The sequence below is a fragment of the Nocardiopsis sp. NRRL B-16309 genome, assembly GCF_001279585.1.
Taxonomy (GTDB): domain Bacteria; phylum Actinomycetota; class Actinomycetes; order Streptosporangiales; family Streptosporangiaceae; genus Nocardiopsis.
Window position 1 is genome coordinate 1 of sequence record NZ_LGEC01000016.1, and the last position, 57,671, is coordinate 57,671.

Annotated in this window: 41 protein-coding genes and 1 pseudogene (1 of these 42 running past the window's edge); 15 read left to right on the forward strand and 27 right to left on the reverse strand. The window is 70.2% G+C overall.

Features of this window, described 5'->3' with window-relative positions; genetic code table 11:
- The 3 genes and pseudogenes from ADL05_RS03085 to ADL05_RS32230 form a co-directional block, all read right to left on the reverse strand.
- Positions 1–388 (reverse strand): annotated as a pseudogene (locus ADL05_RS03085) (transposase); the annotation flags it as partial.
- A gap of 65 nt (positions 389–453) precedes the next feature.
- Positions 454–900, reverse strand: a complete 447-nt coding sequence (locus ADL05_RS30240) for a hypothetical protein (protein ID WP_156365697.1) — start codon at positions 898–900, stop codon at positions 454–456.
- A 49-nt stretch (positions 901–949) separates the two neighbouring features.
- On the reverse strand, positions 950–10,387 hold the full coding sequence (locus ADL05_RS32230) for a DNRLRE domain-containing protein (RefSeq protein WP_053615320.1): 9,438 nt from the start codon (positions 10,385–10,387) through the stop codon (positions 950–952).
- A 426-nt stretch (positions 10,388–10,813) separates the two neighbouring features.
- Here ADL05_RS32230 and ADL05_RS03095 point away from each other — a divergent pair, with 426 nt between their 5' ends.
- Positions 10,814–12,370: an FG-GAP-like repeat-containing protein gene (locus ADL05_RS03095; protein WP_082376069.1), complete on the forward strand. Its 1,557-nt coding sequence runs from the start codon at positions 10,814–10,816 to the stop codon at positions 12,368–12,370.
- A 692-nt stretch (positions 12,371–13,062) separates the two neighbouring features.
- On the opposite strand, the gene ADL05_RS30245 is transcribed toward ADL05_RS03095, so the two are convergent.
- The 10 genes from ADL05_RS30245 to ADL05_RS29280 form a co-directional block, all read right to left on the reverse strand.
- Positions 13,063–13,644 carry a hypothetical protein gene (locus tag ADL05_RS30245; protein ID WP_156365698.1) on the reverse strand — a complete coding sequence of 194 codons (582 nt, stop codon included), beginning with the start codon at positions 13,642–13,644 and terminating at the stop codon, positions 13,063–13,065.
- Positions 13,645–14,698: 1,054 nt separating this feature from the next.
- On the reverse strand, positions 14,699–15,796 hold the full coding sequence (locus tag ADL05_RS03100) for an ISAs1 family transposase (RefSeq protein WP_053615322.1): 1,098 nt from the start codon (positions 15,794–15,796) through the stop codon (positions 14,699–14,701).
- A 438-nt stretch (positions 15,797–16,234) separates the two neighbouring features.
- Positions 16,235–16,564 (reverse strand): hypothetical protein, encoded by a 330-nt coding sequence (locus tag ADL05_RS31490; protein ID WP_231640582.1) that lies wholly within the window; start codon positions 16,562–16,564, stop codon positions 16,235–16,237.
- Between the two features lie 67 nt (positions 16,565–16,631).
- Entirely contained in the window at positions 16,632–18,170 is a 1,539-nt protein-coding gene (locus tag ADL05_RS31495; RefSeq protein ID WP_231640593.1) for a polymorphic toxin-type HINT domain-containing protein, read from the reverse strand.
- A complete protein-coding gene (locus ADL05_RS32235) occupies positions 18,167–23,776 on the reverse strand; it encodes a type IV secretion protein Rhs (protein WP_156365700.1) in 5,610 nt (1,869 codons plus the stop codon). Before ADL05_RS32235 ends, ADL05_RS31495 begins: the two co-directional genes overlap by 4 nt.
- A 59-nt stretch (positions 23,777–23,835) precedes the next feature.
- A complete protein-coding gene (locus tag ADL05_RS03110; protein ID WP_053615323.1) occupies positions 23,836–27,366 on the reverse strand; it encodes a LamG-like jellyroll fold domain-containing protein in 3,531 nt (1,176 codons plus the stop codon).
- A gap of 421 nt (positions 27,367–27,787) precedes the next feature.
- Positions 27,788–29,914 (reverse strand): SMI1/KNR4 family protein, encoded by a 2,127-nt coding sequence (locus ADL05_RS03115; protein WP_053615324.1) that lies wholly within the window; start codon positions 29,912–29,914, stop codon positions 27,788–27,790.
- Between the two features lie 183 nt (positions 29,915–30,097).
- The gene (locus ADL05_RS03120) at positions 30,098–30,484 is read right to left on the reverse strand and encodes a VOC family protein (RefSeq protein ID WP_053615325.1); all 387 of its coding nucleotides are present in this window, start codon (positions 30,482–30,484) and stop codon (positions 30,098–30,100) included.
- Positions 30,481–30,774 (reverse strand): helix-turn-helix transcriptional regulator, encoded by a 294-nt coding sequence (locus tag ADL05_RS03125; RefSeq protein ID WP_053615326.1) that lies wholly within the window; start codon positions 30,772–30,774, stop codon positions 30,481–30,483. Before ADL05_RS03125 ends, ADL05_RS03120 begins: the two co-directional genes overlap by 4 nt.
- Before the next feature lie 186 nt (positions 30,775–30,960).
- Positions 30,961–31,092, reverse strand: a complete 132-nt coding sequence (locus ADL05_RS29280; protein ID WP_369800881.1) for a hypothetical protein — start codon at positions 31,090–31,092, stop codon at positions 30,961–30,963.
- Positions 31,093–31,283: 191 nt separating this feature from the next.
- On the opposite strand from ADL05_RS29280, the gene ADL05_RS03130 reads away from it, so the two are divergent.
- Positions 31,284–33,011 (forward strand): hypothetical protein, encoded by a 1,728-nt coding sequence (locus tag ADL05_RS03130; RefSeq protein WP_053615327.1) that lies wholly within the window; start codon positions 31,284–31,286, stop codon positions 33,009–33,011.
- A 462-nt stretch (positions 33,012–33,473) separates the two neighbouring features.
- Here ADL05_RS03130 and ADL05_RS03135 read toward each other — a convergent pair whose 3' ends face one another.
- A complete protein-coding gene (locus tag ADL05_RS03135; RefSeq protein WP_053615328.1) occupies positions 33,474–34,094 on the reverse strand; it encodes a M15 family metallopeptidase in 621 nt (206 codons plus the stop codon).
- 176 nt (positions 34,095–34,270) lie between these two features.
- On the opposite strand from ADL05_RS03135, the gene ADL05_RS03140 reads away from it, so the two are divergent.
- Both ADL05_RS03140 and ADL05_RS03145 read left to right on the forward strand, forming a co-directional pair.
- Positions 34,271–34,945, forward strand: coding sequence for a response regulator transcription factor (locus ADL05_RS03140; protein WP_053615329.1), 675 nt, complete (start codon positions 34,271–34,273; stop codon positions 34,943–34,945).
- Complete coding sequence (locus ADL05_RS03145; RefSeq protein ID WP_053615330.1) at positions 34,942–36,066, forward strand: HAMP domain-containing sensor histidine kinase; 1,125 nt, start codon at positions 34,942–34,944, stop codon at positions 36,064–36,066. Before ADL05_RS03140 ends, ADL05_RS03145 begins: the two co-directional genes overlap by 4 nt.
- A 220-nt stretch (positions 36,067–36,286) precedes the next feature.
- On the opposite strand, the gene ADL05_RS03150 is transcribed toward ADL05_RS03145, so the two are convergent.
- Genes ADL05_RS03150 through ADL05_RS03160 form a run of 3 tightly spaced genes read right to left on the reverse strand, consistent with a single transcriptional unit; the run spans position 36,287 to position 39,067 of the window.
- Entirely contained in the window at positions 36,287–37,027 is a 741-nt protein-coding gene (locus ADL05_RS03150; RefSeq protein ID WP_053615331.1) for a cupin domain-containing protein, read from the reverse strand.
- A complete protein-coding gene (locus ADL05_RS03155) occupies positions 37,024–37,929 on the reverse strand; it encodes a PmoA family protein (protein WP_053615332.1) in 906 nt (301 codons plus the stop codon). Before ADL05_RS03155 ends, ADL05_RS03150 begins: the two co-directional genes overlap by 4 nt.
- Positions 37,922–39,067 carry a Gfo/Idh/MocA family protein gene (locus ADL05_RS03160; RefSeq protein WP_053615596.1) on the reverse strand — a complete coding sequence of 382 codons (1,146 nt, stop codon included), beginning with the start codon at positions 39,065–39,067 and terminating at the stop codon, positions 37,922–37,924. Before ADL05_RS03160 ends, ADL05_RS03155 begins: the two co-directional genes overlap by 8 nt.
- A 110-nt stretch (positions 39,068–39,177) precedes the next feature.
- On the opposite strand from ADL05_RS03160, the gene ADL05_RS03165 reads away from it, so the two are divergent.
- Positions 39,178–40,197, forward strand: a complete 1,020-nt coding sequence (locus ADL05_RS03165; protein WP_053615333.1) for a LacI family DNA-binding transcriptional regulator — start codon at positions 39,178–39,180, stop codon at positions 40,195–40,197.
- 22 nt (positions 40,198–40,219) lie between these two features.
- Here the strand turns inward: ADL05_RS03165 and ADL05_RS03170 are convergent, their stop codons facing one another.
- Entirely contained in the window at positions 40,220–40,693 is a 474-nt protein-coding gene (locus ADL05_RS03170) for an ABC transporter ATP-binding protein (RefSeq protein WP_053615334.1), read from the reverse strand.
- Positions 40,694–40,734: 41 nt separating this feature from the next.
- Here ADL05_RS03170 and ADL05_RS29285 point away from each other — a divergent pair, with 41 nt between their 5' ends.
- The gene (locus tag ADL05_RS29285; protein WP_369800882.1) at positions 40,735–40,890 is read left to right on the forward strand and encodes a hypothetical protein; all 156 of its coding nucleotides are present in this window, start codon (positions 40,735–40,737) and stop codon (positions 40,888–40,890) included.
- A gap of 21 nt (positions 40,891–40,911) precedes the next feature.
- Here the strand turns inward: ADL05_RS29285 and ADL05_RS03175 are convergent, their stop codons facing one another.
- Positions 40,912–41,550, reverse strand: a complete 639-nt coding sequence (locus tag ADL05_RS03175; protein ID WP_053615335.1) for a TetR/AcrR family transcriptional regulator — start codon at positions 41,548–41,550, stop codon at positions 40,912–40,914.
- 58 nt (positions 41,551–41,608) lie between these two features.
- Between ADL05_RS03175 and ADL05_RS31510 the strand changes: the two genes are divergently transcribed.
- Complete coding sequence (locus ADL05_RS31510; RefSeq protein ID WP_053615336.1) at positions 41,609–42,001, forward strand: ATP-binding cassette domain-containing protein; 393 nt, start codon at positions 41,609–41,611, stop codon at positions 41,999–42,001.
- Here the strand turns inward: ADL05_RS31510 and argG are convergent.
- From argG to ADL05_RS03200, 4 genes are all read right to left on the reverse strand, one after another.
- The gene (gene argG, locus ADL05_RS03185; RefSeq protein ID WP_053615337.1) at positions 41,998–43,452 is read right to left on the reverse strand and encodes an argininosuccinate synthase; all 1,455 of its coding nucleotides are present in this window, start codon (positions 43,450–43,452) and stop codon (positions 41,998–42,000) included. The two genes, ADL05_RS31510 and argG, sit on opposite strands and share 4 nt — an antisense overlap.
- Positions 43,453–43,723: 271 nt before the next feature.
- Complete coding sequence (locus tag ADL05_RS03190; protein ID WP_053615338.1) at positions 43,724–43,972, reverse strand: hypothetical protein; 249 nt, start codon at positions 43,970–43,972, stop codon at positions 43,724–43,726.
- A gap of 5 nt (positions 43,973–43,977) precedes the next feature.
- Complete coding sequence (locus tag ADL05_RS03195; RefSeq protein ID WP_053615339.1) at positions 43,978–44,322, reverse strand: hypothetical protein; 345 nt, start codon at positions 44,320–44,322, stop codon at positions 43,978–43,980.
- A gap of 56 nt (positions 44,323–44,378) precedes the next feature.
- Positions 44,379–45,563, reverse strand: a complete 1,185-nt coding sequence (locus ADL05_RS03200) for an alcohol dehydrogenase catalytic domain-containing protein (RefSeq protein ID WP_053615340.1) — start codon at positions 45,561–45,563, stop codon at positions 44,379–44,381.
- Positions 45,564–45,863: 300 nt separating this feature from the next.
- On the opposite strand from ADL05_RS03200, the gene ADL05_RS03205 reads away from it, so the two are divergent.
- Positions 45,864–46,913 carry an aldo/keto reductase gene (locus ADL05_RS03205; protein WP_053615341.1) on the forward strand — a complete coding sequence of 350 codons (1,050 nt, stop codon included), beginning with the start codon at positions 45,864–45,866 and terminating at the stop codon, positions 46,911–46,913.
- Positions 46,914–47,041: 128 nt separating this feature from the next.
- Here ADL05_RS03205 and ADL05_RS03210 read toward each other — a convergent pair whose 3' ends face one another.
- Entirely contained in the window at positions 47,042–47,689 is a 648-nt protein-coding gene (locus ADL05_RS03210; protein ID WP_053615342.1) for a TetR/AcrR family transcriptional regulator, read from the reverse strand.
- A gap of 213 nt (positions 47,690–47,902) precedes the next feature.
- Here ADL05_RS03210 and ADL05_RS03215 point away from each other — a divergent pair, with 213 nt between their 5' ends.
- A complete protein-coding gene (locus ADL05_RS03215) occupies positions 47,903–48,268 on the forward strand; it encodes a VOC family protein (RefSeq protein WP_053615343.1) in 366 nt (121 codons plus the stop codon).
- A gap of 92 nt (positions 48,269–48,360) precedes the next feature.
- Positions 48,361–48,747, forward strand: coding sequence for a MerR family transcriptional regulator (locus ADL05_RS03220; protein WP_053615597.1), 387 nt, complete (start codon positions 48,361–48,363; stop codon positions 48,745–48,747).
- A gap of 143 nt (positions 48,748–48,890) precedes the next feature.
- Here ADL05_RS03220 and ADL05_RS03225 read toward each other — a convergent pair whose 3' ends face one another.
- Complete coding sequence (locus ADL05_RS03225) at positions 48,891–49,562, reverse strand: lytic polysaccharide monooxygenase (protein WP_053615344.1); 672 nt, start codon at positions 49,560–49,562, stop codon at positions 48,891–48,893.
- Between the two features lie 652 nt (positions 49,563–50,214).
- Between ADL05_RS03225 and ADL05_RS03230 the strand changes: the two genes are divergently transcribed.
- The 3 genes from ADL05_RS03230 to ADL05_RS03240 all read left to right on the forward strand — a co-directional run bounded on the left by ADL05_RS03230 (position 50,215) and on the right by ADL05_RS03240 (position 53,690).
- Positions 50,215–51,990 (forward strand): glycoside hydrolase family 6 protein, encoded by a 1,776-nt coding sequence (locus ADL05_RS03230; protein ID WP_053615345.1) that lies wholly within the window; start codon positions 50,215–50,217, stop codon positions 51,988–51,990.
- A 263-nt stretch (positions 51,991–52,253) separates the two neighbouring features.
- A complete protein-coding gene (locus ADL05_RS03235; RefSeq protein WP_053615346.1) occupies positions 52,254–53,057 on the forward strand; it encodes an SDR family oxidoreductase in 804 nt (267 codons plus the stop codon).
- A 192-nt stretch (positions 53,058–53,249) separates the two neighbouring features.
- On the forward strand, positions 53,250–53,690 hold the full coding sequence (locus tag ADL05_RS03240; RefSeq protein WP_053615347.1) for a VOC family protein: 441 nt from the start codon (positions 53,250–53,252) through the stop codon (positions 53,688–53,690).
- A gap of 188 nt (positions 53,691–53,878) precedes the next feature.
- On the opposite strand, the gene ADL05_RS03245 is transcribed toward ADL05_RS03240, so the two are convergent.
- Positions 53,879–55,135: a hypothetical protein gene (locus ADL05_RS03245; RefSeq protein ID WP_053615348.1), complete on the reverse strand. Its 1,257-nt coding sequence runs from the start codon at positions 55,133–55,135 to the stop codon at positions 53,879–53,881.
- Positions 55,136–55,289: 154 nt separating this feature from the next.
- Complete coding sequence (locus ADL05_RS03250; RefSeq protein WP_156365702.1) at positions 55,290–57,095, reverse strand: PQQ-binding-like beta-propeller repeat protein; 1,806 nt, start codon at positions 57,093–57,095, stop codon at positions 55,290–55,292.
- Between the two features lie 99 nt (positions 57,096–57,194).
- On the opposite strand from ADL05_RS03250, the gene ADL05_RS03255 reads away from it, so the two are divergent.
- Complete coding sequence (locus tag ADL05_RS03255) at positions 57,195–57,479, forward strand: hypothetical protein (RefSeq protein WP_053615350.1); 285 nt, start codon at positions 57,195–57,197, stop codon at positions 57,477–57,479.
- Positions 57,480–57,584: 105 nt separating this feature from the next.
- A protein-coding gene (locus ADL05_RS03260; RefSeq protein ID WP_053615351.1) for an AAA family ATPase crosses the window boundary here: on the forward strand, positions 57,585–57,671 show its start. Its footprint extends 1,035 nt past the window's final position; only the first 87 of its 1,122 coding nucleotides appear in the window; it begins with the start codon at positions 57,585–57,587; its stop codon lies off the right edge, out of view.

The window sequence follows — 57,671 nt, forward strand, 5'->3', positions numbered from 1 at the left end:
CCCTTCTTGCCCCGGTCGACAGGATTCGGACCCGTCAGCTCCCCCCTTTGAGGGCACGCATGTTGACCGAGTCGATCGCGCACCGCGACCAGTCCACCTCGCCGCGGGAACCGAGTTCGTCCAGCACCAGCCGGTGCAGCTTGGCCCACACCCTCGCCCGGGTCCACCCGGTGAAGCGCCGGTGAGCGGTGGGCCCGGACCGGCCGAACACCGGCGGGAGCTGCGCCCAAGTGCAACCGCTGGTCGCGACGAAGATGATCGCGGCCAGCACCTCACGGTCCCCGTGTCGCCGCCGCCCGCCGCCCTGGGGACGCGTGGGCGCCTCGGGCACCACTCGCTGGAACAGTTCCCACAGCTCATCCGGCACAAGGCGTTCAACCATCGACACGCGGCCAGGCTACCGAGAATCCAAATGAGATGAACTCTAAGAGAATAAGGCAAAAATCCAAGAACTCAGAGCTTCACGCGAAGGGATTCGACAAAATGATTGGGTCGACCCGCATATGAATCAATGATTCTAGATTCAATGTGCTCAAAACTCCATACAGCTTCGGCCTCAAGGCCAATGCACTCACTTGGCTTCGCCGGAACCCTATGCTTAATAGGTTCCACTATTTTGCAGTCGTTTTTCCTTACAGGGCTTTGCCAAAAGAATCTAGGTATCCCAGGAAGATTTCCCTTTGGAATTCGATGAAGAAATTCCCCCCAACCATGGGCGGCGTAGGCAGATTTTTCGACAGCGACTACGAACATGGGCGACCCTTCCAGCGCGCCGGCATCATCGATACTTACATCCTTCCCATAGAAGGCAACATACGGGAACTCCGCCAACATCAAGGCGTACGCATACTCGTCGCCCCCTACTTTGATCTTAAACAGAGACCCCGGGGAGAATTTCATCTTTCCTCCAAAATAGCCATTTTACAAATGTCGCCTTACCATTCCTATCCTACAGCCAGCCCCACATCCTCCTTGCAGCATTCATATACCTCGACCTAAAGGGAGAATCATCACCAATCCCACGAATTGCATTGCCAGAATTACCGCCAGCCGAATGCGATCCTCCAAAAAAATCGATGAGATTTTGCTCCCTGCCCCGAATGGCCTGATATGCGATATCACTATGCCTCTGAGGCACAGGCAAGCTTGCTTCCACAGATTGATCCAGAACCGCTGGACCGAATCCTTGCCTGTTCATGTGATGATTCCTGTCACGCGAAGCAACGATATCAAGCGGGTCACCATAGCCGCGAGATCGCCCTGTATAAACATTCCCGGTCAATGGATCGGTCTTCGTGTATGTGACGTAATTGAGCCCATCCCCACAGTTGTGGTTAAGGACGTCCAAGGAACCCACAGTCACGTGGAACGTGTGGATGCCGTGGACAGTCAGGTTATGGACCGTGGCAGCCTGCGTCCAGGACTCGACCGCGGAAACCTGCACCCACGTTCCAGCCGAGGTCTGCAGCCACGTCCCCGGCACCAGGTCGATCGCGTCGACCCAGGTGTTCAGCTCCGGCACCCAGAACGGGTGGCCGTCCGTGGCGATCACGGCGTCCCCGCCCGCCAGCGGTCCTGGAACCTCCGAGGCACGTTCCGAGTCAGCCGGCTCCTCCTCGGGGGCCTGGCGCTCCGTGTCGGTATCCACCGTGATCTCGACCAAGGTTTTGGTTCCTGATCCAACGATCGTGGCCAGGACCTCCCTCGGCCCTTGTTCCCCTGTCTCCGGGTCGGTAGCCAGCACTTCATCGCCAACCTGGACGTCCTCGATCGCTTTGTGCGAACCGTCAGCCATCAGTACCGGCGTCCCCGCAGCAAAACTATTGCCGGGGGCACAAGTATTGTCACCCCGACGCAGCCGTGAAAACCAGCCCCTGGCTGAACCAGCACCGTTACGCACAACCCGGGACGCAGCCCCCAGAGGAATCGGCCCCGTGGCCAATTCCGCAACCAAATCCGGAACCAGTGAACCGGCCTGGTAGAAACCCGAGTCCGTGCTCCCGCCAGCACCCAGGTATGCCTCTTCCATTGTAGGCAGACCGAGCTTGTCCAGCGCGTAGTCGGTTACCAGCGCTGGTGGGCTGTAGGTCATTCCTGCCTGGACCGCGCCTCCACCGAACTCCAGCGCGTCCCAGTAAATACTGCTGCGCAAGTCATCTAGTTCCTCGATGACTTCAGTGAAGGAGTCCTCAACGAACTGTTCGTGACCGGAGTCAGTAGATTCACTACTGTCAGGACTTGCTGGTCGGGGGTGCGGGGTGGATACAACTCCTTCCAAAACTCTGCCCCAGTCCGGAGTAGGAGCAGCTACATTCCCGCCGCCGGAACCACCAGAACCGCCACCGCCGTAGCCACCGGAACCCCCGTAGCCACCGTAGCCGCCGTAGCCGCCACCGCCATAGCCACCAGAGCCGCCGGAACCGCCAGAGCCGCCGGAACCGCCAGAGCCGCCGGAGCCGCCACAGGATGAGCACCCGGGACCAGCTCCCCCACCCGAACCAGATCCCTCGGCGGGAAGGTTCGGGCTGTTGTTCTCGGACGGCTTCCAGGGCTGCGGAACGCCCACAATGATGGTTGGCGGTTTACACGTTCCAAGGAAACCACCGGGAAAGACGGCATTGATTGGGATACAGAGTGACCAGTGGCCGCTGGGGTCGGTGTTCATCAGCGGGCTGGCGTTGCCGTAGGTGTACCGGTTGGCCTGGACAGACGGAGTGGGGTTCAGGGTCCAAGAATCGCGTGAGGAGAACCCGCCGGTCGTCGGGTCGTACCAGCGGGCGTGCATGTTCACCCGGCCGGTGTCCGGGTCGGTGTACTCCCCCTGGAAACCGAGTGACCCAGTGGTCCCCTGCTCGTCGGTGACCTCGCCGAAGGGTGTATAGGTCCGCGATCCCGTGACCGTTCCCGCGGCCGGGTCCACGGCGGCGATCACGTCACCGTGCGCGTCGCTGATGGAGACCGTGGCGCCGGTGCCATCGGCGGCGGTCGTGGCCAACGGTGCGCCGTCGAGGTCGAGGGCGATGAGCTCCCCGGAGACGTCGACCGCGTTGTTGCTCTGGTCGGCGTAGCGCAGGTTGTGGCCGCCGCGCTGGATCACCCTGTTCAGGGCGTCGTAGAAGTAGACGGCCTCGCCGTCGCTGATCATCCGGCCACGGGCGTCGTAGGTGAACGCCGTGGCGGTGCCATCGGACTCCGTGGTCTGGGCCAGGGTTCCCCTGGCGCTCCAGGTGTAGTCGGTCCCGGCGGCGCTGATCAGGCGGTTGCGTTCGTCGTAGGTCGCCGTGTCCCCACCGGCGGAGGCGCGGTTTCCGGAGGCGTCCCAGGTGTAGTCGGTGACCGTGCCGTCCGGGTCGGTCCACCCGGTCAGGCGGCCGACGTCGTCGTAGGTGTAGGTGTTCTCGCCCTCTCCGGCGATGCCCGCGGTGGTCTTGCCGGTGATCCGGTCGGCGTCGTCGTAGGCGTAGGAGACCGAGACTGCCGGTGCCGGCCCAGGGGCGACGGTGGAGTCGCTGACCAGGCGCCCTCGGGCGTCGTAGTCGAACGAGCGCTCCACGGCGGAGGTGTCGCCGTAGACGATGCCGTCCAGGCGGCCGGCACTGTCATAGGAGTACTGGTGGTCGGTGCCGGTGAGCGGGTCGGCCGCGGTGGCCAGGCGCCCTGCGGTGTCGTAGGCGAAGGCGGTGGTGCCTGCGGCGTCATCACGCTGGACGAGGCGGCCGTCCGCGTCGTAGGAGAAGGACGCTGTGCCGGATTCGCCGTCGGCGGTGAGGAGTTGGCCGCGGTCGTTGTAGGTGTAGGAGTTGGCGCCCACGGTCGTGGGCCGACCGGCCAGGTCGTAGCCGAAGGTGTCGGTCTGGGTGGTGGCCTCGGCGCCGCTTCCGGAGACCTGCGTGATGCGTCCCAGGGCGTCATAGGCGGTGCTCTGGACGACACCGCCGGGCTTGTGCTCCTCGATGGGTTGCCCGGCCGCGTCGTAGACGGTGGTCCAGGTGCGGTCGGCCAGGTCCGGGTGGCTGTCGGTGGCCGGTTCGATCACCGACTCCAGCTGCCCGTGCGTGGTGAAGGTGTACCAGGTGGTGTTGCCCCGTCCGTCGGTGAGCCGGGTGCGGTTGCCCTCGGCGTCGTAGCCGAAGGTCGTGGTGATGGATGTGGTGTCGTCGACCGGTTCGGTGAGGGTGGTGACCCGGCCGATCGGGTCGTAGTCGCGGGTGGTGGTGTGGCCCAGTGCATCGGTGACCGTGACGGGGCGCGAGTCGGCGTCGTAGCCGGTGCTCGTGGTCGCCAGTGTGGCCCCGGATGCGTCCTCGATGGTGGTGTCGGTGGGGCGGCCCGCGAGGTCGTGGGAGGTGCGCACGGTAGTGCCCGCGGGGTCGGTGGCGGCGGTGGCCAGCCCGGTTGGTCCGTAGGCGTAGACGGTTTCCTGGCCTGCCGCGCCGGTCTTCGTGACGGGTTGGCCGGAGGCGTCGAAGGCCGTGGAGGTGCTCACACCCGTCGGGGTGGTGGTCGAGGTGCGGTTTCCGGCGTCGTCGTAGGTGTAGGTGGTGGTGTGGGCGGCGGGTGTGGGGTGGCGTTCGATCTCAGTCTGGGTGATCTGCCGGCCGAGGTCGTCGTAGGTGGCCTCGGTGCGGGCTCCGGTCGGTCCTGTCACCGAGAGCTGTTCGCCGAGCAGGTCGTGGGTGAGGGTGGTGACCGGCGCGGTGCCGCCTTCCTCGGCCGGGGGTTCGGTGATGCGGGCGGGGTTGCCGAGTTGGTCGTAGGCGTAGGTGGTGGTGCCGCCCAGGGGATCGGTCTCGGAAGCGATGCGTCCCGCGTTGTCGTAGGTGGTGGAGTGGGTGGAGGTCAGGGCTGTGCTTGAGCCGTCGGGTGTGTAGTCGGGCAGGGTCGTGCTGACCGTGCGGCCCAGCCGGTCGTAGACGGCGCGGGTGGTGTGTCCGCGTTCGTCCTGCTCGTGGGTGAGTTCACCGAAGGCGTTGTAGCCGAGGGTCGTGGTGGGCCGCGCGGTGACCGCCTCGGTGTTCCATTCCTCGACATCGACGGCCGGGCTGCGGCTGGTGGTGAGGTTGCCGAGGATGTCGTGGCTGTACTCGGTGGTGGCTCCGCCGGGTGTGGTTTCCGACAGGACCAGTCCGCGCTGGTCGAGAACCCGGGTGGTGGTGAGGTCCTCGGTGCCGTTCTCGACGGTGCGGCTGGTCCAGGCCCCGGTGGCGTCGCGCTGGTAGGTGACCTTCTCTGCGCGGGTCCCTCCGGCGCCGGTGAGGGTCTCGGTGAGGACCGCTCCCGTGGCGTCGTGGGTGTAGGCGGTACGGCGGGCCAGCCCGTCCGGGTCGAGGACGGTGGCGGTGGTCAGGCCGGCGGCGTCGATCTCGTGGGTGGTGGTGACCGTGCCGTTGCCGGTGGTCTCACGGGTCAGGTGGCCCGCCTCGTCGTAGGTGTAGGAGGCCAGGACGATGTCGCGTGTGGAGCCGTCCTGCTCACGGAAGCCGACGCGCGTCTCCTGGGCTGTCAGGCCGTCGTCGTAGTAGGTGTACCGGGTGGTACGGCCCATGGCGTCGGTGTGTTCGGCCAGGCGCCCCACGGGGTCGTAGGCGTAGGAGTCCAGGACGACGTCGGTGGCGGGCTGTGGGTCGTCGGGGTGACCGGTGTAGCCGGTGAGCACGACCTCGGCCAGGTCGCCGCTGGGGGTGTAGGTGTAGCGGAAGGTCTCCCCGTCGGCTGTCGTACGCGTGGCCTGGTGGCCGTAGGTGTCGTAGGTGTAGTTCTCCTTCTGGTTCTCGGCGTCGGTGGTCGAGGCCCGTCGGCCGTGGGTGTCGTAGGTGTGGGTGGTGGTGCGGGGTTCGTCGACGCCTTCGAGGTCGGTGACGGTCTCGGTCAGGACCCGGCCGTCGGCGTCGTAGGTGTAGGTGGTCGATGCCTGGTGGGAGTCCCCGGTGACGGCGTTGGTGGTGGTCGGTCCGGTCGTGGAGACGAGGCGGGATTCACCGTCGTAGGCGTAGGTGGTGGTGATGCCGTCCGTGTGGTCATCGGTGACGACGGTGCTGGAGGTCTCCCTGCCGAGGGCGTCATAGGTGTGGGAGTTGACCAGGCCGTTCGGGGCCGTCACCCGCGCCAGGTCGCCGGTGGCGGAGTAGGCGTAGGAGGTGACGCCGCCCTTGGCGTCGGTCGCGGTGAGGAGCAGTCCCGCAGGGACGGTGCCGTCTCCGACCGCGTCCTCGGTGCCGTCGGTGAAGGTCTGGGTGGTCGACCGGCCTTCGGGGAAATCGTTAGTGGCGGGTGTGGTGGTGGAGACCCGGTCACCGAGGGAGTTGTAGCCGTAGGTGGTCAGGTACGTGTCGTCGCTCGGTCCGCTGGAGCGGGCGTCGCGTTCGGCGGTCAACTGGTCGTTGCGCGGATCCAGCGGATCGTCCGCGTTGAGGAAGTAGTCGTAGTAGCTGGTGGAGCACGACTGCTCGTCGTCGGCGTCACGGCAGGTGGTCTGGGAGACCTTGTTGCCGCGCTCGTCGCGACCGGTTCGGGTCACGGTGCCGTCCGGCGCGGTGGTGGCGGCGAGGAACCCTCCGGTGTCGTAGGCGAACGTCGCGGTGTTGCCGGACACGTCCGTCTGTGAGAGCAGGCGGTGGCCGTTGAGCGGGTCGTAGGTGTAGTTGGAGTCGCGGTCGTCGGGGTCGGTGACGGTCACCGTGACCGTCGGGTCCTCGGGGGTCGTCTCCTGGTCGTCGCTCTCCTCGGCGCTGGTCAGGGTGTGGTCGGAGACCTGGTAGGTGGCACCGCCCGAGTCGGTGTACTCGCTGACGCGGTCGTGGACGGCATCGTGGGCCAGTTGCACCTGGGTGCGTCCGCTGGGGAGGGTGGCCGTGGTCAGCTTCTGGGAGAGTGTGCCGGCCGCGTGGTGCTCGGCCACCGTCTGGGCGCCGAGGGGGCGACCGTAGACGGCGACTTCGTCCATGTCACCGGTGAAGTGCGAGGTGTCGCCGCTGGAGGCGGGCCAATCCTTCCAGTACCCCGCGCCCGCGTACACATAGCGCTGGTCGTTTTGGGTGATCTCACCGGTCACCGTGTCGACGACGGTGCCGTCCAGGTAGAGGGACTGGTTGTTGCCGGAGGCGGTCAGGGCGGCGTGGTGCCAGGTGCCGTCGTTCACCGCTGTGTCGGAGGTGATGGGGGCGGCAGTTCCGTTCCAGAGCTGTCCGCGGAGCTTGCCGTCGGTACCGACGTAGAGCGCTGGGGTGTACGACCCTGTGGTTGCCTCGTCCAGGCTGTGGTTCTGGTAGCTGAACAGCACACCGTCGTCGGTCGTGCGGAACCAGAGCTCGACCGTCAGGTAGGGGGTGTCGGTGACCAGCCAGTCCGGCAGCTGCACGCGGGAGGAGGCGCCATTGAAGGTTGCCGCGGTCTCGGGGCTTCCCTGCAATGCTCCCGGGGTGCCGAGCTGGACGTCCTGGTAGGAACCGGTGTGACGGTCGTCGTCCAGGAGCAGGTCACTGGTGGCGTCGCCCGAGCCCTCGTCCTCCCCGAAGCGCCAATGGGCGACGGGACCGGCGTCGTGGACGACGGTTCGGTAGTGGGAGCCATCAGTGTAGGTGTAGCTGGTGCACGCGTCCTCGGCGTCCTCAGGGCCGCAGACCTGGGTGAGCCGATCGCCGTCGTAGGCGTAGGTCCACTCCAGCGGTTCGGTCCCGTTCTCGGGGGCGTCCGTGGTGACGGTGCTGACCCGGCCGCCGTCCCAGGCGAAGTGCAGGCTGCGGCCACCGGGGTTGGCGACACTGGCCAGCGTGCCGTCAGCGGCGTACTCGAAGGACTGGGCCCGACCGCGGAAGTCGGTGACCTCGATGATGCGGCCGTCGGCGTCGAAGACGTAGGAGGTCTGGTTCTTGTCGCTCAGACGCCACCCGCCCTCACTGGTCGTTGTGAGGGTCGCGAAGCTGCCGAACGGGGGTGCGTAGGTGCCGTCGGGGTTGTGTCCGAACCGGACCTGCCGGCCGTTCGGATAGGTGACGACGACGTTGCCACTACCGTCGTCGTCGGGTTGCACCCGCATGTCGAACCGGGTGCTCCAGCCCGCCCCGAACACGTTGTCGGTACGCGGGTCACGGCTGTTGTAGGTCCGGTTGACGGACAGCGCCGGTCCGACCGACGAGATCTCGGCGTCGGTGACGGTGGTGGTGTAGTTGCCGACCAGCGGATCGACGTCGCGTCCGGCACCACTGAGGCCGACGCCACCGAGGTGGCGGGTGATGGCGGGCTGCTCGACGGCGGTGACGACCGGGTAGTAGGGGCTGGCCGGACTCTCCTGGGTCCCCTCTCGTGTCTGCACCCGCCAGAGGAACTGCTCGCCCCAGGTCAGAGTGTCCGCGGGAACAGTCCACGTGCGGTCGTCCTGCCACCCCGAGTCGACGCAGTCCGTGGGTTCCCCGTCGGTGTCGTCGCAGACCTCGAACCAGTACGCCACGGTGGCGTCGGCGGGCCAGTCGTCGATGCTCTCGGCGTCGGCGAAGAGACTGGGGGTGAGACTGCCGATCTGCCCTCCGGGGCGGGGGTAGACATCGTTGATCCGGGGGCCCACGTCCTGAGAAGTGACGCTGACCGTGGACACGGGCACGCTCTTATCGGAGAGCCAGCTCTGGTCCTGCAACCGCTGCATGTCGAAGTTGAGCAGGTACTCACCCGGGGGAAGGGAGGGGATGCGGGCGTCGAGAGTGGCCGAGTCTCCAGGGGTGAGCCGTTCGGTCAGACGGGTGAAGGCGACCGCGTCCAGAAGATCTCCGGTGTCCTTGTCCCGAACGCGGGTGCCCAGTCGCAGTTCGTTCCAGCCCTGGGGTTCCCAGTCGACGTCACCGAGGTTGGTGACGGTCACGGTGACCTCGCCGCCTTGACCGCCGGTGACCGGTTCGGTCAGGGACCCGACGTCGTAGGCGGCGCCCCACGCGCTGTGGGTGATGGCCAGGTAGGGGGCGTTGGCGGACTGACGGCTACCGAAACGCTTCCAGGTGTAGCTGGAGTCGAAGTCGGCCTGGATCGACAATCCGTGGTTGGTGCTCGAACCGTCGACCCAGCCCTGGACCAGGTCGACGCCGTTCCTGCCGAGGTCGATGGTCTCCCACTCCGACCCGCCGCAGGTCTCCCCGTGGGCGAACGACTTGGCCGCGACCGCGGAACCGCTGGAGGAGGGACGGTTGTTCCAGGTGACCGTGGTCGCCGACCACGATTCCGTGATCTCGTGGACGCGGACCTCGCGCGGGTCGCACTGGGACGACCAGTGGTTGAACAGCCCGAGGTCGGCGTTGAGGATGTAGCGGTCCTCCAGCTCACTGGTGACATCGCCGAAGCGGATGTAGCTGATGGCCCTGCTGCCGCCACCGTTGTAGCTGCCGACCTTGAGCTCGTCGTCGCCGCCGTAGTTGGTGTTGGGCCAATCGTCCTGGACGTAGGAGTCCCCGTTGGTGTCGATGTCGGCAACGCTGGGGTCCACCTGGACGGGGTAGACGCGGTCGGGATCGTCGAGCCAGGCCTCGTCCAGCTCGACGACGAGGGACCACTGGCCGCCGTCCTCCTCCAGCCGGTAGTGGACGTCACCGGAGACGGCGGGGCCGCCCGTCTGCGGATCGTGGGAGGAGTCCTCCATCCACCCGGTGGGGATGATCGCCTGTGCCTGCCGCTCTGTGTCCAGGAAGACGACGGCTCCCTGGTCGTCCAGCTCCGGGACCAACCCGTTGAGCTCGAGCGGGAAGGCCCATTCCCGGGGGGCGTTGGGCGAGTTCAGGATGATCGTCTCCTTGACCATCCCTGGCGCGGCCTGCAGTGTCAGGTCGGCGTCGGGCCTGACGTCCTCATAGCGGATAGTGTCTTCCTGGACACGTCCTACGACGTCGGAGGCGTCGTCGACACCGAATGTGACGCTGTGTTCGCCGCCATCGCTCACGCCGAGAGCAGCGAGATCCGGGGTGTCCCCATCGGTGGAGACGGTGAGGTCCGTCTCTTCCGCGGACATGGCGAGGCGCGTTCCATCGCTACTGCGCATGGTTCGCGCACCGGTTGCCTCGGTGTCCGGAACCAGCGTCGTGTCGATCTCCTGCCAGGTGCCGTCAGCGGCCTGGAAGTGCACCGGATCCGGGTAGATCTGGGTGGTGGAGGTGCCGTCGGGGTTCTCGAACTCCTTGCTCCAGCGTGATCGCTGTTCTGAGACTTCCACGCTGCGTTCGGGGTCGAAGCCCGTGCCCTCGGTTGTGGTGGGGGTGTTGGACTGCTGCGTGAACTCCTGCGAGTCGATCTCCGGCTCGACCGGAGCGAACGGAGTCGTGTCCCCTTCCAGAGGCAGCGCGTCCTCGCCAGCTGTGAGGTCACCGGCGTTGAGGTCGTTGGCCCCGGTGGCATCGGTCTGCTCGGCCGACACCTCGTGTTCACGCCCTGACGCGCTTCCGCTGAGCTGCTCCGGGCCTGTGGGTGTCTCGGCCGCGGGAGCCGCCGGCGGGTCCTGGGCCAGAGCTGGCTGTGACAGAAGGCTGAGCACCAAGGAAAGAGCCACGGCACTGGCCAGCGACAGCCTCCAGGTCCGCTTGTCCAAGATTCCGCCACGGTGCGACGCGTGCACGAGGCTCCTTCGCTCGAAGTCCAACAGCAACGAGCCGGCCCCGTGAAGCTGAGAGGCCGACTCGACAGAACTCGGACACTGTAGAACAAAGTTTGCTAAGAACCAGCAACAGTCAAATAACAAGACATAAGTAACGAATAAATATAAATATTTGCAAACTTCGTAATCAGGGCGAGACTCTAGAGGGTTATGGTTCCGCCGTTCACCCGTTTCGGCTGAAGGGGACCGATGAAGCGCAAGGGCTCTCAGCTGCCCACATCTCGAAAGTGGCTCGCTGTGATGGCTGGGCTACTGATGCTCGGTGGCGTGGGCACGTACGCCCTCGTCGCAAGCACCAGCGACCCCCGTGCCGATTCCTATGACTTCAACGGAGACGGGTACCCCGACCTGGCCGTTGGCCTTCCGGGAGACACCCTGAACGGCAACCCGAACGCCGGATCGGTCGCCATTGCCACGGGCAGCATTTCCGGGCTCATCGGAAGCAGCGACCTCATCAACCAGGACACAGCGCATGTGGGGGGCGCTCCGGAGGAGGGAGACAGCTTCGGCCAGGCATTGACCAGCGGAGACTTCGATGCGGACGGATATGCGGACCTGGCGGTGAGCATTCCGTTCGAGGCCGTTGGCGACACTGAGGGTGCTGGTTACGTCACCATTCAGTACGGCAGTGGTTCGGGGCTCGTCAATGACCGCAGCCAGTCCATTCACGAGGACAGCGCGGGCATACCCGGGGATGTGGTCAAGGACGAGATCTTCGGGTACTCCCTCGCCACCGGAGACCTGAACAACGACGGATACGACGACCTCGCCATCGGACAGCCCCTCGACGCAGCCAACGGCAAGCCGAACGCGGGCACGGCCCGCATCGTCTTCGGGTCCGCCTCCGGACTCGACATGAGCACGACGATCTCGATCGACCAGCTGACCGAGAATGTTCCGGGTGTCCCCGAGCATGGGGACCGGTTCGGCGAACAGATCGCCATCGGCGACATCAACGGAGACGGCATCGACGACCTGGTGTCCGGGACCATCGGCGAACAGCTCTCCAGGAGTTCGGACCGAGGATCCATCCACGTGTTGTTCGGTCCCTTCACCGATGCTCCGGCCGGTTGGGACACCATCAACTCACCCGACGTCGACGGTATCGGCGAGTTCTCGGGGAGTGCCCTGGCCCTCGGCCACTTCGACGACGACCAGTACCTCGATGTCGCGGTCGGAGTCTCCGACGAGAAGGTCGGCGAGGATGGTGCGGCCGGACGGTTGGCGATCTTCCACGCGAGCGCCGACGGACTCTCCCCGGACAACGTCGAACTCTTCGACCAGGACACCCCCGGAATCCCTGGCGCGCCCGAAGAAGAAGACTACTTCGCGGCGGACCTGGCTGCGGGCGACGTCGACGGTGACGGCATCGACGATCTGATCGTGGGCATGCGCAGCGAGGCCATCGGAAGCGCGACGGGATCGGGGGCCGCTCTGGTCATGTTCGGCAACGCCACCGGTGGCATCGCCGCCACTGACTCGGTATGGATCGACCAGGACGTGGCCGGTGTACCCGGTGTCGTCGCCAAGCACGACCACTTCGGGTGGACCGTCGGTGTGCTGGACATGAACGGAGACGGGATCGCGGAGCCGCTCATCGGAGCACCCGGCAACAGCCACGGTACGGTCACGCGCCTGGAGATGGAACGGGGCTCCATGATCTCCGCGACGGCGTACGCCCAGGCCGACCTCGAACTCGATGAGGGGTCCGGAGAGGATGCCTTGGGTATCGCCCTGCCCAAGTAGCCGCAAGGGTGTCTGCCCCGGCTCCCCAGGAGCAGGTGCAAGAGCTTGGGTTCTAGTGGTCGCAACACCCCAACGCGAGGTGGGGCAACGTTCTCGCGAGGACCTCGCGAGGTGCCACCGGACGCCGTCCGCCAGCCGTTTGTACTCCGTTTGTGCGCAGATCTTCGACCCGCTCTTCCAACCCCACACCGCTCATGTCCGAACACCACGCCTTTCCAGTCCCCCTGTCCGACCCGAAGCCGAGCGGCGGGCTGTCGGCTATGGAGCCTAGAGTCCCCTATCACCTGCACAACTCGCACCCCCGGAGACCTCCGTGAACCGCCGCACCCCGCCCCGCCCGGTCAACATCGAAGAGCTGTTCCCCGAGCTGCGCCCCTGGCGCCGGGAAACCGTACGCCTCCACCCCCGCCCAGGGACGGCCCTCCTGCCATGACAGCTCCGTCGGAGGACCACTCCTGTGGCCCCAGGACGAGCCTTGGCCCGTCTGCGACCGCGAGCACTACGACCGCGATACCCAGGAAACCTCCGACGGAGAAGTCAAACTCGTCCCCGTCGTCCAGCTCCACCGGACCCACTCACCCGACGCCCCCAACCCTCAGAGCACGACCTCCTCCAGGTGCTGTGGTGTCCCTACAACCACGGCGAACTGCTTCTCAAGGAAGCACTCAGAACACCAGAACTTATGTAGATGACTATAAAAAGAAATCAAGTAGGCGCAAAGAGGAATATGAAACGAGCACAGACGAAACAAGGAAAACGATGTTCAAATGCGCACCGAAACGAACATCGCCACCCGCCCCTCCGCGATTTTCAATCTTGCGCGCATTTAAGAAAGCTTCAATTTCTCGAGCGCAGCGGCGATTGGTGGGGAAGCCAAACATTGCACCGATCAGCGATCCCCCAAGGTTAAAGCACCAGTACTTACTGCCATCGCTTGTGATGACGTCAACACCCCCCTCCCAGGTGACGCCTGAAATCTTACCAGCGGGAATTACTGTCTTACTGAAGAAGTTTCTTACAATGACGCCATTCTCATCAATCTTAATATTTGTGAAAAATGACGCCTTTAGAAGGAACCACCAAACCAGAGGAAAGAACAGCGAGAGAAACCAAATTGATCCCCTTCCTATCGGATCAGGATCAAGCGACTCTTCCATAGCCCAGGCGAGCCAGAAAAGAAGGAAGAGGAACGACACAAGAATTCCAAACGCAGCCGTCCATCGGTTTCTAAGGACTTTTCCGCGACCAAATGAAGCGCCTTTAGAGATGGCCAAGGATATCAAACTCCCATGTCATCGTACATCCACTTCGCACTGGCACTGAGGCCTTGTGGCGCCACCCACTGGGCCGCGTTTGCCCCGTAGACAAAAACTGTACTTCCCAAATCGACATCTCCAGCGTTGCGGCTTGGCGGTCGCCTGGTGTAATGATTCAGCCGCGACAATCCTTGGTCTCTCCAAAACCTACTGCCCGTACCAGCAATCGTTCGACCAACTACGCCACCAGCGGCAAGCATAGCAGCATCAGTCACATGGCCAGTGGCATCCATCTGACTAAAGTCGTCTCGATTATTATAGGCATCCATTCCAACATTCGCGGCGAGCAGAGCTCCACCAGCAACTACACATGCCCCAGCGGTTGCAAACACGCATACACCAAGACCGACAACAGTTCCGACGTTGTAAATAGTGTCCCAGTTGTCCGAAGTCCAATCAGCGGCAGAACCCAAAGCACCGCTCACCCAGTCCCCCGCCTCACTCAGCCAGCTCGCGTCGTTGTTGGCCTGGGTCTGAGGGTCCACCGTCGCACTGGTCTGAGGCCTCTGCGGAGTCACCGGCCTGGGCGCAGGCCAATCCGACGTGATCGGGCTTGTAACCACCACCCATGCCCGGATGGTGGCCCCACATGCGCCAGACCAGGGCCCCGGGCACGGCGGCAGGAGCAGCCCCACGCGGGGCGCCTGGCGGCCCTGGCCAGTGGGAATGTTCGCTGGCCAGGGTTGTGGGGCCGGGCGGAGGTGGATAGGTCTCATCACCGGCGGACCTCTTCCTCGTGCCGTCGTCTCGCCCTGATGAACCCCCATGAAGATGCCCCCACAACGAATGCGACACCCACCTACCGATCTGCCCAGGCCACACGGGCCCTCTCCTCCCCGCGCCGCCCCTCCGCCTTCGAAGACCCTCACGCATAGGTTCAAATGCCGGTGCATCCACCACACGACGCCGAGCGATCTCCACACCCGGACCACCGAAACGCCGAACACCACTCCGCCACCCATGTCGATACCAGGGCTGTTTCATTCTCGGTGAGCGGTGGTGTTCGCGCTGGTCAGCGAAGACCGATCACGTCCAGCGGGCGGTAGAAGGCCTCATACGACACCCACCGGATCGCGTCGGGCACGGTGTCCTGACCCAACCGTTCCAGGAGCACGAGAGCGATAGCTCGCAGCGCGGCCAGGTTGTCGGGTGCGTGCCCGCAGCGGACCTTGCAGGCGTCCTCGCCCAACGACACGTCCTTGACGTGATGCCAGGCCTCGATGCCCCAATGACCACGCACCAAAGCGCCGATCCGGGCCGTGTCGACTTGCCCGACCTCCAGCGAGGTCACCGCGCAAGCGCAGGTCCACGACACTCGACCAGTGCGTAGATCCCTGACATAGCGGCGTACCCGCACGGCCTGGACCGCGTGCGGAAAACCGGTTCGCCCGGCCAGGGCGATGGCCTTGAGGGTGCGGGTCTCGGCCCGTCCGTGGCCGCGGTCGCGGGTGGTGGCCAGCGTGGGGGCCTGGGACCAGGGAAGCGCTTTGACCTGGGTGAACAACCTCTTCTGGTTGCGTTTGACGGTCAGCACGTAGTGGGCGTGCAGTTCTTCGACCAGATGGGTGACAGTGTCGGTCTGGGTGTGCAGGGCGTCAGCGGTGACCACGACGCCTGCCAGGTCCACGCCGACCAGCAGGACGGCCAGGGCGTCGATCTCGCTGGTGCCCGCCGGGACCCGCACCTGGGCGATCAGGTGCCGGTTCGGGGTCAGGGCGGCCAGCAGGTGCACCGCCGTACCTGAACCCGTGGCCGATCCGCGCAGGGTTTTGCCGTCAACGGCCACCACCTGGAAGGTGTCGGGCCTGGTCAGCGCGGCCAGGGCCTCGGGATCCAGGGCGAGCAGGACCCGGCGGATGGTCGCCGGGGACGGGGCGGTACGCGCTCCGAGGGCGGGGCAGGTGATGCGGCAGCCCAACCGGACCAGGGTGTGCTGGGGCGCGGCATCGGCCCACTGACCGATCGCCCGCAGGCAGCGGGCCCCGGCCACCATCGCGGCCAGCGCACACAGCACAACACTGGCCAGGTCATGGCGGCGTCCTCGCCGCGAGCGGGGATCCTCCAGGGCCGAGAGCTTGCGTACAAGGTCGACGGGGGCAGCGGTGGGCATGGCAGACTGGGGGCGCAACGGAGTCCCTTGGAAGTCAGAGATGTGGAAGTCCCTGATCTTCTAGCGGGCTCCGTTGCTCGTTGTGCGGGCTTCGACCGGATCGCTACGGTCCTGTGATCAGCACAGATACGACAGCGGTCCGACCTTGAAACAGCCCTGCATCACACCCGGTACGAAACACGCACCTGAAAATGGTCCTGGCCAACCGGACCTTCCGCAGTGTGGACGAACTGGAGAGGATACTGCGAGCCCATCTGCGGTCGGTTCAGAAACGACCAGGGCTGTTGCGGATTCATCCGGTCCGTCGGCCTCGATCCCGACCCGTTCCCGTCAACCACCTAATCAAAGGCCAGTATCAACGGAGCATAACCACCAGAACAACGGAGCCTAGCACCTCAAACGCGCTGTCAAATATGAAAGTGGACACACCAGGGGCCACTAATTTTTCGAGATCATCGACACACCCCCCACCGCCAAGGAGAACATCCGAGCAAACGCCATTCGACTATTCGGATCTCGATCAACCCGCTCAAGCGATTCGAGCCTCGCCAGATCAAGATCGATTGTGGCAATTCCTCCAGCATCCTTCCCATCCACGGTCGAGAATAGCACGAGGCATCTGTATGCTCGAACAACACCCCCTCGCTCTTCGCGCATGAGCGACTGTAGGACAACAACCTCTTCCTTGACTTGGCTGCGGAGTGCGTCCACCGAGGACCACCGGGTTGCCAACCCCCGCTCCTCTGCTTCCAACTGGACCTCGAGCAACGCATCGAAACTAATCTGGCATATACGAAAGTCAGGGTCGGTCGTACGAATCATCGACATTCGAGTACTACTCCCCACCGTAGACGTCGATACGAATTGGCGTGTCTGCGCCAATACGCCCGCCTTTCAATCTTTCTTGGAGCTCATCCCAGCGATGATGACCTCCAACTAGCGTTCCCCCAGGCGTAGAAGCAATTCCATCTCCCGGCGCCGCGTTGTTAATACCATCAAGGAGTTCCTCGTCGCTCAAATACTCATGATACCACTGCGATGCTGGATCTCGCGTACTCTGTCCCTCGGTATACTTATCAGCGAGATCGCCGGCGCTCTCATAGCGTGTCGACCAATTTGGACACGACCCAGAATTGTGCACCAGCGCTGGCGTCTTCCCCGCCAGTGCATAGTACGTGTGCAGGCCCTGAATGGTCAGGTTGTGGACCGTCGCGGCCTGCGTCCACGCCTGGACCGCGGACACCTGTACCCACGTACCGGATGAGGTCTGCAACCACATCCCCGGAGCCAGGTCGATCGCATCGACCCATTCCTCCAGTTCGGGAACCCAGAACGGGTGGCCGTCCGTCGCCACGATCACGTCACCGGCCGCGACCGGTCCAGGAACACCCGCCCCCTCGTCCCCAGAGCCGGACTCCGTGTCCCCGCTTTCGGAGACCTGGCGCTCGGTGGTCGGATCCACCGTGATCTGCACCAGGTCCTTGGCCCCGGACCCGATGATCGTGGCCAGCACCGTCCGCGATGTCTGCTCACCCGTTTCGGGGTCGGTGGCCAAGACCTTCTCGCCAACGTCGACCTCTTCGATAGGCATGGTCGATCCGTCGGCCATCACCACCGCGGTCCCCGGCACGAAACTGTTGCCGATCGGACAGGAGATGTTGTCGAGCTTGCGGTTCGCCCGGCTCAGGCCCCTGACCCCGTCGATCAGATCACCGCCGAGCTCAGCGATCCGCCGCCCTAGCTCAGCGGCCTTGCCCCACCGCAATCCGTACTTCGCCGCGATCTTGGTCGGCAATCCGCCCACGAACATCGTTGCCACGTTCAGCGCGGTCTCACCACACGCGCCCAGATCACCGGTGGTGAAGCACTCCAACCCGGCGGTGATTCCCAGCTCGTCCGCGACCAACTGCGCCAGCCCGGTCGCGGCCGAGATGAGTTTCTGCTTGGCCTCTTCCTTCTCCGCCTGGGCCTGACGATAGGCCTCCGACTGCTGGCTCTGATAGGTGCCGCCGCCCGAACCGCCAGATCCACCAGACCCGCTGGAGGAAGTACCCCCGTTGATTCGTGTCCGCCACGAAGGCGTGGATACCCATCCCGACCAGCCGGTCTGCGGCGTGTAGTAGGACGTCTGTTCCCCACTGTGGTCGTACATCTTCGACGTGTTGTTCGGGCCCGGAGTGATGGTGTAGCCGCCCGGACCGCAGATGTCGATGCACAGCGGAGCCAACCCGTCGGGGTCGGTGTAGGTCACCGGATTGTTGTAGGCGTAGGTGTAGCCGTGCATCTGCTGGTGGTCGGTCACGTCCATGACCGGGTCCACCGAGATGAACCGGCCCAGGGACGAGTCGTAGGCACGCGCACCGAGCTGCGTCAGTCCGGTGGAGGAGTCGACCGTGCCGCCGACGAACCCTCGCTCCGAGGGCCAGCCCGCGGCGGCCCCCGTTCGGCACCGAACACCGACATGTACCGGTGCGAGGCCTCCCCCGTGCGGGCGTTCACCGCGACCTGGCCAGTTCCATGCCGGTCGGCGTGGATCCAGGAGAGGGTCCCGTCGTTCTCGCGTACCGCGACGGTCTCCCCCGCGTGGGAGTAGAACCGGGTCGCCTCCTTGAGCAGCGACTCCTTGTCCAGGCGCAGCTCCATCCCCGGCAGGTACAGGGTCGCCGACTGCGGGTCGCGGCGGATCAGGCGCTGGCCGTCGGCGTCGTAGGTGTAGGTGGTCTCGGAGCCGTCCTCCTCGGTGACCCGGGCCAGGTTGCCCTCCGCGTCCCACTCCAGGTCCTGGTCCCGGGAGGCGGTGGTGCGGCCGGTCATGTTCCCGGCCTCGTCGTACGAGTACTGCTCCAGGCGGTCCCCCGAGGACCCGGACTCCTCCACCTCCGTCAGCACCTGGGGGCGCAGCCCGGTGGCGTCCCCGTGCGTGTAGGTGCGGGTCACCCCGCCGCCCGGGCCGTGCTGCACCTCACTGGTGCGGTTGCCGAGCCGGTCGTATTCGTAGGAGTGCCAGTAGGGGGCCGCCCCGCCCAGGGCGTCCACCGCCGGTTCGTCCGCGCACGCTTGCTCGCCGGTGGCGTCGGGTGTCCACACCTCGGTCATGCGGCGCATGTGGTCGTAGGTGAAGCACTGCACATCCGCCTGGAGGTGGTCGGCGGTGGGCTCGTCGCGCAGGTTGAGAACGTTGCCCGCGTCGTCGTAGGTGTAGTACTGGTGCACCAGCGACCCGGTGATGCCGCGTTCGGGTACCAGCGTGGTCTGGTCCGTGCGCCCGGTGGCCGGGTCGTAGTCGCGGGTCATCCAGGTGGCGTGGGTGTCCGACGTGTCGATGTCCATGGCCAGCTGGCGCAGTTCACCGGTCTTGTTGTAGACGGTGTCGGTGACGTAGTCGGTGAACCCCGACATCCGCGTGGGCATGCCGAGCTCGTTGTAGGAGTAGGAGACAGTCTCCTGGCCCAGACCACCGGCGGCCGGCATCGTCTGCGCCCGCACCGAACCGTCGAGGTTGTACTGGGTCGAGAACCGGTAGCGTCCGCCCAGCATCGGTTCGCTGGAGGGGATGCGGACGTCCGTGGTGGTGGGCCGGTAGAACTGGTCGTAGCGCACCACCGCGGTGGTGTAGGCGCTGCCGTCCACGTAGCGGGTGGACGAGGTCAGGTGCCCCTTGGCGAGGGTGTCGTACACCCACTCGGCCCGGAGCGGCCCATCAGGAGTGTCGTCGTGCAGCCCGAGCTGGCGGCCGAGTTCGTCATAGGAGTAGGCGACGGTCTCACCGCGCGCGTCGGTGGAGGTCACCAGCTGGTCGAGCTGGTTGTAGGTCATCGTGGTGGTGCCCGAGACGGGATCTTCGGTCTGGACCAGGCGACCGCGCAGGTCGTAGGTGTGCTCCCAGACACTGCCCTCGGGGTCGGTGACGGTGGCCAGCTCGTCGTTCTTGGCGTAGGTGTAGGTGATCGCGTCGAACTCGCCCTCGGGCGTGCCGCCGTGGTGGGTGCGTACCTCGCTCAGACGTCCCTGGGCATCGACGAGCGAAGTGGTGGCCACGCCTCCGTCGGGTGGGGTGACCAGCGTGCGGTCGCCCTGGTGCTCGGTGCTGGTGCGCCATCGCTCCTCGCCGAAGGCGACGTGCACGTTGGCGGTGACGCGGCCCGCACCGTCGTAGACGGTGACGCTCTGGCGGGGGATGTCGGCGTCGTTGGCGACGGCGAACAGGCTGTCCTCTGGGGTGTCCTGGTTGTAGTAGGGTTCGCGCTCCTTGACGACCTGCCCGCGGGTGTCGTGGAAGGTGTCGGTGATCAGGCGTCCGCCGCCGGGGGCGGGGCTCTGGGTCTGGCGGGGGCGCAGGAAGGCGTCGAAGATCTCGTAGCTGGTCGTGTACTCGGTGGAGGTCCGCAGGGTGTGCGAGACGATCGAGGTGGGGGCGTCCTGACGGACGTGGTACTCGAACTTGGCCGTGGGGATGTCCGTGGCCTGGTCCCGGTCGGGCAACCACACATCGGTGAGCCGCCCCAGGGGGTCGTAGGCCATGGTCATCGTGCGGTCGTTGGCGTCGGTCTCGGCCACGGGCAGGCCCCGGGCCGGGTCCACGACCGTGGTCGTGGTGTGGCCCATCGGATTGGTCTCGGTGACCGACTCGGGAAGGCCCGAATCCGTGAAGGTGTACTCGGTTTCGGTCACTCCACCGGAGGCGTCGGTCTCGGCGACGGTGTTGCCGTAGGCGTCGAACTCGGTTTCCTGGACCGTCTGGTAGGCGGGGTCGCCGCCGTCGGAGTAGGAGTCGAGTTTCCTGGTGCTGGTGGGCAGGCCCCGGGTCGGGGTCGCCCCGTGCTCTGCGCCGTCGTAGAGGACCAGTTCGTCGGTGATGACGTCTTCGGGGCGGTCAGGGGTGTCCGCACAGTCGACGGCGAGGGTTTCCGCGCGGGAGACGAGGTTGAGGATCCAGGCGTCGGTGTTGTCGACGTGGGTGGTGTTGACGCACTTCTCGTCCCCGTCCACGGCCGTGTCCCCGTGGTCGCGGACCTGGGTGATGGCCCCGTCGTCGTTGATGGTGTTGTCGACCCGGGTCTCACGCCAGTCGCCGTCCGAGGTCCTGGTGAGGCTGATCTGCTGCTCGACCTGGACCTTGGTGGCGGTCTGCTCGCCCCAGTCGTGGGTGACCTTGGCCGTCTGTTTCCACCAGGGAGTGCTGATCTCCTTGGAGATGTCCCGGCCGCCCTCGCCGTCGCGGGTGATGACCTCGCGGACGGTGCCGTGGAGTTCCTTGTGGTCGGTGTGCTCGACCCCGCGGGAGTCGGTGATGACCGCGGAGCGCTCGCCGGAAGGCTGTTTGTCGCCGTCCATGCCCTGGAAGTACAGGTACTCGGTCTCGGTGCGTTCCTCGTTTTCGTGGCCGGTGCGGACGATGACGCGGTCGTAGCCGCGCCAGTCGGCCCAGGTGCGGTACTTGTCCTTGACCATGCCGTCGGCCTCGGTGTAACGCCAGGCCGGGGTGCCGACGTAGTCGTAGCTGGTGGTGAGCGTGGGCTGGTCGGTGACCAGGTCCACCTCGTTGACCTCGGTGACCACGTACTTGTGGAACCAGTCGGTCAGCTCCACCCCGCCCTCGGGTGTCCACTTCACCGGGTAGCAGCGCTTGGTGTTGGCGTGCGGGTCAGGTGTGTCGCCGGGTTCGCACTCGGGTTCGGAGTAGGTGATGTCGAACTGGCCGCCGGACTCGGTGTAGATCGAGGTGACGCGCCACCTGAGCATCGGTGCGATGTCGTCGCTGGTCGAGTCCACCCGGTTGGGCATCTGGGTGCCGGCGAAGCTGATCTTGGGCATGGCCTCGGTGCCGCCCACGTGGCCCGCGTGTTCGATGGAGTCCAGCCACAGGGTGGGCCCGGTGCCGTCTCCGGATTCGGGGAAGGAGTGCTCGAAGGACCAGGAATCGACATCGGCGTAGTCGCCGTCCTGGTGGATCTGGGTGGTGATGGTGTCGAGCTTCTTGGTGGACCAGAAGGTCGGTGAGTGCCGTCCCGTGCAGGACTCGCCCGACTCGCAGTCCTGGTCCAGGGGGACGTCGGGCCAGTGTTCGGCGTGGTCCGAGGTCCGCTCGTCCGCGGCGCAGTCGAAGGAGTCGGTGGCCAGGCAACGCTCGGAGGAGGAGAAGACCACCCGGGTGGGGGCGGTGGCGTAGACGTCGTCCTCCCGCAGCCCGTACTCGATGCGGGAGACGTTGGCCGCCCGCACGTAGGGGGTGGCGGTGTTGGTGAGGTTGCGGCCGTAGTGGTTGGTCTCGGCGTCGTAGTAGAACGTCATGGCGTTGCCGTGCACGTCCACGACGTAGTCGAGGTTCCACTTGTTGGCCTGCTGGCACCAGGAGTCGTCGAAGTCGGAGTCGTAGCAGGGCTGGCCCGGCTCGGGGGCGTAGACCGGCAGAGTCTGCGCCGAATCGGTCTCCGGGTCGCCGCTGGACCAGCCGGGGAGGCGGTTGCGTCCGAAGAAGTACTGGGTGCCGTCGGGGGTGGTCACCTTCCAGTACTCGCCGTCGTGGGCGCCGTTGGTGGCGCCGGTGAGCCGTTCGACCCTGGTGCCGTCGTCGTTGGACAGCCGGTAGCTGCCGTCCCCGTGCTTGACCAGCGCACCGGAGTGCCCGCTCATGGACAGGGTGACGTTGTCGGTGTTCCAGCACAGGTCGCCGGTCTCGTGCCCGGAATCCACACAGGCGGCGTAGCGGCGCTCGATCGCACCTGGAGCGTAGGCGAATCCGTCGCCGATCCAGGAGGTCTGGTTGTTGGAGGTGGCGATGCGCCCGTCCACGCCTCCGGAGGAGTATCCCAGCCCCACGGCGGGGCTCAGGTCGCTGGGAGCCGGGGGCGCGGGGAAGGAGTACGACCAGGAGAAGTCACCGGACTGGTTGTTGACGTTCCAGGACGAGGCGGCCGAGAGCTGAGTGGCGCCGTAGTCTCCGTTGCCGCCGGCCGGCGCCGCGCTCAGGGCCACCAGGGTGCCCTGCTGCGGGGCCGCGGCCACGACCGCGTCGACGGTGTGGTCCCGTTCGTTGTTGTCCAGAACCTGGGGGGAACCGAACGAGACCTCCTCGTCCTCCTCGCAGGAGTCGTCGAGAACGCACTCGTTCAGTTCGACGACGTCCAGGCGGGAGGCGTAGTCCCCGCCGAAGGCGGCGGCGAAGTCGGAGTAGTCCACCCCGAGTTCGACGGGGGCCACGGTGGGAGAGCCGTCCGTCCTGGTCAGGCGAAGGAGGATGCCGTTGACCCCGGCTTGTTCGGTCTCGGGCCGGTCCATGACCTCGACCCGGACCGACTCGACCGGTTCGGGTTCGGCGGAGGCGTCCAGGGCCGGTGGGGTGTCTTCAGGGGCGATCGGCTCCCTGCGGAACTCGTCCCGAAGCGGGGTCGGGCTGCTCTCCGGGGAGGGGCTCGCCGTTTCCGGTGCTTCTTCGTCCGGCTCGTCGTCGGTCCTCGGGCTCTCCTCGCCATCGGGACCCGGCACGGCCTCGCCCTCAGTCGGGGCCGGTGGCTCCTCCTCGCCGTCCGGAGGCGATTCTTCGCGACCGGTCTCCCCGTCCGGTTTGCTCTCCCCCTGGGACTGCGCGGCCCAGTCCCGCCAGTGTTCGGGTACCTCCCAGCCGTCGAACTCCTCACCGGTGACGGCCTCGACCGTGAGCTCGGTGTCGGTCTCGGCGCCGAGGGTGCGCGCCCTCGCCTGTCCCAGATCGACATCGGTGCTCGACGCTTCGGGCCACGACACCGCTTCCGGTTCGGAGAGCGAGGCCCGGGCGACCGCGTCATCCTCTTCCAGAGCGGCCGCGGCTGCGGCACGACCCTCCACAGAGGCCTGTTCCTCCACCTCCGGACGTGGGTTGAAGGCCGTGGCGGACGCCGGAAGGGTGTTCAGCAGGCCGGCCGCGACGACAACGGCCACCGAACAGGTGATGCCACGGCGGACCGGGCCGGGACGGGCGGGGGTGTCACTGCGCGGGGTCACAGCATTCCTCCTGACCTCCACCGGTCTGGTGAAGGACGATCACGGGGGCAGGGGTGAGGTCAGTTCTGGACGGTGGGGAACAGGCCGCTGTAGACCTGGGAGATCGCTGGTTCGTTGAGTACGCCCTGGTAGGCGTGGACGTCGTCGAGGTCGCCGGTCCAGAAGTAGGCGTTGGCCCCGCGGTGCTGGCCGCTGCCGAGGCGGAGTGGGCCATCGGCATGCCACGCGTGGTCGACGGCGGCCCGGGACTCCTCGAACCCGTTGACGTACAGGACCAGCTCACCGGTGGTGTGGTCGTAGACCCCGGTCAGGTGGGCCCACTCCCCCAGACGGGCCGCGGTGGAGGAGAAGGCGTAGGTCCAGCCGGCCGAGCCCTCCGTGGGCGCGTCGTCGTGGGGTGCCATCTTGAACACCCAGGAACCGTTGGATCCCTGGTAGCCGAGGTGGAAACCGCTCTGGAACTCCCCCGCCTGGCTGACGGCCGAGGTGTTGAGCCCCTCCCCGGTCTCGTCCAGGCGCACCCAGGTCGAGACCGTGAAACTGCGGTCTGTGCGCGCCGCCGGACCTGGGGCCTCGGCGTACTCGTCGAGACCGTTGAGCCGCAGCCCGGGAGAGAAGGTGACGTCGTTGTCGGCGGCGTTCCAGGCCGTGGCGGGATCGGCGTGCAGTGTCGCCTCCAGGCCGTGGTCGGTGGAGTCGGCCACCGCGGTGCCGTCCCACTCGTCGAGTGTCCACCGCCCCTGGGCGGCGGGGTGGTTGGCCAGGTTCCACACCTCGGAGGCGTCGTCGGTGGCGGCCACGGTCTCGTTCAGGACCAGGCGGTCCCAGACCTTGACGTCGTCGACGGCTCCGGGCCAGAAGTAGTTCTCGGCGCCCTGGAAGAGGGATCGGCCCATGGTGAGCGGCCCCTGGGCGTTCCACGGTCCGGTGTGTGTGGCGGTGTTCTGTTCGACCCCGTCGACGTAGAGGACGATCTCGCCGGTCTGGGCGTCGTGGGTGCCCACCAGGTGGGTCCACACCCCGACCTGGGCGGGTGCGGTCGAGGTGGCGTAGGCCCAGTCCTGGGAGCCGTCCCAGTACTGGTCCTCGGGCGACATCTTGAACACCCACTCGTTGGTGTTGCCCTGGTAGCCCAGGTGGAAGGCACTCTGTTCCTGCCCCTCCTGCGCCACGGCGGTGTGGTGGGCGTCGGCTCTGTCGAGCTTGACCCAGGCCGACACGGAGAAGGTGCCGGAGGTGTCGACCCCGGAGTGGTCGGCGGTGATCTCGTCGTAGGGGCCGGGGTCGCCGTCGGTGTAGCCGCTGGTGTGCACGGCCGTGCCCTCCAGCCGCGGCGAGGGGTTGGTGTCAGGGTTCTCGACCGTGCCGACACGGCCCCGGACCCACTCCACGCCCGTGGACAGGGCTGCGTCCTGGTCGGGGTTGGCGCTGTCGGCAGCGGTGGTGCCCTGGCCCTCGTCGAAGGCGAAGTGCGCCACGGGGTCACTGGGCGGCGCCACGAGGAAGGAGTAGACCAGGACGCAGTCGGAGGAGTTGCCGAAGGAGTCCACGGTGCGTGCGTAGACGCGGTTGGGTCCCTCCAGACGTGGTGTCAGGGTGACGGTCACAGATCCGCCGGGCTCCTCAGGCGTGGCCCGGTGGGCACATGAGTCGTCGTTGAGCCCGTAGGCGTATTCCTGCGCGCCCCCGACGCCGTTGTTGGCGAAGGTGAACTCTCCGGGACGTCCTGTGGAACCGTGGAGTTGGTCGCCCGCCGGGTAGTCGGTGGAGGTGACCTCGGGCCCCTCCTCCGGCCGCGCGGTGCTGACCATCAGGTAGCAGTAGTCGCTCCAGCCCGACCAGGAGGTGCCGTCGTTGGCGTTGGCCCGGTAGCCGATCAGCACGTCCTCGGGCAGTTCGGCGGAGCGCACCGACTGGTAGGAGCCGGAGGACCAGACCGCGATGTCGGTCATCGCGGTGTCGACGTCGCCGAGGCGTTCACCGTCCACCCACCAGGCGAAGCGGGTCTTGACCTTCTGGCGGTTGGCCGAGGTGGAGTCGCGGTCGCGGACGTAGGCGGTGAAGGTCGGGCGCGTCTCGTTGATCAGGCGCGGGTCGTCGGGGTCGGTGGCGCACTCACCGCCGTGGGAGTCCGACAGCTTGGTGGGGACCTCGGGCGGGTTGTTGTAGTCCACCTGCAGGGTCGGGTTGTAGTCGAAGCGCCGCCAGTCCCAGTTGCTGGAGGACCTGGTCTCGTTGCCGCGCAGGCCGACCGTCGTGGTCGCGTGTCCGGCGTCGCGGCTGTACAGGTAGCCGTCGGTGGCGTCGAACTCCACGGTCGGGGAGGTTCCGCCGGGGCAGTTGCTGCGGCCCGCGTTGATGGTCCGCGTGTCGAGCTTGTCGTCCCAGAAGGATGAGGAGGTCTGGGAGTTCCAGGTGGTGCCGGAGGTGATCGCGTTGGTGCGCCACAACTGGATGCTGGCGTCAGTGCACCCGTAGGCGTGGGTCACTCGGGGGCGGAAGGTCGCGCGGACGATGTCGGCGTCACGGGTGCGCGAGTCGACGCTGAAGCGCCAGAACGCCCGTTTGGTGCTGCCGTCGTTGGGTTCGTAGCCGACACCGGGGTCGTGGGAGGAGGAGTAGTTCCAGTACGACTGGCTGGGGTAGTTGGCGTTGACGTAGGTGCGCCCGACCCGGTCCACCGCGAGTGAGGGGTCGATGTAGACGGGGTACTCGGTGGAGGGGTCGGTGAGCATGTCGCGGTCCGGGACGAGCCGGATACTGTCGGGAGCCAGGTCCACGTCCACCAGCGCGCTGCGGGCGCCGGTGGGAGCCATCAGCGTGGCATCCTCCGTGGGGCCCTCGCTCTCTGTCGGGTCCTCAGCGGACGCGGAGTCCCACATCGCCGGGGCCACGGCGGTGAAGACGCTTTCCTGGCCCTGGTCACCGACGGCTTGCAGCGTGCCGTTGTCCGCCATACGCATGGTGACGCCCTCAGTGGCCAGTGCCATGTCCAGTTCGGCCAGCCCCTGGTGCTGGGCGGCTTCGGGGGTGTGGACGACCAGGACCTGCCCGAACCCGTCCACGCCGGCGGTCAGGACGAGGTCGACGTCGGGCAGGACGTCGGCGTAGGTGGCCTGGGGGCCGTCGAGTTCGGGGGCCGGGAGGTCCTCGTGCCAGCCAAGTTCCACGGCGTTGGAGCCGATCCCGATACGGGCCAGGTCCTGGTCGCCTCCGCCGGAGAAGGCGAGCTCGGCGCTGACCGCCCTGGGGCGGACCGTGCCCTGGGCGTCCTCCACGAGGTCGGTGTCCACCGGGGTCCAGCCGTCGTCGTCGCGCACGCGTACCGGGTGGGCGCTCTGCTCCATGGTGAAGCTGCCGTCGGGGTTGGCCAGGTGCCGGGTGGTCTCGGTGGTGGCACCGGGGATCTCCACCGGTTCACCGGTCTCGCTCGCTTCCTGGACCGCCGCTCGTTCCCCCGAGTCGGCGGCGAACGGGGATGCGGTCGACGTCGGGGCGTCCGCCGAGGCATGTGCCTGGGTGCTCAGCAGGGGTGTGAGTAGGACAGTGGACAGGACGGCCGAGCCGACGACTCGCACTGCGCGGGACATGGCAAGCGCTCTCCAGGTCCAGGATGGGGGATCGGACACCGTGTGGGGCAACCACGTCTCGTGCACGCGGTCCACGGTGCGCCCTGGAACCGGAGGAGAAGTTAGCAGCCGAATGGAAACACCAGGTGTGTGACGGACTGCACATCACGTGGCGCACGAGTTCACGACGTGCACCATCGCTCCAAAAAGTGGAACCCAGTCCCATTGGGTCCGCATATGGCCGCTTTGTTCGCGTTTAGCACCGCACTGCGTGCCACCAGTGCAAACGAGGGATGGCGGTCCTTTCGGCCACAGGGTGTCCCGTGCCGAGCAAGAAGGCTCTGGTGTGGAAGGGGTGCCGGCTCCGGCGCGGCGGGGGCACGCGGCCCGACCGAGCCTGATCCTCCGACGGCGGTGCCGCCGGGGGCGGACCGCCGCCGGCTCAGTCCTCGGCGTCCGGTTGTTCGCCTCTCGGGGTGAACACCGCCTTCCGCGCCCGCCGGGGCGTGACGACCTCGTGCAGGGCGGGGTCGGTGAGCAGCACCACCGGGGCGATCCGGTGGGGCGAGAGCGGATACCACTCCGGCAGGGCCCGCTTGATGACGGCCCAGGCCTCGTCCGTGGCTCCTCGTGCGGCCAGGTCGCGTGCCGCGACCAGCGCGCGTTCGAAGGCGGGCGGCTCCGGAGCCCGGTGCGCGGCGATCCAGGCCCCGCTGTCGGCGGCGGTCACCGGCAGGTCGAGGCCCGGCACGATCTCGGCCAGGAGCCGGATCGCGTGGTCCGCGTCGCCGGCCCCGTTCCGGCCGGCGGCGCGCAGGAAGAGCGGGACCGCCTCGGACCGGACCTGCTCGGTGCCGATCTCGGCGACCACGTGCGGGCGGTGCAGCAGGCCGCGCAGCTCGTGGTGGGTCGCGCGGGCGTCGAGGAACGCCGACAGCACGACTCTCAGGTAGGCGGCGGCCCCGGACCCCTTCTCCTGGGCCCGGAGGAACGCGTCCAGGGCGTCGCCGACCCGGCCGTCCAGGGCCGCGCGGCGCCCGGCGGCCAGCAGTTCCTCGGCACCCTCCGGGCGCACCGGCCGACCTTCCGAACCGCACAGTTCCTCGAAGGAGACGCGCTCGTCGACGACCACGTCGGCGAAGGACCGGTGGCGCTCGCCCAGCCCGGGATACCAGCTCGCCCACACGTAGGCGGCCCACTCGCCGTCGGGCGAGACGTCGCCCGCGTCCAGCAGCCAGTACTGCGCGTCGCCCTCGTCGGAGACCAGCAGCGCCGGTCCGACCAGGTCCTCGCCCAAATACTCCACGGGAAGGGCCACGTCCTCCAGGTCCGCCAGCCAGCCGACGGTGGATGTGCCGCGCAGGCTGTACATGAACGTGCCCATGGTGCTCCAGCCGTCGGACGCGGCGAGGAAGGAGCGGTAGCTGGGCGGGAGGGTGCGGCCGAGCCGGTGCTCCAGCGCGGTGATCCGGTCCTCGGTGGCGCCGTCGTAGCCCAGCCAGGACGCCGAGCGCTGCTCCTCGCTGACGGTGTGCAGTTCGTCCTCGTCCTCGACCCGCAGCATGTCGGCGCTGAACCCGGCGAGGAAGGACCTCCAGTCCCCGACCGAGCGCGGGGCACCGGCCACCAGGCCGCCGACGATCCCCGCGTACGGTGTCGGCGCCCCGCCCGTGGCGTAGCGGTGCCCGGTGAAGGACTCGTAGGCGCGGTCGGCGGAGAAGAACCGCACCCGCCCCAGCTGGAGTCCGGAGCCACCGCTGTTGCGGGTGATCTCCAGGCGCAGGTGCCGGTACGGCGTGTCCGCTTCGGAGCCGCGGCTCACGTGGAAGTCGCGGGCCAGGTGCCGCCCGGGGAAGGACTCGTCGGAGCGGGTGTCGAGCGTGACCCACGCGTGTCCGTCGACCGAACCCCTGAGCTCCCAGGCGCACGGGTCGCGGTCGGCGGGGCCGTGGGCGGAGACCAGGACGTAGTGCCGCAGGTGGACGGGCTCCGTCAGGGTGAAGTCGAGCCGGTCCGCGCCGCGCCGGGAGAGCCACGTGGCGGAGGTGCCGTCGAGGAGGTTGAGGGCGGCCCCACTGGCTCCCGTGTGCTCGTCGCCCGCCCGCACATCGCGCACCCTGTCGGTGACCTCGCCCGCCGATGCGACCTCGTCCAGGTCCCGCGTGCGGAGGACGACCGTGCCGCCGCCACCCTCGCGGTCGGCCCAGGTGAGCCGCGCGACCGGGGCACCGCCGTCCTCGACGAGCAGACGCAGGTCCTCGGGCTCTCCCTCACCGCCCTGGACCCGGAACCAGTGGCCGGTGCTGTCCGGCGGACGTTCCGCCAGGACGCCCCGCCACGCGTGCGGCGTGCCGCGCGGGGTGATCCGCACGCCGGTGAAGGTGGTCATGTCCGGGTCGAACCCCGCCACGGCCTCCGCTCCGTCGAGGTCGCGCCAGCCGAGCTGGGCCAAGGGCACGGACCCGCCCGGCTCGAACCGGACGACGAGCCGGTGGTCCGGCAGCCACTCCCCTGTTCCGGCTCGCTGCCGTTCGGTGAGGAAGACGAGGGCGGGCGCGTTCTCCGGCATGGGGCTCCAACCTGGGCGGGGGTGAGCGTCCGGAGGCGGGTCCCGCGGGCGCCCGCGGCTCCGGACCAGAGCAGAGCCTACGGGTGCGCTGCGACACTCGCCCCGGCACCGGCCTGCCGCGCGGGCCACCCGATCACGGCGCGGAACGCGGAACCGGAAGCCGGGACGGCCGCCCGACGGTCGCTACGCCTGGTGCACGATCTGGATCAGGTTGCCGCAGGTGTCGTCGAACACGGCGGTGGTCACCGGCCCCATCTCCAGGGGCTCCTGGGTGAAGCGCACCCCGTGCCCGCGCAGCCGCTCGTACTCCGCGCGCACGTCGTCCACGGCGAAGGCGGTGACCGGGATGCCGTCGTTGACCAGCGCCTCCCGGTACGGCTTCACCGCGGGATGCCCGGCCGGCTCCAGCAGCAGTTCGGTCCCCTCGGGCTCCTCCGGGGAGACCACGGTCAGCCACCGGTCCTCACCGATCGGGACCTCGGTCTTCTTCACGAAGCCCAGCACGTCGGTGTAGAAGCGCAGGGCCTTGTCCTGGTCGTCGACGAAGACGCTCGTCAGGTGGATCCTCATGGTGTGGTCTCTCCTTCGTCGGGCCTGGTCCACCGCTCGGCGATGTGCCGCAGCGGCGCCGTGTTCAGGTCGTGGAACTTGTAGCGCCCCTCCCGCCGGCTCTCGACGAGTCCGGCGGCCTCCAGCACGGCCAGGTGCTGCGAGACCGCTTGGCGCGACATCGCCAGCTCGTGCTTCATGCTGAGCCGCGAGCAGATCTCGAACAGTGTCTGTCCGGGACGCTCGGCGAGTTCGTCGAGGATCGTCCGGCGGGTGGAGTCGGCCAAGGCTTTGAAGACATCATCGGCCATGCGCCCACTATAGGCAAGCATGTGCTTGCCTATCAAGTCGTGACCTGCACGGTCGCCATCAAACCTCGTCCGGCCCGAACCGACCACCGACCCGTCCTCGGCGCGGCGCGGCTCCCTCACCGCCCCTCCGCCTCCGACCCCACCGCCAGGGGCACGGCGCCCTTCGCGCGCGCGCCGCCCGGCGGATCAGCCGTCGAGGACCTCCTGCGGCGCCCCGCTGATCGCGCCGCGTTCCAGACGCGTGGAGTACTCCACGCCCACCCCGGCGAGCGCGGCGACCTCGCTGCGGCGCGGCCCGGCCACGCGCCGGTTCGACACGGTGGGCAGTCCGACCCGCTCCGGAGTGACGCGGGCCCGGGGAACTCGCGTCCTCCGGCACCGGACCGCCGCCCAACGGGCGCAAACGGCACTCCGGGGACCTTCCGGCCAAAGGCCCGGGTATCTCCGTTCGCCGGATACGGGCCGCACGTCCTCTCTAGGGTCGTGCGGAACGATCCCGAGGAGCATCGATGCCCAGCCCAGTGGAGCACCCCCTCCCCCGCGACCCCTACCGGAATCTGGTCCTGCTCGCCCTGCTCACCCTGTCCGGGCGGCCGCCCGCCCACGACCTCCTGCAACGGGCGCACAGGTCGGTGACCGCCTCCCTGCCGTGGGGGCGGCGCAATCCCCGGGCGCACGAGTACGCGCGGGTCCGCCGGCGGGTCCTGCGGCGGGCGCTGCGCGACCGCGGCACGCGGCGCCACGCCGGGTTGCGCATCACGCCCCTGGACGGTGTCGGCCCGCTCGCCCGCGCCCTGGCGCCCCTGGACGGACTCGATCCGGCCGCACGCGCCGGACTCGCCCTGGTGCGGATCGAGCGGATGGCACCGGAGCAGGCGGTCGCGCTCCTGCGATCGGTCGGGGTCCGGGACCCCGACCGAGCCCTCGACCAGGCGGCCGACGTGCCCGACGGCTACGGTCCGCCCGATCCCACCGTGGTCCGCGTGAGCGGGCGCGGCGCTCCGCCCGGACCGCCCCTCCTGGTGGCGGCCGGAGCCGCGGGGCTCGCCCTGGTCCTGGCAGCGGTGGCCCTGGGCGGCTCCGCGCGTCCGGAGGAGCGGCGCGGGCCGATGTCCCCGGCGGTCACGGCGACGGCGATCACGGATCCGCGGGCGTGGCGGGAGAGCTTCCGGCTGGACCTGTCGGCCTGGCACGCCAGAGGCGGAGCCGTCGACGACGAGGCGTTGGTAGGCGAGGCCGTGGCCGCCTGGGCCGACCGCGGGGAGGCCCCGCGCGACCCTCGACTCGTGTTCGCGGGCCGGGTGGACGGACGCGACGTGGTGGTGCTGCACGACACCCCGTGGACGGCCCGCTACACCCGGGACGGGGAGGACTCGGAGGTGGAGGTGTTCGCCGAACCCGCCAACGGAGTGGCGAACTGGCCCGCTCTGCGCCTGTCCGAGACGGCCGAGGGCGTGCGCTACCTGCTGCCGCCGTGGGTCACCGAGGCGGCGTGGGCGTCCCTGGGCGCTCCGGAGGACGGGTGGTCCGAGGCGGCGCTGGACGGGCACGGCGTGACCGGCCCCGTGGCCGCCGGGGAGCACTGCGGGACCGGCCCGGTCCTGCGGCTGCGCGCCCCCGAGGTCGCGCACGGACAGCCCTACACCGTCGTCGACCTCGACGGCTTCTCCACCGCCCACCTGGGGTACATGCCGCCTCCGCCCGCCGAGATCCGCCGTCTGGGGCCGCACGAGGTGCTGGACCCCGAGCACGGCTTCGACCTGTGGGGCGAGGCGGCCTGCGCGGGCGGAGTGCCGCGCGGGGCCGTGGTCGCGGCGACGGCGTGGGAGTTCGCCGAGCAGGAGCTGCCCGGCGGGGGTACGGGCCGGTGGGTGTGCGTGCGCTACGGCACGCACGACGGCGGCGGTCTGGCGCGCGCGGTCCTGGTGGCGGAAGGCGAGGAGGGCACCGAGGCGATCACCGCCGGGGAGCGCCGGGGAGGATGGGAGTGCAGCAACCTGGACCGCCAGGTGGCGGCGGGCACCTGGTGGCAGGCGGACGACGGCCGGTGGCACTACCTGGCGGCGGCCTCGCGCGAGGTCGCCGACCTGCGGGTCTCGGGCGCGGCCGACGGCGGCGGTGACGGCCCCGTCCTGGCCGCGGAGGGGCCCCGGCGCGGCGACGGCCCGCCCGCCGGAACGGTCACGGTGAGCGCGGTGAACGTCCACGGCGACCCGATGACCTTGTTCGCCGACTGACCGTGAGGATGTTCAGTGGCTTCTCCGGAGGGTCCGACTCACCGACTGACCGACGCCGACAGGTGGTCCTGTATCCGATGTGTGGCCCGCTCGGGGAAGCGACCGCACGCGACCGGACAGGCGTTCGTGACCTCATGGGCTTGGTCGAAAAGCCCGCCACGGTCCTGTCCGCCCGCCCGGCCGGCGCGTGCCCCGGTCGCGTCCACCGACGGTGACGGGCCCCGACGGCGGCCGGGGCCGCCCGCGGTCGGCGGTGTCCGGAGGTCGTCGCGACACCGGTGATCGGCCGCTCGCTCGGAGCAGCCGAGCGCGGCGCTCGGCCGGGGCCGGACACCGTCACGCACCCCCGGCGGCGTCGGCGGCCACGGACCACCGTGGTCACAAACCCCCGGCGGCGTCGGCGACCACGGACCACCGTGGTCACAAACCCCCGGCGGCGTCGGCGACCACGGACCACCGTGGTCACGCACCCCCGGCGGCGTCGGCGGCCGGGGGCGGGCACTCCCCGCCCGGCTCCACGGCGAGTTCGTAGTGCCACAGCTCGTTGGCGTAGGTCTGGCACAATCCGAACTCCGCACCGAACCGTGAGAACCAGTCCGCCGCGTCGGTGTACCCCACGTCCACCGCGTCGCCCGTCACGTGCGATGACTCCTCGGCGGTGGCCACCCAGCGGGCGGCCTCCTCCTCGCTCCCGTAGGTCGTCACGGCCGCCTCCAACAGGAACCGCTGGTAGCGCTCGCTGCGCCACCCGCTGGTCACGACCACGTCCACTCCCTCGGCCTCGGCCGCGGCGGCCGCCTCGCGCACGGCCGCCCACAGCCGCGGGTCGAGCCGTTCCAGCGCGGGGACCTCGGCCGACAACTCCAGCCCCTCCCCCTCGGGCACGTAGCCGTCCTCCTCGGTCAGCGGGGTCAGCCGGGTGACCGGCATCCGCTGGGCGGGACCGGGATGGCCGTCGCCGCCCGTGGGACCCGACGTCCAGCCCGCCCCGCCGCCCGCCGAACAGGCTCCCACCAGTACGGCGACCGCCAGCGGCGTGCCCGCCAGGGCCGCGACCACCGTGGACCGACGCGATCTCGCCATGCCGTCCCCCTTCGTTCCCGGGCCGGGCCCGACGCCCGGCGCACGGCGTCCAGGCCACCAAGGGGGGTGTTGCGCCCGCGTAGGGAAAAGACGCAACACTGGCGCAACACGGCCCTCTCCTACACTCGGATCCCGGAGTCGCCCGCGGAGGCGCCCGTGAACAGGGAGGACGGCGTATGCGCGTGCTGGTGGTCGAGGACGAGCCGTTCATGGCCGAGGCCCTGCAGTCGGGCCTGCGCCAGGAGGCCGTCGCCGCCGACCTCGCCCTGGACGGCGACGAGGCCCTGGAGCGCGTCGCGGTCCACGACTACGACGTCGTCGTCCTGGACCGCGACATCCCCGGCACGCACGGCGACGACGTGTGCGCCGTCCTGGTGCGCGACCACCCCGGCACCCGCGTGCTCATGCTCACCGCCGCGGCGCGGCTCCGGGACAAGGTCGACGGCTTCACGCTGGGCGCCGACGACTACCTCACCAAGCCGTTCGCCCTGGAGGAGCTGGTGATGCGCCTGCGCGCCCTGGCCCGGCGGCCCGTCGCCGCGGTCGATCCCGTGCTGGTCCGCGGCGACCTGCGGTTGGACCCCTACCGGCGGGAGGCCCACCGGGCCGGCCGCCCGCTGCGCCTGCCGCGCAAGCAGTTCGCGGTCCTCGAAACGCTGTTGCGCGCCGACGGGGCCGTCGTCACGGCGGAGACGCTGTTGGAGAAGGTGTGGGACGAGCACGCCGACCCCTTCACCACCGCGCCCCGGGTCGCCGTGTCCCACCTGCGCAAGGCCCTCGGCGCCCCGGACCCGATCATCACGGTGCCGGGGGTCGGCTACCGCCTCGTGGTCCCCGGGAGCCAGGGGTGAACCGGCCCGCGCGGCGCGGGCTCGGCGCACGCCACCGGCTCACCCTCGCCCTGGCCGCCTTCCTCGTCCTGGCCGGGCTCACCGTTCTGACAGGGGTGTACGCGGTCCTGCGCTTCGTGCCCGCCTATCCGCTCACCACCTCCGACCCGAGCCTGCGCGGGCAGGTGAACGTCACCTCCCGCGGCCAGATCCTGGAGGCCCTCGTGCAGGTCTCCGGTGTGGTGCTCCTGGTCCTGGCCGTCATCGGCCTGGTCGGCGGCTGGTTCCTGGCCGGGTGGGTCCTGCGCCCGCTGCGCCGGGTCGACGCGGCGGTCCGGGTCGCCGCCACCGGCCGCCTGGACCACCGGATCCGCCTGGAGGGGCCCGACGACGAGTTCCGCCGCCTCGCCGACGCCTTCGACCACATGCTCGACCGGCTCCAGGACGCCTTCTCCGCCCAGGAGCGGTTCGCCGCCAACGCCTCCCACGAACTGCGCACCCCGCTGGCGATCACCGCGACCATGCTCGACGTGGCCCGGCGCGATCCCGGCCACGACCACGCCGTGCTGCTGGAGCGCCTGGACGTGGTCAACGCGCGCGCGGTCGGCCTCACCGACGCCCTGCTGCGGCTGGCCGCCGTGGACGCGGTCACCGCCGCCACCGGGCCGGTCGACCTCGCCGACGCGGCCGGGCGGGCCGCCGCCGACGTCGCGGCGGAGGCGGAGCGGCGCGGCGTCACCCTGGAGAGGGACCTGCGGCCCGCCGCGTCCCGCGGCGACGACGAGCTGCTCGTGCGCATGGCCGACAACCTGCTGCGCAACGCGGTGCGGCACAACACCGAGGGCGGCACCGCGTGGTGTTCGACCGGCCGTACCGGCGACGGCGGCGCCGTGCTGCGGGTCGCCAACACCGGAGCGGTCCACACCGAGGCGGGCGCCGCCCGGCTGACCGAGCCCTTCCTGCGCGGCGGGGGCCGCACCCGCCGCGGCGGGGAGGGCGGCCACGGTCTGGGCCTGGCGCTGGTCTCGCGGGTGGTCACGGTGCACGGCGGCGCCCTCGACCTGCGCCCGCGCGAGGGAGGAGGGCTCGACGTCACGGTCACCCTGCCCGGTCCCGGCTCCAGGGGAACCGGCGAGTCCTGACTCCCGGGGATCCGACGGCCGGTGGCCGCGGTTCCCGCCCTGTCGGCGCCTGTCGACGCCTTCGGCCGGTTCGATGAGGGCGGGGGCGGCCATGGTGCTGCGCGCCTGGCCGCCCCGACAATGGGGGTGGGAGCCGCGGCGTCCGCCACCCCGCTGGACGGAATGGCCTTCGCGCTGGACCCGGTCAACGAGGGCCGGGCCGCGACCGGCCAGGGCGGGGTCAGGGCCGCTCGGGTCCGGTGGTCCGCGGCTGCCAGGTGCGGAGCCGTCCGCACATGCCGAAGCGCCTCGGACCCGGGTGCGGTTCGGTGCGCACCAGCGCGGCGTCGTGCATGGCGCCGGGCTCGCCCCGCTCCAGCGCCGCGAGCTGGTCGCGGGTCAGCTCCGTCTCCCGCTCCACGTTCTCGCGCCAGATCCGGCGCCACGCGTCGACCCGTGGGCGCACCAGCTCCGCCGCGTGGCGGTGGAACTCCCGCAGGGACTCCGGACCGTGCTCCGCGACCGACGCGACGAGTTCGAGGTAGCCCTCCATCGCGAGGTCGCGGCGGGCCCGGGCCTGTCGGCCCAGCTCCTCCTCCGACGCGTCCGGGGCGAGCCGTGCGGCGTCGTCGTAGGCCTCCCGGTCGGCCAGCACCGCGCGCGGGAAGGTGAAGACCGCGTCGCCCGCCTCCGGGAGCCCCGCGTTCTGCATGACCACGGTGAGCTCCAGCCCGCCGTGGTTGACCAGCCGGTGCACCGTGCCCGGGCCGAACCACAGGACGGTTCCGGCCGACAGGTCCGTCACCTGTGCACCCTCGCCGGTGACCGTGTGCACCTGCCCGCGCCCGGCGGCCACCACGTAGGCCTCCGTCGACGCCGTGTGCATGTGCGGCGTTCCTCCGTGCAGGCCGTCGGCGGCCTCCCAGTCGTAGACCCGCAGGCCGCTGACGGCGGTGCCGCCGGGAAAGCGCGGTGTGCTCATGGCGTGAACTCCTCGGCCAGTGCCGTGATCTCCTCGGCCGCGCACATCCGGTCGACGAACACCAGCCGGTGGCGGAGCGCGAGCACGTCGCCGGGTGCGAGGGTGAGCGTCTCGTGGAAGGACGGGGAGGGGCTGAACACGGGGATGGGCTCCGTGCGCAGGAACCACGAGATCGGTACCGCGCCGGTGGTGGTCCCGGCGAAGGCGAGGACGGTCGCCCCGCCGTCGATCTCGTCGTGCTGCCCGCTGAAGGCGATCCAGTCCGCCCGCGTGCCCATGATGTCGTCGCCCCGGCGCCCGGCCGAGCTGACCGCGTCCGCGCCGGTCCAGGCGCGCGGACCGCGCCAGAACAGTCCGGTGTACCCGGCGGCGGGGCGGCCCGCGGTGGTGGGGCTGCCCAGTTCGAGCGCGCTGCCGCGCACGTTGGTCAGCGCGGTCGAGAAGTCCAGGGCCCACAGGCCGCGCTCACGGTCGACGGAGTGGAAGCGGTGTGTGCGGACCTCGGTCATCCACCGCTCGCCCTGGGAGTTCAGCCAGGTCAGGTCCTCGGTGCAGGCGGCCTCGCCCTCGCCTTCCTCCACACCCTCGAAGCGCTCGTGCCGGATGGACCCGACGTTGTCGAGCCAGACGTAGCCCCGGCCGTGCACATAGGTCGGGCCGCCCCAGAAGTTCTGCCCGGAGACGTGGGACCAGGTCATCTGCAGGCCCTTGTGCCAGCGGTGGTCCCACGGCCGCACGGCGGTCAGCGGCGCGCCGCCGAGTGTGCGCAGGGGGTGGAGGAAGGGTTTGGGGGCTTCGGCGGCCGGTGCGTCGGGCCGCAGGACGTAGCGGGCGATCTCGGTGCCGCACGCGCTCACGGTGAGCTCGTCGTCGGTCCGGGTGAGGGTGGGTCCGTCAGACACTGGTTCCGCTCTCCGTTCGGGTCAGGGCGCGCGCCGCGGCGCGCGGGTCGCCCCCGTGCATGGCGTGGTAGAAGCCGTCGTCGGGGGTCAGGTTCCGGCGGCCTACGGTCCGGCCGAGGATCGCCGAGCGGTACATTCCCGCGACGAGTTCGAGCGCGCGCCGTCCGTCGTGTCCGCCGGCGCGGGGCCGCTCGCCCCGTTCCATGGCGTCGAGCAGTGCCGCGAGCTGGGCCCGGTGCGAGCTCGGTACGTCCTCCTCGGGCCGCCAGGCGGCGACCGCCGCGTCCCCGTCGTCGACGTGCGGCGCCGGTGTCCAGCGCCAGTGCGCGTTGTCGTAGCCGTAGAGGTGTTCCAGCTCGACCGTGGCGTGCTCGAAGTCGAAGCGCAGGTAGCTGGTCTCCCGGGGTGAGAGGAGGCTGTTGACCACCGAGACCGTCGCGCCGCACTCCAGGCGCACGACCGCCGCCGACACGTCCTCGGTCTCGGTGGCCCGCGCGGACGTGGACATCACGGCCGTGACCTCGGTCCAGTCACCGAGCAGCGAGAGCATGAGGTCCATCTGGTGGATGCCGTGGCCCATGCTGGGACCGCCGCCCTCGGTGTCCCACCGGCCGCGCCAGGGGACCTCGAAGTAGGCGGCGTCGCGGTACCAGAGGGTGTGGCACACGCCCACGAGCGGGCGGCCGAGCGTGCCCTGGGCCAGGTGGTGGCGCAGGCGTTCGGCGCCCGAACCGAACCGGTGCTGGAAGACGTAGCTCGCGAAGGGGCCGCCGTCCCGGCCGCCCTCGTGCCCGGCGACCTCGTCGTACTCGGCGAGGGAGAGGGCGGGCGGCTTCTCGCACCAGACCCAGGCGCCGGCGTCCAGGCTCGCGACGACCGCGTCCTTGTGGGCGGCGGGCGGGGCGCACACGACGACGAGGTCGGGCGACTCGGCGGCGAGCATGGCGTGCAGGTCGGTGTAGCGGCCCGGGACGCGCCACCGGGCCGCGGTCGCGGCCATGAGCGCTTCGTCGGGGTCGACCAGGGCGGTGACCTCGACCCGGCCGCCCATGTCGGCGAGTGCTGGCAGGTGGACGCCGCGGGCGATGCCGCCGCTGCCGACGAGGGCCACACGGACCGGGGGACGGAGATCTGGCACGGGCACCCCTGGGAGTAAAAAGTGAACGTTCACTATTTGTGGCGCGGCCTAAGATAGTGATCGTTCACACGCGCTGTCAAGAACGCGGTCCGCCCACGAAAGCAGGTCCCATGGCCACGTCCGACCCGCCAGAGCGCCGGCCGACGCTGAAGGAGGTCGCCCGCGTCGCGGGGGTCTCGCACCAGACCGTCTCGCGCTACCTGCGCTTCGACGGCGGGCTCAAGGAGTCGACGCGGGAGCGGGTGGACGCCGCGATCAGGCAGCTCGACTACCGCCCCAACCTCATCGCGCGGTCGATGCGCACGCGCCGGACCGGGCGCCTGGCGGTCCTGTTGCCCAGCGCGGGGTCCTTCAGCCCGGACCGGACGCTCGCCGGAGCGGTCGCCGCCGGCCACGCGGCGGGCTTCGTGGTCGAGGTGCTGAACGTGGACGGCGACTCCGCGGCCCGCACCGAGCGCACGCGCGAACTCGCCGGGTCCGGGCAGGTGGAGGGTGTCCTGGCGCTGGCGCCGCTCGCCGCCGACGGCGAGCGGACTCCGGTCGGCGGCGTGCCCGTGGTCGTCTCCGCCGACTTCGACGATGACATGCGGGGCATCGGCGGCCTGGCCGACGCCTCGGTCGTCGCCGACCTGGTGGAGGGCCTGGCGGAACGGGGGCACCGGCGCTTCCTGCACGTCTCGGGGGATCTGGGATTCGCCTCGGCCAGGGAGCGCAAGCGCACGTACCTGGCGACGATCGAACGCCTCGGTCTGGAGTCCCACGGCGTGGTCGACGGCGACTGGTCGCCCGAGTCCGGCCGCGAGGCCGTGCGCGCGCTGCCGGCCGACAGCGGGGTCACCGCCGTCATCGCGGGCAACGACGTGGTCGCGGCGGGCGTGGTCCGCGGCGCCCTGGACCGCGGCTGGAGCGTGCCCGGCGACCTGAGCGTGACGGGGTGGGACGACAACCCGGTGGGCGCGTACCTGTCGCCCGCGCTGACCACGGTCGACGTCGACCGCGAGCGGTTGGGCGCCGAGGCCATGGAACGCCTGGTCGCGGCGGTCCGCGGGACCGAGCCGGAGGTCTCGGCGCAGCCCCTGAACCGGATCGTGTGGCGCGAGTCCACCGGCCCGGCCCCGCGGCGCGAGTGAGGCGTCGCGCGGGGCCGAACGCTCACCCTCCAGGTGCCTGGTCCACCGCAGCACGGTGTCGGGCCGGGGATGCACCAGTTCGCCCTCGATCCGGCCGTCCCGCAGGAACAGCACCCGGTCGGCCCGTGCGGCCGCCCGCGCGCCGCGCACCGGCCGCCGGATCGTGGGTGACCATGACGACGGTGCGCCCGTGGTCGAAGGCCGCGCCGCGCAGCGCGGCCAGCACCCGGCCGCCGGACCGGGAGTCGAGGTTCCCGGTCGGTTCGTCGGCGAAGACCACACTCGGCCGGTGCAGCAGGGCGCGTGCCACGGCCACCCGCTGCCGCTGGCCGCCGGAGAACTGCGTCGGCCGGTGCCGCAGACGCCCCTCCAGCCCAGGGGAGCGCACGAGTTCGTCCTGCCAGGCCGGGTCCGGGGACTGCCCGGACAGGCGCTGCCCGAAAGTGATGTTCTCCTCGGCGTCGAGTGCGGGGAGCAGGTGGAAGGACTGGAACACGAAGCCGGGGCCGGTCCAACGCCGCCATCGCCGAGGCCCTGGTGATCAGCGAGGCGGCCGTGGCCAAGAACATCAGCGGGATCTTCACCAAGCTCGACCTGCCGGTGGCCCCGGGGGACAACCGCCGGGTGCTGGCCGTCCTGGCGCCTACCTGGGGCGGTGACCCGGCCGGCCGGACCCTGCGGCGCGCCAGGTGACCCCCGCGTCCGCGACGGCGCCTACGCGCGGTCGGCGGCGGCGCGCTCGACCACCTCCAGCAGGCGGCGCAGCCCCTGCTCGAACTCCGCGTCCCAGTCGACCGGGCGGTCCAGCACCCCGCCGAGCCGGTGGTGCGCGGGCACGTGGGCCGGGTCCACTCCCGCGCGGCGCTCGGCCGGGCCGAGGCCGCCCACGCCGAAGCGCCCGCTGACCTCGGAGACGGCGAAGCCGAGGACGAAGGTGCTGAACATCCGCTCCAGGCCGGGCACCTCCTCCTCCGGCACGCCCGCGTCCAGCAGTGCCGCGTAGAGCGGGTCCACGACGCGTACGGCGTCGGGGAGCACGGCGGGCCGGGTCAGCAGCAGGGGGAAGGTGCGGGGATAGCGGTGCGCCACGGCCCGGGCGGACCTCGCGCAGGCCAGGAGCCGCTCGCGCCAGTCCGGACCGGGGTCGCGCGCGGCCACCTCGGACAGCAGGCGCGCGACGAGCCGGTCGAGAAGGTCGTCCTTGCTTCGGACGTACCCGTAGAGCGCCATCGGCGTGAGGCCGATCTCGGTCGCGATCGCGCGCAGCGACACCGCGCCCAGCCCGCCCTCCTCCGCGAGCCGCAGTGCGACGCCGACGATCTCCGAAAGTCTTTCTTGTTTTGCCGTGCCCATGGCCCTACAGTACACGATGAAACCATTCTATACACCGCATAGAAAGAAAATTCCTCTGATGCTGGAAGCGTTATACCTGGTCAAGACACTGGGCACTGTCCGCGCGCTCGACGAATTCACCCTGACCGCCGAAGCCGGGGAGATCGTCGGGCTCGTCGGGCACAACGGAGCGGGGAAGACCACGTTCGCCAACGTCGTCGCCGGGCTGCTGCGCCCCGACGCCGGACGGGTGCGCATCGACGGCGCCGCGCCCCGCGAGACCCTGCGCCTGTTCGGCGGCCTGCACGGCCTGCGCCGCCGCGCGCTCGGGGTCGCCACCACCGACCCCGCCGCCACCCTGGTACGGCCTCCGCCGGGCCTCGGGGACGGCCGACGCCCCGCCCGGGGAACGGACGGGGCGTCGGTGGGGGCCTCCCCCGCGCGGTGCGCCCTCGGGCGCACGCGCTCCTAGTCGTTGCCGGCGTCGAACGCGGCGGCGTCCAGCAGGTCCGCGTCCTCGGAGCCCTGGCCGCGCGAGGCGATCGCCTCGGCGCCGCCCTCGGGCATCGCGCCGATCAGACCGGTCGAGGCCGCCTGGGCGGCGCCGATCGCCGTCGGGTGGGTGTCGGCGGCGCCCACCATGCCGAGCCGGGAGTACTCCTCCAGCTTGGCGCGGGAGTCGGCGATGTCCAGGTTGCGCATGGTCAGCTGGCCGATGCGGTCGACCGGGCCGAACGCGGAGTCCTCGGTCCGCTCCATGGACAGCTTGTCCGGGTGGTAGCTGAACGCCGGACCGGAGGTGTCCAGGATCGAGTAGTCCTCGCCGCGCCGCAGGCGCAGCGTCACCTCGCCGGTGATCGCCGTGCCGACCCAGCGCTGCAGCGACTCGCGCACCATCAGGGCCTGTGGCTCCAGCCAGCGGCCCTCGTACATGAGCCGGCCCAGGCGCCGGCCCTCGCTGTGGTAGGCGGCGACGGTGTCCTCGTTGTGGACCGCGTTGACCAGCCGCTCGTAGGCGGTGTGCAGCAGGGCCATACCCGGGGCCTCGTAGATGCCCCGGCTCTTGGCCTCGATGACGCGGTTCTCGATCTGGTCGGACATGCCCAGGCCGTGGCGCCCGCCGATCGTGTTGGCCTCCAGGACCAGGTCGACAGCGGAGTCGAAGGTCTTGCCGTTGATGGTCACCGGGCGGCCCTGCTCGAAGCCGATGGTGACGTCCTCGGTGGGGATCTCGACCTCGGGGTCCCAGAACCGCACGCCCATGATGGGGTCGACGATCTCGATGCCGGTGTCGAGGTGTTCCAGGGCCTTGGCCTCGTGCGTGGCGCCCCAGATGTTGGCGTCGGTGGAGTAGGCCTTCTCCGCGCTGTCCCGGTAGGGCAGGCCGCGCTCGGTCAGCCACTCCGACATCTCCTTGCGCCCGCCGAGCTCGTGCACGAAGTCGGCGTCGAGCCAGGGCTTGTAGATGCGCAGGGAGGGGTTGGCGAGCAGACCGTAGCGGTAGAACCGCTCGATGTCGTTGCCCTTGAAGGTGGAGCCGTCACCCCAGATCTGCACGCCGTCCTCGAGCATCGCGCGCACGAGCAGGGTGCCGGTGACGGCGCGGCCCAGGGGGGTGGTGTTGAAGTAGGTGCGACCGCCGGAGCGGATGTGGAACGCGCCGCAGGCCAGCGCCGCGAGCCCCTCTTCGACCAGGGCGGCCCGACCGTCGACCAGCCGGGCGAGCTCCGCGCCGTAGTCGTTGGCACGGCCGGGCACCGAGGCGATGTCGGGTTCGTCGTACTGGCCGATGTCGGCCGTGTAGGTGCAGGGGACGGCGCCCTTCTCGCGCATCCACGCGACCGCCACGGAGGTGTCGAGGCCTCCGGAGAAGGCGATCCCGACACGTTCACCGACGGGCAGAGAGGTGAGTACCTTGGACATGGAAATAAGTATGCACGAAGATGAATGATCATTCAAATCGGATGCGGGACCTGCGGGCGAATGTGGCGCACGCCCCATGCCGGGCGCCTCACACCCCCGTCGGCACCACCGGCCCGGTCGGCGCCACCGATCACTCCCGCCCGGCGCGGAGAGCGGCCCCGCGCCGGGTCGTCCCCGCGCCGGGTCGGACCCGCGCCGGGTCTGCCCGCGGCGCCTCCGACGACCGGGGCTTCCTTCGGCCAGGACCTCCGCCCCCGGACCGGACCCGGGCTCAGGCGTCGCGGTGCTCGCGCAGCATGCGCAGCACCGCCCGCTCCACCCGCCCCCGGGTGGCGGGCTCGCCCGGGGCGGCCTCGCACCCCAGCGCGGGCAGCGACGCGGAGACCGTCACCCCGCGCTCGTGCAGGCGAAAGACCCGCGGGTCGATGTAGGAGTGCCGGGCCACCGCCTCGGAATTGCCGAGGTAGGCGGCCACCTCGCGGGTCACGTGCGCCACCACCAGGATGGAGGTCCGCCGCACATGTCCTAGCGGCCCTCCTCGGTCCGCTCGTGGACGGCCTGCTCCTCCGCGCTGTGGGCGGTCCTGCGCTCGCCCCGCCCCTGCCCGGGGGCCTCCGCCTCACTCGGCGCGGCGCTGCCGCCGGCCTCGGGGCGGTCGGGCACCTCCTGCGCCATCGCGTCGTCCAGCGAACGCCCGCCCTCGGAGGCGTACACGTCGGCGGTCCCGCCCATGGGAGCCGGTCCCTCACGGTCGGTCGGCAGCGCGGCGTCCTCGGTGGCGTCCTCCTGCGCGGGCAGTCCCGCCTCCTCCCAGTCGGCCTCGTCCGGGTTGATCGGGTCCTGCGGCGTCTCCGGAGTGTTCTCGCTCATGGCCTCCCCCTCGGGTCCGGGTCGGGTTCCGGCTCCGTACTCGCGGCGGGGCTCGGTCAGGGGCGGAAGAGCACCTTGACCGCGCCCTCCTCCTTCTTCTGGAACATCGCGTAGGCGTGTGCGGCCTCGTCCAGGGCCAGGTGGTGGGTGGCGAAGTCCTCGACGCCGAGCGGGTCGGACCCGTCCAGCAGCGGCAGGATCTCCGGCGCCCAGTGCCGCACGTTCGCCTGGCCCATGCGCAGCTGGATCTGCTTGTCGAAGAGCGTCATCATCGGCAGCGGGTCGGCCATGCCGCCGTAGACCCCGATGACCGAGACCGTCCCTCCCCGCCGAACCAGGTCGATGGCCGTGTACAGGGCCGAGAGGCGGTCCACCCCCGCGTTCTCCATCAGCGAGGCCGCCGCGCCCTTGGGCAGCATGGACACGACCTTCTGCGCCAGGCGAACCGGGCCGTGGCCGCCGTCCGCCTCCATGCCGACGGCGTCGATGACGGCGTCCGGACCGCGTCCGCCGGTGCGCTCGCGGATCGACTCCACCGGGTCCTCCGTACCGGAGGGGTCGAACACCTGGGCTCCCCTGGCCGCGGCGCGCGCACGCCGCTCGGGGACGGGGTCGACGCCGAAGACCTGGTCCGCGCCCAGGTGGAGCGCGACCCGGCAGCACATGTCACCGATCGGGCCCAGCCCCAGCACGGCGACGGACCCGCCCTCGGGCACGTCCGCGTACCGCACCGCCTGCCACGCGGTCGGCAGCACGTCGGACAGGTAGACGTACCTGTCGTCGGGTCCCTCGTCGGGCACCTTCAGGGCGTTGTGGTCGGCGCGGGGCACGCGCAGGTACTCGGCCTGCGCGCCGGGGACCGACCCGTACAGGGAGCTGTAGCCGTAGATCAGCGCTCCCATGCCCTGTTCCTCGACCTGCGTGGTCTCGCACTGGGTCTGCAGTCCCGTCTCGCACATGGCGCACCGCCCGCAGGAGATCTGGAACGGGACCACCACCCGGTCCCCGCGCCGGAGCGAGGTGACGTCCGCTCCGGTCTCCTCGACCACGCCCATGGGCTCGTGGCCCAGGATGTCGCCCTCGTGCATGAAGGGCCCCAGCAACTCGTACAAGTGCAGGTCGGACCCGCACAGGCCCGAGCTCGTCACGCGCAGGAGCACGTCGTCGGGCCGCTCGACGCGCGGATCGGGCACGTCCTCGGTCCGCACGTCGGCGTTGCCGTGCCACACCACCGCCTTCATGGTCCCCCCTCACCAGTTCGGCCCACGGGCACCGGCACCCGCCGCGCCGGAGCCCCGAACGGAGGCGCCGAGCGGGCGCGGGCACCCGTGCGCCCCCACTACCCGGATGGGGGCGCGGGAACACATGGTGCCCGTGCGGCGCGGGAGGACCGTGCCGGTCACGGCGGCCGAGAGCGCGGACCCGGTCGGCAGGTCACGGCGGACGAGGCCGCGGACCCGCCCGCCGCGCGCTCTGGCAGAATCGCCGGGGGCCGCAGCGCCCCGACCACAGGTGAGCAGCGCTGGAGGGGGACGCCGACCATGGACGCACACGTGGCGCGTGAGGACCGGTACGAGTCACTGGAGTACCGGGCGTGCGGCAGGAGCGGGCTGCGGCTGCCCCGCCTGTCGCTGGGGCTGTGGCAGAACTTCGGCGACGACCGGAGCCTCGAAGGGCAGCGCGCGATCCTGCGCCGCGCCTTCGACCTCGGTGTCTTCCACTTCGACCTGGCCAACAACTACGGGCCTCCCCCGGGCTCGGCCGAGACCAACTTCGGCCGGATCCTGGACCTGGACCTGCGCCCCTACCGCGACGAACTGGTCATCACCACCAAGGCCGGCTGGGTCATGGGGCCCGGACCGCACCAGCGGGGCGGCTCGCGCAAGTACCTGCTGTCCTCGCTCGACCGCTCCCTGGCGCGCATGGGCCTGGACCACGTCGACATCTTCTACAGCCACCGGCCCGACCCGGACACCCCGCTGGAGGAGACCATGCTGGCCCTGCACCACGCCGTGGTGTCCGGGCGGGCCCTGTACGCCGGGATCTCCTCCTACGCCCCCGAAGCGACCCGCCGGGCGGCGGCGATCATGCGCGACCTTGGCACGCCCCTGGTCGTCCACCAGCCCTCCTACTCGATGCTCAACCGCTGGGTCGAGGACGGCCTGCTGGCGGCCGCGGCCGACGAGGGGATGGGCGTGGTCGCGTTCTCGCCGCTGGCCCAGGGCCTGCTGACCTCCCGCTACCTGGACGGTTCCGTGCCCAGTGACTCCCGCGCCGGCGTGGGGCGGCCCAGCTGGCGCGGGAACATGCTCTCCGAGGACGTCCTGGAACGGGCCCGCCGCCTGAACGCGATCGCCGCCGAACGCGGCCAGACCCTCGCCCAGATGGCGATCGCCTGGGTGCTGCGCGACCAGGGGCCGCGCACGGTCACCACCGCGCTGATCGGCGCCTCCAGCGTGGAGCAGCTGGAACAGAACCTGGCGGCGGTGGACGCGCCGGACTTCACCGAAGAGGAGCTGCGCGCCATCGACCGCTGGGCGGTCGACTCCGACGTCAACATCTGGTGGGGCGCGACGGCCTCGACACAGTAGGGTCACGTCCGCGCACCGGCCCGGGGCCGCCGGGCCTGACCGGCATCGGCCACGACCGCCTGCCCAGCGGGGCCGTCCCGGTCGGCGGAGCGAACCCGGGCGCCGGCGGCGATACGGCGCGAGGCCGCTCAGTGCCCACCGCGTCCGTAGGCGGCCAGGAACACCCGGACTCCCTCGTCGGCGTGGCGGCGCAGTTCCGCCTCGTCCGGGATCGCGTCGTCCCCCAGCAGCATGGTGTCGTTGACCGGCGCGGACATCACGAGCCAGTTGAAGTGGGCGGCGGCGGTGTCCGGGTCGGCCACCTTCAGCAGCCCCCGGTCGGACAGCCGGGTGAAGAGCGCGGCCATCGCCGCCATCGCACGCCGCGGACCGCCGTCGTAGAGCGCGCGGGCCAGGTCCGGGAACCGGCTGACCTCGCCGATCACCAGCCGCCGCAGCCGCATGAGCTCGGGGGTGAGGACGACCGTGAGCTGGCGCAGGGCGTACTCGCGCAGGAAGGGGGCCAGATCCTCGGCGCTCTCGGGTTCGGCGACCCGCTGGTGCACGGCGTCGCCCGCCTCGGCGGTCATGGTCTGCACGATCTCGACGAAGAGCGCCTCCTTGCTGCCGAAGTGCTTGTAGACGGTCTGCTTCGAGGCCCCGGACAGCGCGGCGATCTCGTCCATGTTGGTGCCGAGGTAGCCGCGGTCGAGGAAGACCCCCTGCGCCGCCGTCAGAATCTCCCGGCGCTTGCGCGCCGAGCGGGTCGTTCCTCCGGCCTGGTCCGGCACGTTCACTCTCACTCCATCGGCGTGGCTTCAGTTCGGGCACCGTGGGCCCTGGGGCCCCTGAGCCCGTGGGCCCTGGGCCCGTCGGTCGCTGGGCCCGTGGGCCCGTGGGCCGGTGCGCATGCTTGACCCATTGGTACTGGACGGTCTAGTTTGACACAAGATCAGTACTGGACGGTCCAGTTCCATTCGAGGCCGCCGCCACGACCGAAGGACTCCGCCATGCACGTCAAGTTCGCCGAACTGCCCGTCTCCGACCAGGACCGGGCCATCGACTTCTACACCCGCGCGCTCGGCTGCACCGTCGCGGCCGACGCGCCCATGGGCGAGGGCGGGTGGCGGTGGGTCGAGCTCGCCTTCCCCGGCGCCGAGTCCCACCTGCACTTCCTGCCCCGTGAGAACGACGAGCCCTCCGACGAGCCCGTTCTGGTGCTCGTCGACGAGGACGTCCCCGGCACGGTCAAGTCCCTGCGCGACCAGGGCGTCGAGATCGTGAGCGAGCCCCAGGACGCGCCGTGGGCCCCCGGCACCCTCTTCGCCGAGTTCCGCGACAGCGAGGGCAACCGCATGGTCCTCTCCGACCGCTGACGCCCCCTGGTCCGGGCCGCTCGGGAACGCGTCTAACGTGGAGGTGGATTCACGACCACACAGGGAGGCCCGCCGTGCCGGAGGCGCACCACATGCGGATCGGCGAGGTCGCCGAGCGCACGGGACTCTCTCTGCGCACGATCCGGTACTACGGCGAGGTCGCGCTGGTGGAGCCCTCCGCGCGCTCACGCGGCGGCTTCCGCCTGTACACGGAATCGGACGTGGACCGGCTCCAGCTCATCAAGCGGATGAAGCCCCTGGGGTTCAGCCTGGAGGAGACCCGCGAGCTGCTGGAGAGCGTAGACCGGCTCAACTCGGCCACCACCGCCGAGGACGAGCGCACCGCGCTGAGCGAGCGGCTGGACGCCGTCGAAGCCGACCTCACCGAGCGCTGTTCGGCCCTGCGCCGTCAGCTGGAGATGGCCGAGGAGTTCGCCGAGCGGCTGCGCCGCCAGCGCGCGCACCACGCCACCGGCTGAGGTCGGGCGCTCGACGCGCGGGCCGCACACACCCCGGCCACGGGCGCGGGCCGCCGCACACGGCTGACCGGCCGGGCGCCCACCTGGAGGAGGGGCGGGGCCCGGCCGGCGTTCAGGGGTGACGTGACCTCGGCGCACGTGCCTCAGCCGAAGTCCACGTCACTGCACATGTAGTAGTTCTGGTCCATGTGGGACGCCTTCCACACGGTGAACACGACGTGGTGTCCGGTCCGGCCGGTGGTGCTGACGTCGATGTGGATGTCGTTGGCGGGCGCGTGGTAGCCCGGGGTCTCGACCAGTTCCAGGTCGTCCCAGCCCAGCGCCTGCGTGGCGGGGTCGAAACCCTCCTCGGTGACGTACACGAGGAAGTAGTCGGCGCCGTGCGAGGCCTGGTCGTACAGGTGGAGCGTGAAGTCGTCGTCCACGGGCGTGGTCCGCCAGGGACCGACGGCGTCGAGCGAGTCGTAGCGGCCGCTTTCGGTGTTGCCGCCGCTGCACAGGGTGCCGTCGGGCACGTGGCCCTGGTGGTCGCCACCGACCCCGTTGCGGTAGAGCCCGTTCCAGTTCCACATGGCGTTGGGGTCGTCCTCCCACGCCTGCGCGCACATCGGGTCTTCCTGCTCCATGTCCGGGTTCAGGTGGTCGTCGCCCCAGCGCTCCCAGCAACCGTAGTTGCGGCTCGCCGGGTCGACGATCGAGCCGTGCGCCGACGCGGGCGCCGCCAGGGCGGTGAGTCCGAGCAGGGGCGCTGAGGCGAGGATGAGCGTCCGGGCCATCCAGCGGGGGCGGCCCGCCGTGTCGTTCTCGGTGTGCATCACGTTCTCCAAACGTCTCGGCTTGTGGCAGCCGAGCCGAGTGGGAGCGCTCCCGCAGCCGTAGTTACCCGCGTCACACTCACTCAAACCAGCGCCGCGAACCCGCCAGCGCCCCAATCGCGTCCGGACCCGCCCGACCCTCCGAACCGGCCCGCCCGCAGCCGCCGGACGGGATGCCGACCGGGCACGCGAGTCCACCGGGCACCCCCGGAGCGCCGCCGCCCCGACGGCCTCCTGGCACCGGCCCAGGGCCGCCGAACGAACAATGTCGAGCACCCGCAATTCTTCGTTTGACCTGCGAGTAAAGTGCTCGTGAGCCACGGTGGGCGGCACCTGCGACGACATGAGTTCGTGATTTAGTATTTACACCCAACAAACCGGGCGTTACTGTTCCTGTGAACGCCTCGGGCCGCCGGACCCCACATGCCCGGCCCGACTGACACTGCGGTGTCCACTGCCCCCCACTCCCCTACACCCCCCGCTGACCGCCGACTGGGAGCGCTCCCACCTCCCATTTCCTTTCAGCTCCGCTCCGACGCGGGCATTCGTCACCATTTCCCATTCGACACCACCCCCTGCCCCATCCCCGAGACAACTCCATAAGCCACTCTGACCGCTCCTCCTGACCCCCCTTCAACAGGAAGTAGAAGAGATGAGCACGATCCCGCGCGCCGCGGATCCCCGTGCGCGGACACGACGCGGCCTCGCCGTCGCGTCCGCCTTTGTCCTCGGCACCAGCCTCGCCGTCGCCACACCGACCGCCGCGAGTGCCGCCACCGGCTGTGAAGTCGACTACCAGGTCAACGACTGGGGTTCCGGTTTCACCGCCTCCGTGGAGATCACCAACCTGGGCGACGCCATCAACGGCTGGACCCTGGGCTGGGAGTACGACGGCAACCAGCAGATCACCAACATCTGGAACGGCAGCCACACACAGAGCGGCCAGGCCGTGGAGGTGACCGACGGCGGGCACAACGCCTCGATCGCCACGGACGGCACCGTCTCCTTCGGTTTCAACGCCTCCTACTCCGGCAGCAACGACGCCCCCACCGAGTTCACGCTCAACGGCGTCGTGTGCGAGGGCTCCGTCGACCCCGGGCCCGACCCGGACCCGGACCCGGACCCGGACCCCGATCCGGACCCGGACCCCGAGCCGGGTGAGCGCGTCGACAACCCCTACGTGGGCGCCGACGTGTACAACAACCCGATCTGGGCCGAGAACGCCCGCTCCGAGCCCGGCGGCGACGCCATCGCCGACCAGCCCACCGGCGTGTGGATGGACCGCATCGGCGCCATCGAGGGCAACGACAGCCCCACCACGGGCAGCATGGGCCTGCGCGACCACCTCGACGAGGCCGTGGACCAGGCCGGCGGGGACCCCTTCGTCTTCCAGGTCGTGATCTACAACCTGCCCGGCCGCGACTGCGCGGCCCTGGCCTCCAACGGTGAGCTCGGACCGGACGAGATCGACCGGTACAAGAACGACTACATCGACCCGATCGCGGACATCCTCGCCGACCCGGCCTACGCCGACCTGCGGATCGTCACCACGATCGAGATCGACTCGCTGCCCAACCTGGTCACCAACGTCTCCCCGCGCGAGACCGCCACGCCCGAGTGCGACGAGATGCTGGCCAACGGCAACTACGTCGAGGGCGTGGGCTACGCCCTGGCCGAGCTCGGCGCGATCGACAACGTCTACAACTACATCGACGCCGGACACCACGGCTGGATCGGCTGGGAGGACAACCTCGCCGCCTCCGCCGAGATCTTCGCCGAGGCCGCCAACACCGCCGGGGCCACCCCCGACGACGTGCACGGCTTCATCGCCAACACCGCCAACTACTCCGCGCTGAAGGAGGAGAACTTCGCGATCGGCGAGACCATCGCCGGAACCCCCGTGCGGCAGTCCGACTGGGTCGACTGGAACATGTACGTCGACGAGCTGAGCTTCGCCCAGGGCCTGCGCGACATGATGGTCTCCGACCACGGGTTCGACCCGAACCTCGGCATGCTCATCGACACCTCCCGCAACGGCTGGGGCGGTCCCGACCGGCCCACAGGGCCCGGCCCGGAGACCGACGTGAACGCCTACGTGGACGGCGGCCGCTACGACCGCCGGCTCCAGGCCGGCAACTGGTGCAACCAGTCCGGTGCCGGACTGGGCGAGCGGCCCACCGCCGCCCCCGAGCCCGGGATCGACGCCTACGTGTGGATGAAGCCCCCGGGCGAGTCCGACGGCTCCAGCGAGGAGATCCCCAACGACGAGGGCAAGGGGTTCGACCGGATGTGCGACCCCACCTATGAGGGCAACCCGCGCAACAACTTCAACATGAGCGGCGCCCTGCCCGACGCCCCCGTCGCCGGCCACTGGTTCTCCGCCCAGTTCCAGGAGCTGCTCGCCAACGCCCACCCGCCCGTCGAGTGACCACCTGAGCGACCACCGCACCCCCGGTGGCCGCACCGGGACAGGGCGCCCGTCCACCTCGCGTGGGCGGGCGCCCGCCCGTGTGCCCGGCCTCCGGCCCGCCCGGATCCGGGGCCCGGGGACCCGGGTCCGGGCGCACGCCGGAGGGCGGCCCGAACCGGGAGCGCGGACCCGGGGAGCCCTCCGCGCCGGACGGGGAGTATGACTGGTGTCTCCGGCCCTACCGGCCGGTACGACACCCCCCGGATCCCGCAGGAGCCTCCATGACGGACCAGACCACCAGGACCGCGCTCGTCACCGGCGCGTCGTCGGGCATCGGTGCCGCCGTCGCCGCCGCCCTCGTCCGCCGCGGCTACCGCGTGTACGGCACCAGCCGCTCCCCCGAGTCGGTCGCCGCACCCGTGCCGGGCGTGGAGTACCTGGCCCTGGACCTGACCGACGAGGCCTCGATCGCGGCGTGCGCACGGGCCGCGGGAGCGGTGGACGTCCTGGTCAACAACGCCGGGGAGAGCCAGAGCGGCCCGCTGGAGGAACTGCCGCCCGAAGCCGTCGAGCGGCTCTTCCGGACCAACGTGTTCGGCGCGGTGCGCCTGACCCAGCTCCTGCTCCCGGGCATGCGCGCCCGCCGGTTCGGGCGCGTGGTCATGGTCGGGTCCATGCTGGCCAGCTTCCCGCTCGCCTACCGGTCCTCCTACGTGGCGTCCAAGGCCGCGTTGAAGGGGTTCGCCGACGCCCTGCGCCGCGAGGTCTCCCCCTACGGCGTGGGCGTGGCGACCGTGGAGCCGGGGTCGATCAACACCGGCATCAGCGAGCGCCGCACGCAGTACATCCGACCCGACTCACCCTTCGCCCCCGAGTACCGCACCATGCTCACCGCGCTCAACGCCAACGAGGCCGCGGGCATCTCCGCGGAGAGTGTGGCCGCCACGATCGTGCGCGCGATCGAGGCCCGACCGCCCAGGCCGCTGTACGCGGTGGGCAGCAACGCCCCGGTGGTGTTCGCGCTGCGCCGGCTCTTTCCCCGGTCGCTCATCCTGCGCATGGTCGCCCGCAAGCACGGCCTGTGACCGCCACCGACACGGGCCGACGCCCCGCGCCGACGCGGGCCGACCGCACTCCCGTGCGGTTCCGGGCTCCGGAGACCGGTCGCCGACGACCGGCGCGCCCGGACCGGCCGCCTCGCCGGAGCCGTGGGTCCCGGGCCCTGTCGGTGCGCTCGGGCAGGATGTGGGTGCGACGGACACCGACCGGGAGAACCCTTGAAACAACAGGTCCACTTCATCACGCTCGCCACCGCCGACCTGGACGCCGCCCGCGCCTTCTACCGGGACGGGCTCGGATGGGAGCCCCACCTCGACGTTCCCGGGGAGATCATCTTCTTCCAGATCGCCCCCGGCCTGCTGCTGGGGCTGTTCGACGCCGAGAAGTTCGACCGCGACCTGGGCGGCCACGCCGGGGTCACCGGCACGACCGGGACCGCCGGGGTGACGCTCGCGCACAACGTCGAGGACCGCGCCCAAGTGGCCGCGACCGTGCGGGCGATGGTCGACGCCGGCGCGAGCGTCCTCAAGGAACCGCAGGAGGGCGAGTTCGGCGGCGTCTTCCACGCGCACGTCAAGGACCCCAACGGGGTCGTGTGGGAGATCGCGCACAACCCCGGTTGGCGGGTGGAGGAGGACGGGAACGTCGTCCTCGGCTGACCCCGTCCGTCACCCCGCCACCGCACGCCACTCACACCCGTCGCGGGTTCCGCTCCCGCGCCCGTCGCACGGTTCCGGTCGGGCGCGGTGGCCGTTCGGCTCACACGCACGTGTCCGCGCGCACGCACAGCCCCCGGGCGTTCCACGCACGTAGTGGCCGCCCGTCCGCACACCCTCCGCTGTTCGGCTCACACGTCCGTCGGCGGGTCGAAGGGGACCTCGTCGTCCAGCAGGTGCACCCACTCCGGCCACCAGCGCGGTGAGCGGGCGGCCATCTCCTCCTGGAGGTCGGGCAGCCGGGGCGGGGCCATGCCGTTCGGGAAGCGCCCCGACCGCCGCCCCCACTCCGGCCAGTGGTCGTAGGCGCGCTCGACCACGACACCGGCGGCGGTGGCGCGCGCACGCAGGAAGTACCAGGCGCCGTGTTCGGGGTGCGCCTCCGCCCGGCGCAGCCGCCACGGCAGCATCGAGTCCTCCCACGGCACCTCCACGGCCTCGCCCGAGGCGTCCACCAGCGCGGGGAAGCTCATGGCTCCCCGCTCACAGGCGACCGTGAAGGTCAGCTCCCCGCCGCGCTCGGCGGCCAGTGAGCCCAGCGCCTCGCGCAGCGCGCGCAGCTCCTCGGTCTCCTGCGGAGCGGGGCGTTCGGCCTCGCTCGCGGACCGCATGGCGCGCGCGACCAGCATCTCCCAGGCCCGCATGCTGAGCACGCGCCGCCGCCGGGGCGCGGCCGACGGGGTTCCGGCGGGCATCGCCCCCCTCCAGGTGAACCAGTCCGCGCCGAGCAGCTCGCGCGCCGCGGCCACGTCCACGCGGTCGGCACCGAACAGGTCGCGGAACAGCTCCCAGGCGCGCTCGCCACCGCCCTCGGCGACGTCGCGCATCAGCTCGTCCGCCACCGCGAGGTGGTGCTCGTCGTCCGGGACCACCACCGGGCTGTGGTCGACCAGCTCCTCCGGCGTCCCGAAACCCTCCACGGTGACCAGGCCGTCGTCGTCGATACCGTCCGGGTAGTCGGTGCGCCCCCAGGCGCCGTCCCACCAGTAGAGGAAGGACACCCCCATCTGCTCGTGCCGGTAGCGGGCGATGAGCGTGTCCAGCCACTCCCACGGCAGCCAGTCGGGGCCGCCCGCGAGCAGGTCGAGCTCCTCGTCGATCGTGTCCTGCCCCAGCGGTTCCCAGCCGGTCAGGACGGCCCGGCCGCCCTCGACCCAGGTCAGCCGCCACCAGCAGCCGGCCGAGTTGTCGAAGTGCATGCCGTGCGGGCCCAGAGTGAACCCGTCGCGGGTGTAGGTGGTCCCCACCGGGTCGTAGGTGAACGTCTCCTCCGGACGCGCTTCGAGGAGTCGGTAGGCGCCGAGTTCGATCCTGCCGTGGGCCCAGAGCATCCCGGGCGGCGGCAGGTCCTCGGGGCGGCCGGGCTGGTGGAAGGGCGCGGGGCTCATGGCTCGGTGTTCTCCGGATGTCTCGAAGGGGCCCGGTGCCCGCGCGGCCGCGGACGGGGTCGCCCCCTCAGACGCCTCCGCCACCCGACCGGTTCCCCACGGGCCCCGCCTGTTTCCGCCTTCACACCCTCCCCGGGGGCGCCGCCGCGCCGGGCTACTGGAGCCCGACGACCTCCATCGCGCCCGGCCGCGCCACGACCACCGCGCCCGGAGCCGCGAACAGCGACGTCCGGCCGCGCGCCTCCCACACCGAGCCGGAGCGGTCGCGGTTGCGCCCCAGGGGGAACTCCAGCCGCACCGACTCCTCGTCCTCGGCCACGTCCCACGACTGCAGCAGCACCAGAAGGGGTTCCTCGTCGTGCGGCAGGTCTCCGGTGGGATGGAGGCTGCGCAGGACGACGAGCTGGTCGGCCAGGGCCAGCGTGCCACCCCGAAGGGAGGCGACGTGCTCGACCGAGGCGACGCGCTCCTCCCCCTCGAACGAGTACGACGTGTAGCGGTCGAACCGCTCGGCCGCCCCGGCGCCCTCCTCGTTCTCCCCACTGGTCACGAACCCGTCCGCGGTGAGCGTGCCGCCGCCCTCCCAGGCCCTCATGTCCCGCAGGTCGCCGAGGCCGCGCGCCGCCACCCCGCCGCCGGGCCGGACGAACAGGTTCCCGCGCGTGCCCTCGGCGTCGCCGGTCTCCCACTCCAGCGCGTACACCCCGCCGTCGGGCGAGACCCGCGACCGCACCCAGTACGGGACCGCGGTGACCGGCTCCTCGTACCGCCACAGCTCCGACCCGTCGGCCGGGTCGAGCCCCAGCAGCAGGGCGTCGTGGTCCAGGGGCGCCCGGTCGGGTTCCCCGGCCTCCTCGGCGGACAGCCCGCACTGGACCAGCGCCACCACCTCGCCGCGCAGGACCCCGTACGGGTTCCACCGGTTGGCCACACAGCCCTCGGGCGGGTCGAACCGCCAGGTCTCGGCCCCCGAGTCCAGGTCGTAGGCGGTGAAGGACCGCCCGTCGTCCACGGAACCGCCGCCCTCGACGAAGAAGGTGTCGGTCGTCATCGCGAAGGTCTCGGGCAGGGTGGGGAACGCGTCTCCGAAGTCGACGTCCGGGCTCCGGTACTCGGCGCGGACCCGGCCCGTGGCCGCGTCCAGGGCGACCAGCCGCAGTGCGGACCCGCCCATGTGGTCCCTCGCGCTGAACGACACCACCAGCGCTCCGCCGTCCGGGGCCGCCGCGATGTCGGTGGCGCGTGCGTCGGCGCGCCGGTACCGCCAGCGCTCCCGGCCGGTCCGCGTGTCCACGAGGGTGACCCCCTTCGTGTGCAGGACCGCCGCGCCCCCTCCCGTCACGACCGTGTCCACCACGTCCTGGCCCTCGGGCGCGCGCCACCGCCAGCCCACGCCGCTCACCGCGTCCGGCGGGGCGGCCGAGCCCTCCGACTCGGACACAGGGGCGACGGTGGAGTCCACCGGACGCAGTTCGACCAGCACGAAGACCAGGGCGACCAGCCCCGCGCCGAGCGCCAGACCCGACGCTCCCGCGAGGGGAGCGAGCCACCGGCGGCCGGAGGAGCGGGCGGGAACCAGGGCGGGAAGGGCCAGCGCGACCGCGACCAGGGCCGGGCCCAGGGCGAGGCCCCACGCGGTGAAGTCCACGAAGCCGTTGGTCGTCTCCCCGCGTGTTCCCAGCACGACCGTCCACGCGGGCACGCAGAGGAGCACCACGAGGACGGCGACGGCGGCGAGCACCAGCCGGGGCACCGCCGCGGTCTCCGGCCGGCGCCCGGCCGACCGGAGCCGGTACAGGAGCGCGCCGAGGACGACGACGGCGAGCAGCACCAGCACCGCGTAGGCGGTCCAGGGATGGCCGTCGCCGGACCGGTACGCCGACGTGGCCGCCCAGAGGAGGACGGCCGACCCGCACACCGAGAGGCCTCCGGAGAACCAGGAAATCACGGGGGTGGACATTGCATGACGGTAGAAGGAGCGTGTGAGCGCGTCAAAACCGGCACGCGTGATGGCCGCCGCACCGGTTCCGGCCGGTGCGGCGGCCACGGGGGTCCACGCATGGGGAGGAGGCGTCAGCCCCGAGGGGCGTCGGCGGAGACGAGACGCGCGAAGGAGACCCACTCGGCGGCGCCGACGGGAAGGAAGCCCGCGTCCGGGTGCTCGCCCTGTGCCTGCCTGTGCGCCCCGCTCCCCTGCGCGCTCTGGGAGCTGCTCGACTCACTCGACGCCTACGCCTACGACAGCCGGATCTGGCTGCGGGTCCTGCCCGAGGACTTCGAGGAGCCGCTTCCCGAGGGCGCCACGCTCATCGCCACGAAGAGGGTGAGCTACGGCGTCGCGTGAGCGGACCGGTGTCCCTACGACTCGGCGGTTCCACGCCCCCGACGTGGAGCCGCCCGGACGTACGGCCACCCGATTCAATTCCGCACACATCACTAGGGTTGACCTATGGCACGCCGCAGACTTCGTTCAGTCACTGTCGAAGGACTCACCTCGATCCGCTCGGCCACCGTCGAACTCGGGGACGTGAACGTC

Excerpts from the sequence above, each read along its gene's own strand:
- ADL05_RS30240 (WP_156365697.1), bottom strand. The coding sequence starts at position 900 with ATGAAATTCTCCCCGGGGTCTCTGTTTAAGATCAAAGTAGGGGGCGAC.
- ADL05_RS03095 (WP_082376069.1), top strand. The coding sequence starts at position 10,814 with ATGAAGCGCAAGGGCTCTCAGCTGCCCACATCTCGAAAGTGGCTCGCT.
- ADL05_RS03100 (WP_053615322.1), bottom strand. The coding sequence starts at position 15,796 with ATGCCCACCGCTGCCCCCGTCGACCTTGTACGCAAGCTCTCGGCCCTG.
- ADL05_RS03110 (WP_053615323.1), bottom strand. The coding sequence starts at position 27,366 with ATGTCCCGCGCAGTGCGAGTCGTCGGCTCGGCCGTCCTGTCCACTGTC.
- ADL05_RS03115 (WP_053615324.1), bottom strand. The coding sequence starts at position 29,914 with ATGCCGGAGAACGCGCCCGCCCTCGTCTTCCTCACCGAACGGCAGCGA.
- ADL05_RS03120 (WP_053615325.1), bottom strand. The coding sequence starts at position 30,484 with ATGAGGATCCACCTGACGAGCGTCTTCGTCGACGACCAGGACAAGGCC.
- ADL05_RS03125 (WP_053615326.1), bottom strand. The coding sequence starts at position 30,774 with ATGGCCGATGATGTCTTCAAAGCCTTGGCCGACTCCACCCGCCGGACG.
- ADL05_RS03130 (WP_053615327.1), top strand. The coding sequence starts at position 31,284 with ATGCCCAGCCCAGTGGAGCACCCCCTCCCCCGCGACCCCTACCGGAAT.
- ADL05_RS03135 (WP_053615328.1), bottom strand. The coding sequence starts at position 34,094 with ATGGCGAGATCGCGTCGGTCCACGGTGGTCGCGGCCCTGGCGGGCACG.
- ADL05_RS03140 (WP_053615329.1), top strand. The coding sequence starts at position 34,271 with ATGCGCGTGCTGGTGGTCGAGGACGAGCCGTTCATGGCCGAGGCCCTG.
- ADL05_RS03150 (WP_053615331.1), bottom strand. The coding sequence starts at position 37,027 with ATGAGCACACCGCGCTTTCCCGGCGGCACCGCCGTCAGCGGCCTGCGG.
- ADL05_RS03165 (WP_053615333.1), top strand. The coding sequence starts at position 39,178 with ATGGCCACGTCCGACCCGCCAGAGCGCCGGCCGACGCTGAAGGAGGTC.
- ADL05_RS03175 (WP_053615335.1), bottom strand. The coding sequence starts at position 41,550 with ATGGGCACGGCAAAACAAGAAAGACTTTCGGAGATCGTCGGCGTCGCA.
- ADL05_RS31510 (WP_053615336.1), top strand. The coding sequence starts at position 41,609 with ATGCTGGAAGCGTTATACCTGGTCAAGACACTGGGCACTGTCCGCGCG.
- argG (WP_053615337.1), bottom strand. The coding sequence starts at position 43,452 with ATGTCCAAGGTACTCACCTCTCTGCCCGTCGGTGAACGTGTCGGGATC.
- ADL05_RS03195 (WP_053615339.1), bottom strand. The coding sequence starts at position 44,322 with ATGAGCGAGAACACTCCGGAGACGCCGCAGGACCCGATCAACCCGGAC.
- ADL05_RS03200 (WP_053615340.1), bottom strand. The coding sequence starts at position 45,563 with ATGAAGGCGGTGGTGTGGCACGGCAACGCCGACGTGCGGACCGAGGAC.
- ADL05_RS03205 (WP_053615341.1), top strand. The coding sequence starts at position 45,864 with ATGGACGCACACGTGGCGCGTGAGGACCGGTACGAGTCACTGGAGTAC.
- ADL05_RS03215 (WP_053615343.1), top strand. The coding sequence starts at position 47,903 with ATGCACGTCAAGTTCGCCGAACTGCCCGTCTCCGACCAGGACCGGGCC.
- ADL05_RS03220 (WP_053615597.1), top strand. The coding sequence starts at position 48,361 with ATGCGGATCGGCGAGGTCGCCGAGCGCACGGGACTCTCTCTGCGCACG.
- ADL05_RS03225 (WP_053615344.1), bottom strand. The coding sequence starts at position 49,562 with ATGCACACCGAGAACGACACGGCGGGCCGCCCCCGCTGGATGGCCCGG.
- ADL05_RS03230 (WP_053615345.1), top strand. The coding sequence starts at position 50,215 with ATGAGCACGATCCCGCGCGCCGCGGATCCCCGTGCGCGGACACGACGC.
- ADL05_RS03235 (WP_053615346.1), top strand. The coding sequence starts at position 52,254 with ATGACGGACCAGACCACCAGGACCGCGCTCGTCACCGGCGCGTCGTCG.
- ADL05_RS03245 (WP_053615348.1), bottom strand. The coding sequence starts at position 55,135 with ATGAGCCCCGCGCCCTTCCACCAGCCCGGCCGCCCCGAGGACCTGCCG.
- ADL05_RS03250 (WP_156365702.1), bottom strand. The coding sequence starts at position 57,095 with ATGTCCACCCCCGTGATTTCCTGGTTCTCCGGAGGCCTCTCGGTGTGC.
- ADL05_RS03255 (WP_053615350.1), top strand. The coding sequence starts at position 57,195 with ATGGGGAGGAGGCGTCAGCCCCGAGGGGCGTCGGCGGAGACGAGACGC.